Raw genomic sequence first — 57,671 nt, 5'->3', positions numbered from 1 at the left:
TTGTACCGTCACCAGCAACAATATACAGGTTAAAGAGAAGGAACTCCCCTGCCTGGTTTATCGCTGCACCAGATTTTTCCTCTGCGCTAGCTAGTATTCTCTGCGCCGCTTCCCCATTCACTTCGGAAGCCTCCAGAAAGATCTGGCTGCCGGCCAATTGCTCCGCAGGAATCAAAGCCCGCAATTGTTGAAGCACCGCTGCTGGAAGGGTCACATTAAAGTTAGAAGCCTCTACCCGAAGCGGCTTCTGTTTGAGCATGTCTGCTGCCATCCCCGGCAATACTAGCATTCTCAATTTACCCTCGTAGACAATGGCTGCCGAAAGATCGTTCAACGAAGCTGCGTTTAGTTGCAGCCGCCCCGCCGTTTCTTCCGGTACAGAAGGCACTTGTGGTTGCGGGCTCGGAACAGTTAAAGTATTGTCTTCCGCTTGTAGAATCTGAAGCGTCAGACTGCTCTGCCGTCCTCCGTAACTTGCAGTAATCACAGTCATGCCCGGATCGAGTGCTTGCAGCTGCCCCGTTGCCGTTACTGTGGCTACCTTCCTGTTACTACTCTCGTAGATCACACCCTCGGTTACCGTAAGGCGGCTATCATCACTATATACCGCCGTTGTGACCACCTTACCGCTCTGCCCTATTTCCAAGGATGTCGGACCGCTTAACGAAATAGAGACAAGCTCCGGCAGTTGTTCATACACCTTTAATGAATAGGAAGCGGTCATGTTGTCATATACGGATGAAATAACCGAAACGCCCGGGCCTTTAGCTTCAATATGGCCATCCTTGCCTATACTTGCGACGTTAGGATCGCTGCTCTCATAGATTATACCTTCGGTTACTATATAACGGCTGCCATCGCTGTACACTACCGAAGTAACCGCCGTTCCGGTCTCCCCGACACTCAGGATTTCCGGGCCGCTGATTGCCGTTGAGACTCTTTCTGTAGGCTCCATGACCGTCACCTGAAGCTGTCGGAACGGCTCTACATTTCCAGCCTTATCCACCGAACGATAATCGATCCCGAAGGTTCCGGGGTTCTCGATATATACGCTCTGAGTAACCGTATTCCATGGACCGCCGTTGAGCCGGTATTCCGTCCGCTTGACTCCCCAGCCGACAGCTCCCCGATTGGATAGGTCGGTCGCATCGAAGATGATATTCACTTTGCCCTTATATACGCCCCCTTCTCCTGTTGCTCCAAGTATGGTGGCTTTTGTGACCGGAGGTGTTGTATCCTTCGGCAAAATCTCCAGATATGCGGCGTATTTGCCATTCTCATTCTTGCGGCTTCTTATATCAGTAGCAAGATTAAAGCCTACCTGCCTAAGAGCCAGACTTATCACCGGATCGGAAGGGAACTCCGCGCCAACCCATGAGGTGATATCGAACTGCCGCCACTGCTCCGGCCCGGAAAAGGTCTGCAGCGCGGCCTGATTGCCGATTTTTGGAGCATTATTGTAATTCAGCGTTGCCTCTGTCCATGAATCATCACTAACTCCAAAAACACCGATATCGGACAATGTCCCAGCCCCGTCATTCGTCTTTCCGTACACGTTCAGCTTCACAGAACCCACTTCACCGACAAATGGGTTCAGATCGAATTTTAGATAAGCTCTTCTGTCCGTGTCCCCATTGCCGTTTCTAATTTGCAAGTAATTCACCGAGCTATAATTGACTGCGGCTTTCGATCCTCCGTTGATATACGCATCTTCAGTCACATACAGCTTCGTTTTGGCCGCTTCATCCGGTTCCGAATCAGAGGGCTCAGAGGGCTCGGCATTCGGATCAATCCTGAACTTGATAACATGGCTTTTCCCTTTGGAGCCACTTGTATCAATTGCGAGTTCGATCCTCGGTGAGAGTTGCATTACAGTCACGGTTGGATCTTTCATTAGTTCTTCCAGCGCGGCTTTACCGACATCCACCTTCACCACAGATTGGGATTGGGTCGGGTCCGAAATAGCTATCGTCAGTTCATCTCCGGACTCCTTGATGATGATGGAAGCTGGATTATTAGCACGCACGGATTCGATCATTCCCGGAACCCAGAAGTTCATAGCCGTAAGTCCCAGCTTCTGTTCCTTTACGGCTTGAATACTATCCGTATTGGCAATAATTTCGATGTCGGGATTGCTGCTATAACGCGCTGTCGCCGCTTCATCTTGATTCGGCAGCAGCACGTAGGAATACGATTGATCCACAGGCTTCGTTCCCTGAGCAATCGACAGGCTGGCATAATTTCTAGTGATCGGCTCCGTTGATCCCCCTTGATTAATATCCTTCCAAGCGCCAGTCCGGGCCTCCCGCAGACCGTCTATCGTTGGGGCTTCAGGGAAATAATAACCGATCCCCGAGCCGGGAATATTCCCTTCAAGATGTGCCCAATGTACCTGATTCATCGACTCAGACCAACCCAGCGCAGAAGGCTTAACCTCGCCGTTGATCGTAAGTACATTGTCACCGCTCTCCTTGAGCTTGCGGTTATCTACGATGGTCTCCACCTTGCGGTTATCCGTACTTGTAATACCTGCCCCAAGCGCTACGATTTCATCGTCGAACATGAACCAGGACTTTTTACCGGACAATGTGCTGTTATCCGGATCCAGATCCATGCCAGCCGCTCCGTAAAGTCCGTCTATGGAGGATCCTCCCACCCATGTTTTTGATGTAGTCTTGGCTGCACCACGCGTTGCCCCATCCGATGTAACCCCAGGCAGACGGTAAGCATTTACGGTTGGCCAGAATGCATCTGCATATTGATCCAGATCCTGATTATACAGATAGGTCATGCCTTCGCCTGTATACCAGCCCTTCAGATTCTCTGTGCCCGCTTCATAGTTGGCAATTCGGGCTGAAGACATGCTGATCCCAAAGGCATATCCAGGTCGATGGTGGACAATCCGGTCCATAGCCGAAAACTGCTTATGCACAGTAAGGTCTCCTGATGGCTGCACCTCTGGATCATTCATAAGCGTCTGGAGCAGAACAATATCGGCTACTCTTAGACCGTCGTAATAACTTTCTACAACCGTATCGGCTTCGAACCAATACTTCACCATCGATTTAAATCGGGCCGCTTGCTCCGGTGGCGCGGAAGAAGCCAGCCGCAAAATATGTGACCAAGGCACGAGCTGCCGGTTTCCCCGGGCTATCGATCTGCCGAACACCATATCCATCATTAATTTTCTGTAGACAAGAGGTTCATAAGAATCCGTTACCCAGTTGTATACATTCTTCATATTGGCATCAGTCAGCGGCCAGGAGGACCCTGTCAGCAAAGTCATCATTTTCATCATATCGCCAAGCAATACAGCCCCATAACTGCCGGTATAAGCAATATTATTATGCTGGATAAAGGAGCCGTCCTCATAAAATCCGTCTCCGCGGGTCACATAGGGCAATACCTGGCTAACCGCATCCCGCCCTTGTTTGATCTTCACGCTGTCACGATTATGAATGCCCCTCAAGACCACTGCCAGTGCTTTATCCAGCCGATTCGCGCCAGTTTCCATCAACGAAGGTTGATTGGTCCGTTTGGTTGGGTCCGGGCAGAATTTATCAATGGCTTTGGTATATTTGGTAATCTGATCGGCTGACAAATACTCGAACATTAAGGCCATCGTATCTCCCAATGCAAGCGGAATACCGATCTCCCATTCGAACCAATTACCTTTCTCCAGTTTGGTTTCGTTATACCAATTCGCGTATAGGAAATCTAAACCGCCCAGAATATCTGATTTCAACTGCATATTCTCGTACAATGGTGAGCCGGATGTCGAAAAGGCAATAGCCATATCCTTCAACCGGTTATAAGAGGCTGCCGTATCAAAAGCATCCGCTGTGCTGCCCGGCTTATCGCTCCATAAATAAGTACGGTTCATTTGCTTGTTCATCGTATCCCAGAATCCGGTTTGCTCCTGATTGCTGACCTTATCGGATAAAGTCGTTATGGACTTAGCAATGTCCGGATTATTCGGATCGAAGGATTCCCCTCCGGTCAAATAATCCACCCATCTTGCACGAAGATCATCATATTCGTCTTTTGGGGCCTCTCCTTCAGTAATATTAAATTTCAATACATGCGTTGCCCCTATGGAATTCGTCACATCCACCGTGATAACTGTATTTCCCGAAGCTTGCAACACTTCTGTCTTGCTGTCTTTGCTGAGCAAAGTCAACCCCGGTATATCCAGTTCCAGGGACAATAGGTTTTGCGACTGTGTAGGATCAGACACCGAAACGACAAGCTCCTGATCGATCTGCCGAATCATCACGGAAGCTGGATTGCGTGCCTTGATGAAATCCACCGTTCCTTCATTCCAGAAATTAGCTGCGATTATGCCCAGCTTTTTCTCTCTGACTGCATGCACATCCTCTGTATTGCTCAGCACCTCGATATCCGGGTTGCCACTATAGTCTTCAGTACCGGCAATGTCACGATTAGGCAATAGGACATAGGAGTATGAGCCATTCAAAGGCGCATCTCCATGCTCAAATGCCAGGCTTAAATAGTTCCGTGTAACGGGAACATCGGATTGAGTGGTATTTATCTCTTTCCAGCTGCCGGTTCTGGCTTCACGTTGAGCTAGAAGACTTGGAGCGTCCGGGAAATAATACCCGACGTCGGAGCCTGGTACATTGCCTTCCAGATGGGCCCATTGAACGTTCTTCACTGTCTCTGCCCATCCGGGCTGTGACGGTTCTGCAACTCCGTTGATTAGAAGTTCGTTGTTCCCCGCTTCGTTCAGCATCCGGTTATCGATGATCGTTTCGACAGACTGCGGGCCGGCTGTTGTTTTTGAAATTCCCGAACCGAGTGCCACAATCTCATCATCGAACATGAACCAGGATTTCTTGCCCTGCAAGTCGCTGCCGGTCACTTGGGATAGCGAGAAATCCATGCCGGCTGTACCGTACAGACCTTCCAGCGAAGATCCTCCCACCCAGGTCTTCGGATTCATGTAGCTTTTCCACTCCACAGGCACCATCCCTTGCCCCGATCCATCAGTTGTCGTTCCAGACAAGCGATAAGCATTGACGGTAGGCCAGAAATCATTGCGGTATTGGGAAAGATCCTGATCGTATAAATAGGTCATCCCAATCCCCGTATACCACCCTTTCAAGTTCTCGTTGTTCCCTTTCTCAAAGGCCGAGATACGATTGGAGAACAGGCTCAGGCCAAAACCGTAGCCTTCGCGTAAATGAACAACCCGGTCCATACCGGCGAATACCTGATTCTTAATCAGTGATCCTCTTGGATGGATCTTCCCGTCATTCATCAGCTTTTTGACAATTGTTATATCGGAAAGCGACAACCCTTCATAATAATTGGTGGCTGCCATATTTGCTGAGATCCATTCTTTCGCCGCTTGCTTGATAGATAATGCAACATTTTCCGGTGCAGTTTCAGCCATTCGCAGCAAGGTGACAATCAAGCCCCTAGCGCTGCCGCTCCCTTTTCTGGAAATGCCCCTTCCATTGACCGAGTCCATAAATTGACCGTTGTAGATCACCGGCTCATACGTCTGAGCCACCCATTCGTAAATGTTCAGTACATTCGGGTCCGTTATCGGCCATGGTGAATCAGTCAGCAGGTATGACATATCCGCCGTTCCTTTGAGCCAGACCGAACCATAACCTCCCGTATAGGCAATATTATTATGCTGAACGAGTGAACCGTCTTTGTATACACCGTCTCCATGAGTAGCGTACACATACTCAGAGCCAATGGAATCACGGCCCTGGATGATCTTCGCACTGTTGTTGCCAATAACGCCCCTTACCGTGACCACAAGCGCTTTATCCAGCAGGTTCGCTCCCGTCATCTTCGTGCCCTTGACGCCAAGCACTGCCCCTGTTTTGGGATCCGGACAGAAGGCATCAATAGCCGCAAGATACTGATTAATTTGCTGTGGCGTCAGACGGTCATACATCAGCACCATAAGATCATTCACAACCTGCGGCGTGCCGATCTCCCAGTCCCACCAGTTCCCATAAGCGCTTTTGCTCGGATTGTACCGGTTGGTGTACATCCAATTGATTGCGCTTACAATATCATTCGCCAAAGCGCTGTTGCCGTAAAGCTCCGAGCCCTCCACAGAATAGGCCAATGCCATAGTCTTCAAGCGATTGTAAGCGCTTGTAATAAACTGCGAATCTGTAGTGCTCGCGGTATCACTCCACAAGAAGGTGCGGCCGGAGGATTTATCCATACTCTCCCAAAGTGCAGCAGCTGAAGCAGCCTGAGTGCTTATACCAGCAGCTATGTCAGGATCTTCCACATCGTATTGACCGCCACTTAGTCGGTCGTACCATTTCAGCCGCAGTTTATTGTAAGCCTGCATCGTGTCTGAGGATTCAACATTCACCAGGCATTCAGCTGCAAGGCTACCGTCCGGTGTGGCAACCCTGATGGTCGAAGAGCCGACACCCTTCCCCGTCACATTGCCGAAAGCGTCCACTGTCGCAGCTTCAGGATTGCTTGAGGTCCACACTACCGTTTTGTCCGCCGCCGTTGAGGGGGATAATGTCGGCAATAATGAAACTGTGTCCCCTGTGACCATAGAGAAGGCTGTACGATCCAGCGAAATCCCTGTAAGACCCGCATATTCCTCCAATACGATATCATCTATCCATAGCTTTCCTTTGCCAGTCTCCAAAAAAGGCTCAATGACAAGCTTCGTCGCATTGGCCGGCATAGTTAGAAGTACTTGCTGCATACTCCAGTCCTGTGTGCCTGTTATTTTGGGAGAAGAAGGTCCATCTCCCACTTTGGCAGTATTGTAATACTGTGTTCTAAAGTAGGCTCCCTGTCCAGTGACGTTGTCCGTCTTTAGCCAGACTTTAAGTCTGTAGGATTTACCAGGGATAACCGAAGTTACCCCCTGATTGATGGAAATCCTACTTGTGGCAAAGGCATCGAACAACATGGACCGGGTTCCTTCATGCGCTGTGCCAGCGTCTATCTTGATATTTGCTGTTTTATTCGTGCCTTTCCCGCTACCTGTAGGGACCCATAAGCTCCAGCCCACCGGAGCAGCGTCTGTAACCCCCGTCCAGGTTGAGTCAAGGGCTGTCGTTGTATTCTCAAAGCTTCCGTTAAGCATAAGATTTGATGCAGCCGCAGATGCCCTGCCGTCAGAGTGATAAAGAACTCCCCCACAGGAAGAAAAAAGATCAACAATGAGAACTAATACTAAAATCAAACTTGGTTTACGCATTTGTTCACCCCAATCTTAGAATTGGTTAAAGCTAAAGGCGTTTACAATTTATCATCCTGTACAAAATTCAGCACGGCATCGTCGACAGCTGAAGTTCTTCCCAGATCCGGAAGGTTCACAAGCTCAATTTCGCGAGTCTCCGCACAGCCGTGCAGCTCCAAAAGAACAAGTTCATTGCGCCCCTTACGCAGCAATGGGCCCGGGATATATAGGGCGCATTGCGGCCCTGCGTTCCAGTACCGGCCCAGATTAAACCCGTTGATCCAGGCGACTCCCTTATTCCATCCATCGAATCGTAGAAAGGTATCGCCAATTTCCTCCGCCTCGAAGCTGCCCCGGTAGAATCCGGGCAGACCCAAAGGTGTCGTAGCTTCCTGCTTCTCCACTGACTGCTCCTTGTACTCAAGTGAAGCCAGCGCTCCAGGTTCCAACGTTAGGGAACGGATCGTCCAGTTATATTGCAGCTGGTTATCAATTCTAACCCCGTCCAAGATCCCTTTCGGATCACGAATAAGCGGTCCGTAATTGATACGCCCCATATTCTCGACGAGAATATCCAGCTGTGCTTCCCCCGCAGGAATAGAAATCTCCAGTGGCTGCGGATCCCAGCGCTCAATTACCCCAAGTGCTACGCCATCCAGGAAGACCTGCGCCCGGTCGCGAACGCCCTCGATGTAGAGCTTCTGCCTAGAGCGCGGCCCCTTCACATATGTGCTGTACAATATAAAACCATAGGATTGTCCGAGCTTTTCCATCGGCTGCACACACACACTGTTCACCGGCTCGGATAACTTCTCCAGATTGGAAGCTGTGAACAGTTCCGCTCTTTCCATCAAGGCAACTTTCCCGTAGGAGATCTTCTGAATCGGCTCAGGGAGCGGACAAGTCGGTGCAAATCCATGTTTGCCTAGTACCGACCGGACAGCTTCAAATTTCGCCGTCGGATCTCCCCATTCCGTGAGCGGGGCATCATAATCATAGCTTGTAGTCGTCGGCTCGTAGGCGACGATATGATTCGCCCCATTATAGAAGCCAAAATTGGTCCCACCGTGGAACATGTACATATTGAGTGAGGAGCCCTGCGTCAGGATATCATCCAGAACGCCAGCTACATCTTCGGCATCGCGCACATGATGATCCTCCATCCAATGATCGAACCAGCCGTTCCAATATTCCATCACCATCAGCGGCTCTTCAGATCGGTACTCCCGGTATTTGCGGAAGGATTCTTCTGCACAGGAGCCAAAATTAACTGTAGCATGCACATCTTCCAGTGTTCCGCCGAGCAACATTTCATCGGTTGGTCCGTCGGAGGTAAAGAGCAAGACATCGACCCCTCTGCTGAGGAGTCCATTACGCATATACCTCAGATAACTGCTGTCATTGCCATAGCTACCATATTCATTTTCTACCTGGACGGCCAGAATCGGCCCGCCATGTGTGGAGAGCAGCGGAACCAGCCGGGGAATCAGCGCATCGTAATAACGGTCCACCTTGCTTAAATAGAGAGGGTCACAGCAGCGAAGCTGAAGTTCACTGTAAGCCAGCAGCCAGCCCGGTAGACCACCGAATTCCCATTCCGCGCAGATGAACGGACTCGGTCTGACAATAACATGTAGCCCAAGCTCTCCAGCCAGTTCGATAAAAGAGACCACATCGGCCATGCCATCAAATACGTACTCCCCTTCCTTAGGTTCATGCATATTCCAGGCAATATAGGTTTCAACCGTATTGAAACCGCAGGCCTTCAATTTCAGCAGCCGGTCTTTCCAGTATTCAGGCACAACCCGAAAATAATGAATGGCTCCCGATATGATCCGGTAAGGCTTTCCATCCAGCAAATATTGTCCGTTATTCCAAGTAAGTATGCTCATTACAGATAACCTCCGCTATTTAATGTTCGGGATTCTTGACCTGCAGCAATAATTCTGCTATGACCCCAAGGAAATTGTGACTGTTTCTCCCCGGTGCAACGAAAACGTATACAGATTTCCTGTTATCTTCACAGGAGCTGAAGGCCGGTCCATGCCGGAGATCACCAGAGGCACCGTGCTGTATAATGTGCATTCTCTGGTACAGGCGGCGAAGATCTCGGCCTGCTCCAACCAGCCGTCTCTCCAATTTATGTTAACAGTAAATCCTCCCCTGGCCCGAAGCCCCCTGACTGAACCGGAAGGCCACCTGGAAGGAAGGGCCGGAAGCAGATGTATTTCTCCCCCATGGGATTGTAGCAGCATCTCCTGGATTGCGGCCGCTCCTCCAAAATTGGCGTCAATTTGGAAAGGCGGATGGTCACCGAACAAATTCGGATGAACCGCTTTTACAAGCAGCTCGCGAAGACTGTCATGGGCTTTGCCCCCGTTGCCGAGTCTTGCCCAGAAGTTCGTGATCCAAGCCTGGCTCCAGCCGGTGTGCCCTCCTCCATATTTCAAACGCCGCTCCAGCGTTCTTTGTGCGGCCTCAGCCAGTCCGGGCATCCGGTGTGGAATAATCTGCTCTCCGGGGTGAAGAGCAAACAAATGGGAGATATGGCGGTGCCCCGGTTCGGCCTCTTCATAATCAATGGACCATTCCATAATTTGGCCATACCGGCCTACCCGGAGAGGGGTAAGCCTGGACCTGGCAATTCGCCACTCCTCGGCAAGTTGGCTATCCGTTTCAAGATCTTCTGCCGCTTGGATGCAAGCTGTGAACAGCGCGTACACAATTTGCGAATCCATGGAGGGACCGGAACATAAAACCCCTGACTGTCCGGTAACAGTTATGTAGCTGTTCTCCGGAGAAAGCGATGGCGAGGTGACAAGAAATCCGCTGCCGTCGTCGACAAGATAATCAAGGAAGAACTGCGAGGCTTCCTTCAGCACGGGATAGGCCCGATTCTGCAAAAAATCTTTGGAGCCGTTATACAGGTAATGATCCCATAAATGCAGCGCCAGCCATGCCCCGCCCGTGGGCCAGAAAATCGCAGGCGTCCAGGCCCCGAACAACCCGCTCTCCGCCCACAGATTTGAAGAGGAATGGGCCGTAAATCCCCTTGCACGATACAAAGCCGCGGCAGTTTGACGCCCGTTTGCAGCCAGGCGGTCAATGAAATCGAACAACGGTGAATGGCATTCAGACAAATTGCCCGTTTCCGCAATCCAGTAGTTCATCTGCAGATTGATATTCAGATGGTAATCGCTCTCCCAAGGCGGCGTGAAGCTTTCATTCCAGATGCCCTGAAGATTGGCCGGCAGGCTGCCGGGCCTCGAGCTTGCGATAAGCAAATAGCGCCCGTATTGGTAGAATATCGCTTCCAGCAAAGGATCCTCTCCGCCCTGCTTGTAAAGCCGCAGACGCTCCGAGGTCGTTTTCTCCCTGCATGCTTCGTTAAAGGCCTCCTCAGACGAAAGGTTTAGGGAGACCCGGTCAAACAAGGCGCTGTGATCAAGGATATGCGCTTCTCTTAATTGTTCATAGGTAAGAGAAGCCGCGGACTCCGCCTGTCTGATTGCTTCCGCCCGGGGATCCATGAAGCGGAATGAGGTTTGTGCCGCGAGAATCAAGGTAACGGCATCCGCCCCTCGGATATCCATGTAATTGCCGACCGTCCGGCACGTCCCCCCCGTGATGCAGGACATCAAAACCGATGCATATCTAATACCGTCCGCTCCGCAGCTTCCTTCCATCGTCAGCAAGCGGTCATGGCTATGCTTGATTTCTCCTTCAAACGGCCGCCTACTTAAGCGAGCTGTGAAGGAGATAGCCCCCGGTTCGGATGCCGTTAGCCGGACCACAAGCACATGATTTACGGCGCTGGCGAATATGTCACGGTTATATTGAATATCCCCGATCTTAAAAGTTACCGATGCAATCCCCTTCCTAAGGTTCAATTCCCGCTGGTAATCCGAATGATCAGGCAGTCCGTGATCAAACTGAAGCCTCAAATCGCCTAATGGCTGATACGGTCCGAAATACTGCGGGATATTGGTGAGATGCAAAAGCGCCTCTTTCTCAGCATCCCGGGGCTTGCCTTCACGCAGCAGCCTTCTGATCTCCTCAAGCTTGCCTGCAGCTGCCGGATTATCGCCCCCCCTCGGCCCGCCGAACCAGACCGAATCTTCATTTAACCCGATGCGTTCAGCCGATACATCCCCAAAAACCATAGCACCCAGTCTTCCGTTTCCAACCGGGAAAGCTTCCGTCCAGACACGGGCCGGTTCGTCTTCCATCAACCTGCAGGTTTCGTTAACCATTGTCCTCCTCCTAAATATCAATTGCTTTTTATTATCGTATTTAATCGCTCCTTAAACCACGTCCGCAAGATTCGATAAAAAGAGCTGCCTCTCATTGGTCGCTATGACCCATGGAGACAGCTCTTTGAAGGCATACAATCGAGGTCTCCCTAGTTTTGGTAGCTAGGATAGCGGGCCTGTCCTGTCTATTTGATTACTCCTTTTTCATTAATGATTTTCGTGGCATCGTCAACCATCTTTTTTTGCACGTCCTCGATCGATTCGTTACTCAGCATAAATCTGCTGAAACCGTCATTGATCACTTTGGTAATTTCCGAGTTAGCCGTTGTCATGACTTTCGGAGCGTCAAGATATTGGATTTCATCGTCAAACTGCGTGTATTTGAGCGAATCCATATCGTACTTATCTTCCTTGCCGGCAACCAGCTTGGTCAACAATTTTTCGTTATCTGCTTTTTTGAAACCGGAGAATTCAAGTCTGTTGTCCGAATCTGCCGTAGTCATAAATCTCATCAGCTTGAAGGCCGCTTCCTTGTTCTTGGAGTTAGCACCCATCGCGATCTGGCTGCCGCTGGTGAAATATTTGCCTTCGTAGCCCTTAGGCTCGGAGCCTTTCGGAGGCACCGGTACCGGAGCAAAAGCCGTTTTGAAATTATGCGGATACTGTTCGGTATTGCCTGGATCAGCTATCGTCCAGGTGCCTGCCAGAATCATGGCCGCTTGCTCGTTGAAAAATTCGGTTCGGTAGTTCAGTTTTGCCGCTAGAACGTCAGCATATGGTTTTGCGGATTTATCGACGCTTTCCATATCCTTGCGAAGCTGGAAGAAATACTTGTATGACGGGTCTGCCAGAATTGTTGTTCCGTCATCGTAAAGGAACGGGTCTTTCATCATGGTTTGCGCCGGAGCGTTCATGTACAGCTCCCAGGTATGGAAATAAGTACCGTAACGTTTGTCAACGCCTTCACCTTTGTTCAGCTTTTTGGCGTATTCCCGGTAGTCATCCCAGGTCCATCCGAATTTAGGAACCTCCAGCCCGGCTTCGTCCAGAGCGTCCTTATTTAGCATCACATAGTTGATGCTTTTCGTGTATTGCATACCGTAATATTTGTTGTCCACCTTGGCGTTCACGTAATATTCATCCTCAGGGACAAGATTTTCTTTTTCATAGAATTCGTTAAGCGGTGCCAGGGCGCCGCGGGTGGCCCGTTCAAGCACCGATCCCAAGTTCGGTATTTGGACAACGTCAATCGCTTCACCGGAAGAAATCAGGAAGTCGAGTTTTTTCAGCATTTCCACGGAATCACCGGGAACGAGTGCCACATGCTCTACCTTGATGCCTGGGTTCTGATCCATAAATTCCTGCAGCATAGCATCAGTACCAGCCGACTGGGCTTCATTATCCCAGTTGTAATACTTGATGGCGACTTGCTTGTCCACCTTGGTGTTCCCGGCATTCGTACTAGCTTCAGCATTCCCGTTCTTTTCCGAGTTTCCGGAATTTCCACAGGCGCTTAGCGTTAAGGAAACCGCCAGCATGGAGCCCAGTACAACGGATAATCTTTTTTTGCTCTTTGTTTTCATTTTACTTCCCCCCGCACTGAATTTTAAGTATAGTGCCTTGTTCATTTCTTATTATAGGCATCCGCTTTACTGGCCAAGTGCACAATTTTGCTGTTGTAGGATCACATTTTTGACTTTTACTATCTATTCGCACACCCGCAGGGTCAGCCCTTTACGCCGCCAAGGGAGATTCCGTTAATGACTTGCTTTTGCAGGGCAATGAACACGATGACGAGCGGGATGATCGCCGAAACAGCTGCCGTCATCATAATTGCATAGTTGTTCGAATAATCGTCCCTGAACAGTGTCATACCAAGTGGGATAGTGTACAAATCCTTATTTAGTAAGAAGATCAGCGGATTCTGGTAATCATTCCAGGTCCAGATAAATTTGATGATCGCCACCGTAGCGAGCACGGGCTTGCAGAGTGGAATAATGATAGACCAGAATATCCGCAAATGGCCTGCACCGTCAATTCGCGCCGCTTCAATGTATTCGTCACTGACACCAATCATAAATTGCCGCAGCAGGAACGTGAAGTAGATGGAGAACATACTCATTAAAATGATTGCAGCATGAGTATCATAAAGACCGAACCAGCGAATCAGCAGAAAGCGCGGAATCAGTGTGGCCTGGTCAGGTATAATCATGAACGACAGCAGCGCCAGAAACACCATATTTCGTCCTTTGAACTTGATTTTGGTCAAAGCGTACGCCGACATAGATGAAATGATAAGTGTAATTAAGGTTGTAATAATCGCTACTTTAAAGGAATTTAAATAGAAATGAGAAAAAGGTACTCGTCCCATCCATACCATCTTGAAATTATACGCTACATTGATCTTCTCGGGAATCCATTGGATCGGGAAGCGCATAACATCTTTCTCATATTTAAAGGCTGCGGAAATCATCCAGATCAGCGGAATAAGAAATACAATGGACAAAGCCCCCATGATGCAGGTAGTGATCACTCTGGACATATTTTTTCTAATCAGTTGCATGTTAAAATCCCCCCTTTATTCTTCATTTCTCATTTTCCAAGTAGCTGCGGTGATTAAGCCTATGACGGCGAATAGCAGCCAGGAAATTGCAGAAGCGTAGCCCATGTTGAAATATTTGAACCCTTCCTCATAGATCCTGAACACAAGCACGGTAGAAGAATTGTTCGGGCCACCTTCAGTCAAAAAGGCGATGATGTCGAACACCTTAAACGAGCCAATCAGCATGGTTATAAGCAAGAAGAACGTGGTTGGACGCAGCATCGGAATCGTGATGGCAAAGAATTTTTTCAGTGCGCTGGCTCCGTCTATTTCGGCAGCTTCGTAGATTTCATCGGAAATATTCGTCAAGCCGGCCATATAGATAATAATGGTGTAGCCCAGACTCGCCCAAGAACTGATAATGGCAATCGATAGCAGCGAGGTCTTTGGATCCACCAGCCATTTTGGAGGGCTGGAAATTCCAAGCTCCATCAAGAACTGATTGATCGGTCCAAGGGATGGATGGAACAATGCGCTCCATACGGCGGCAATTGCAATAATCGAAGAAATATAAGGGATAAAGAAAGCAACTTTGAAATAATTTTTGAGAAATACACTGTTTTGAATTAATGCCGCCAGCACCAAAGCAATCGCAATCGGTATCGGCACGGTCATAATCATATAAATAGCATTGTTCTTCAAAGCTTGAATGATGCTCGGATCATGGAACATTTTGATATAGTTATCCAATCCGATAAACTCGATCCCTTGAACCCCCGACAATAGATCCCATTTCGAGAAGCTTAAATAAAGTGAGAATCCAAGTGCAAATACATTAAGAAAAAGCATTCCGATAATTTCCGGAGCTAGAAAGAGCCACCCGGTCAAAGCCTCTTTCCGCTGCGGAGTCCAGAACTTCCGCTTCTCCTGCAGAATTTTTGGCACAGGTTGTTTTGCAGCCTCCACGTTGTATCACCTCGACAATTTGATTTGTCATTATAGTAATATATCCGCCTTCCGCATGAAGGAGTGATTATGACCCGAGATGTGCAAGATTTTGACCTTTGTCCTTCGACAACAAAAAAACCGCCCTAGATGGGCGGCGGGTCTATTCGCTACGTAGAGAATTGCGCTTCTCAGCGTACCGAGTGTTTGGATTTATATTCGCTCGGCGTTGTTCCCACATATTTTTTAAACACTTTTGAAAAATAGGTTCTGTCTGAATATCCCAGACCGACGGCCAGTGATTCCAGGTTCTGGCTGGAGATTTTCAGCATTTTGGTCGCAACCTTCATCTTGTGCTGATGTACATAGTCCGTAAAGGTCAGACCTGTCATGCGTTTGAAATAACGCGAGAAATAGCTCGGGTCAAGAAACAGATAACGTGCCATATCGATTGAAGTAATGTTATCGCCAAGATGCTGATCGATAAATTGCTGGATAAGCTGCAGCTTGGGCTCCTGCGGGGGAGTTCCTGCCACCTGCTGTTTGTTGCCTGTAATCTGCACAAGCTTTCTTTCCACCAGTTCCATCGTATCCTCCAGTGTGCGGGTTTGCACGAGATAGACGAACAGATCCTCATCGAATGTTAGGCTAGTGAACATCAGCTCGATACCGCGGAGCATAAAGGATAAATCCCGGACGAAATCGCCCGGATGGATAGCCATTACTTTTGCAGTCCTAGCGATTTCCTGAAGAGTGCAACGGATGGCTTCAAGATCATTTTTAATCACGGCCCGTTCCATCTGCGGGATATAACTATCCATAAATCCTTGGGGAGCAGGCTGGAAGCGAGGGGTAGCGATTTGCAGAGTATCCAAAACTGTGTAATCTGCACTCGCGTAGAACTCGCACTTATTCTGGACAATTTGCCGATGAATCTGTCCGATCGCCTGCAGCTCTATTTTCTCAGTGACTGCGATGATGCCCGGTTGAATCTTAAGGAGATGGGAGCACTCGAAACACAATCGCTGTAAATAATCATGAAAATAAAGACTGGCATTCTGCGCCAGATTCACACGGTAATTATACAGGATCACAATATTCTTCTGCTCCAAAAAAGGCGTAATCCCCTCACACGCTTCCGACAGCTCTAGGGCTATATTGTAGATGGCATATAAAATAAGTGGATACTCGCTCTGCTTGTACCGCTTCTCGAAACTGGAAAAGTGAATGCTGACCGTGCCCAGCATGAACCACGGGTACGTCCAGGATATACCGATTTGCGTCGCATAGGCTAGCGTGGTTTCGGGCGGGGCGCCGCCAATCACCCTTTGCAGCAGATTCTGCCGGAATAACTGGCTGTTGTATCCCGTCTCCCCATGCTTGATTAACCCGATCTTCGATTTAAGCAAGCGTACAGACTTGGCAAGGCTTTTCTCCAGTTGCTCTTCCGTAAGCTGGTCCTTGATTAAATAGTCATCCACCTTCAGCTTTACCGCTTGCTGAGCATAATGGAAATCCTCATGACAGGTCAGGAAAATAATTCTGACCTCCGGCTTCATGCGGGTAAAGTAATCGGCCAGCTCAATCCCGTTCTTTTGCGGCAAGCCAATATCCGTAATCACGATGTCGGGCTGCACTTCCTCAAACATTAATAACGCCTTGGCGCTGGAATAGGTGCTGCCGACAATCTGCAAGCTTTGTGCTTCCCAGTCAATCATCTGCTGAAGCACCTTGAGCATAGGAACATCATCATCTATGAGCATCACTTTATACATCAATATCCCTCTCTCTCTCGGGCAGATTAACCTGATGATTGCCTTGCGGCAAATACAGAGAAACGGACACCCCGCCTTGCGGCAAATTATGAAGCGACAAGCGGGTATCCTGACCATAGGTCAGCCTCAGCCTTTGAACCACGTTAATTAAACCGACCCTTTGATAAGTTCCATCCTGTTCATCGTCCTTGTAGAGCAATCTGCGGTTCAGTCCTGCCAGAATTTCTGCCCCTGCACCACAGCCATTGTCTTCGACTTCAATCATAATCCCATCAGGGACCGTTCGCGCACGGACGACAATACGCGGTGCCGGGTGGTCAACTAGACCGTGAACGATGGCATTCTCTACGAGAGGCTGCAGAATAAGTTTAGGAACGATGAGCTTCTCTGTATCCGCTTCCAGATCGACCTCCAGTTCAAGAGGGATTTCGTTGCGGATCTTCATGATGTCGATATAATGACCAAGCAGTCTGCATTCTTCCCGTAAGGTCGCCGGTTCATTGACCTTCAAATAGGCACGGAGAAGACTCATTAGCGAATCAATGATCCCGCTGTGCAGCTTATCTTTAGCCAAAATAAGGCTACACTTGATCGAATTCAACGTGTTGATCAAAAAGTGGGGACGAATCTGCATAAACAGCGCCTCAAGTTCCATTACTCGCTTCTGTTCTTGCTCCAGCTCGATGTCGTGAATCAATCCTTGCAGTTGATCGAGCATGGTATTCAACGTCTGCCCTAGCTCAGCGATTTCATCCTTGCCTTTGACCTCCAGCCTGACATCAAGATTCCCCATTCCGAACTGGCGCACAACGCGCTGGAGCTTCATGATCGGACTATGCAATCTTTTGGCAATCAGCATGGAAGTGGCCGAAAAGACAATAAATAAGAGAAGCACCAGGCCAATACCGCTATAAAAAGTTCGTGAAATCTGGCCCGACCATTCTTTCTCTGAAGCTTCATAGACCAGCTCCCAATTGGATTTGTCGATGGCTCTGGCCGTACGTACGCTTCCTCTAGCTTCCTTGCCATCTGGGGCAAGCTCTGAGTTCCCGGCGATCAGACCTCCTCTGGAATCAAACAACGCCAGCTTGCCAAACTCGACCGGCCCGAGCAATTTGTTGAAATAGGCATCGGGAATCGAGATGAGAAGCACGGATACCTGCTGTTTCTCCCGGCTATCATAGATTACTCTGGCAATATAGTAGCTACTGCTTTTACTGGAACCGCTGTCGGCCATCCCAAGCCATTGCAAGGTCTCCGGTTCGTGAAAATTGACACGTCCCATCAGCTTGTCCATGTTGGCATTAATCACGGATAAATTCTCAGTCCCAGAGGAGATCACAAAGTGTTTCCGGTTAACCAAATACATGCGAATGTTATTATTTAGCGGCTTAGAGTTGATGAGCGAGAACACATCCTGAATTTGCGTAAAATGTACGTAATCCTGATAGGTGTTCAGTCGCCCGGTATCTGCAAAGACCTTCAGATTGGCGCGAAAATTGGTATCGTTTACAATAAAATGCGATGCAAATGTCACATCATCAATGGTCTTATTTAGTTCGTCAATCATAACGTTCAGGAAGTTATCGTTGCTGAGCTGCAGCTTTTCTACCATCGTATCCCGGATTAGCACAAAGGAGATGATCGATACTGCAATCAGCGGGATAAAAATCAGCAAAAGAAATGAAACCTGGATACGTCTATAGTAAGTGAATTTGAACATGTTTTCTCCGCGCCTCTCTCATGCTCTTTTCTTTTATTCTATCAGCCCGTTATCCAGTATACATGCATTATCTGATTACCGTGACTTTCTTTTGACCGTTTGCGAAAACAATAAGCACTACTTCACCAAATATTTGTACCCCTTCCACTACATAGGAATCCAAGTGACTGGATGGAACCTCATGACTGATTACGATAATATGCTCCTCATTCCTTTCAGGGAAGCTGATGCGGCATGCCTCCGCCTGCACAGCATCCACAGGTTCACCCGTATGGCGGTAAATCGGCACCTGTTCAACCAGTGGACAGAACGGCTCACCGGAAGGCTGCGGGTACAGCATCTGCATCATCGATACAGTTCCTTTTCCCGTTCTGGAGTAAACGGCCTGCTGATTGGGTTCCAGCAGATTGTATTCGCGGGAGATTACTCCGTCATCAATCTTGCCCTGAAGTCCTTTAACATTAGCGGGAATGATGCAAAGATTGGCTTCCTGCTCATTTTTTGTACGGCAAATGAATGTCTTGTCTTCCATCTGAACCGCTCCGGGTGCAAAATGAAAATGCTGGGAAAACGTATGCTCCTGACGGCAGCTAAAGCTGTCGACCAGAAGCCAGTAATAAGGCTTGATGAATATGATCCTCCTTAGCAGGTGTACCGGATCATCCAAATGATGATAGCCATCGTGGCTGCCCTCTACATAATCAAAGTCCGGATTGCTGATCCATTTGCTGCCTGTCGGCTTCGCAATTTGGGAGAAGGACCATGTATCCGTAATTTCGGTAAATCCAATTCCGTCGACAGTAGTCGTATTATGGGCAGCGCTTTCTTTTAGCGCCTTTCTGAGTGGTGTGTGATCACTATAGTTGTATCTGCCCAGATCGGTAAGTATATCCCGACCAAAGGCATACAGATCGAAATGTAGCAGATCCGCGTGACCATGACCACCCCCAAGCGGTCCGCAGTGGAAATATAGGTACAAGTCCTGCTCGTCCCACCCCGTTCGCATCACATAATGACCGGAATGTGTGAAAGAGCGCGACAAGTAAGGCGGGTCCTCCGCAATCAGCTTCTCGTAGCCTTCAACTCCATTCATTCCGAACAACCAGGCATTGTCATAATCCATATGATCGTATCCGCCAAAGCGGAGCTCAGAATCCTGGAACAACCAACCTGCATAAGTCAAAATCGAACGGACATCGCTGTCATCGCTATCACCGAGCATCGGCTGCCGATGATTTGGTTTGGCCCAATACAAGGAAGCGACGGCCATTTGATGAACTTTTTGCTGAAGTTCATCCTGTAGCTCCAGTCCATTCATGCGAGCCAAGCGGATGCAGTCGAGAAGACATACCAGAACCTCATGGTGATAGGTGGGCGATTGCTCCCAATGTATACCGTCTGCCATGACCTGGATTCTAGCTGTCTCCCCCAATCTCTCCTCACCGAGCCGTCGCCAAATCTTAGCTCTAGAGAACTCAGGGAAGTAGAGCGCGGTTTGGAATAAGCCACAAGTCTCCAGAACTCCCCAATTGCTGATATTCTTCCAGCCCGTAAACGATAAAGCTAAATATTCGCCGTGTTCATGAAGGGATATCATCACTTTCGCCAGAAGCGTCGGTGTGAGCAGCGGACTATCCTGTATATAGGATAGCGCTTTGATCCAGTTCGCACAGCGAAGACCCGCTTCAATGGTGCGCCAAGTCAGCGTATCATTCGTAGGCATGTCTGGAACAGGATTACGGTCCATCCAAGCTTCAAGCTGACAGCAAAATGTTCTCGCATACTCCTCATTACCTGTTATCGCATACGCTTGTCCTAATGCCACCCAGTAGCGGTGGCGATTCAGCATATAAGCCCATTCTACATCTTTGTCCGGAACATAGCCCCAGTAAATATCTTCCTCAAAGGTAACCGGAATGCGGCTGCGTTCCATGTCCCAGGGAAAGCGGAAGAGAAACGTCTGCTTCACAACTTCACCCGCTGTCTTCATTACAGCTTTCAGCTCATCTGCGCAATAACGCTGTACATAGTCGATAAGCTGCTGTTTCCGGCTGTTCTCTGTCCTCCAGCCCGGCGTGCTCCGACTAGTCAAATACCGATGCAATTCAGTCAGCGCATCGTCCTGCCGCGCTTGGCGGAGCGCATCCTTCACGGGAGCTAGAGCGGGTAACTCAAGGTCGAGTAGCGTAAAGACAGCATAGGGAGAGGTTGATCGGTCATCAGCGTTCATACCAGTACCCCCTGCTGCCTTTTTGCAGTCGCAGCAACGCTTCGAGGTAGAAATAATCTCCCCAGATCATGAAATCATCCGGAGACAGATCGCCCCGTACATGGTAAGAGCCGTGCTTCAGCAGCCCCTCTGCGTCTTCACCGATCGTGGAATAGTTCTGCACTAGTGAAGTCATCGACTGTAATAATCCCTGCTGAAAATAAGCCCGCTCGGGATCTTCCTTATCCATTAGCTCCAGCAGTTCCTGTAGTCCAGCCGCAACAATTGCAGAGGCCGAGCTATCTCGGTACGTATCCGCAGACACTGGAGCATTAAAGTCCCAGTAAGCGACATGATCCTGTGGCAAATGCTCCAGAAAATAGCGGGCCATCCGCTTGGACGTTTCCAAATACAACGGATCCTTAGTATAGCGGTAAGATAATGCAAAACCGTAGACGCCCCAGGCCTGCCCTCGCGTCCAAGTCGATCCGTTAGTATAACCCTGGTGCGTAGCGCCGCCAATCGGCTCTCCGGTCATCTGGTCGAAGAAAAACGTATGGTAGGAGCTGTCATCTCCCCGCACCAGATAACGTTTCGTTTTATCCGCCTGCATGACCGCCACCTGACGGTATAGTGAATCACCAGTCTGTTGTTCCGCCCAGTACAAAAGGGGAAGATTCAACAGACAATCAATAATGATTCGTCCACCTTCCTGGGCATCTCCCACAGGTCCCCAAGCCTGAATATAACCGCCGCCTGTGCGCCAGCGCTTCAGTAGTAAGTCTGCTGCCTGCAGTGTCAACTGACGTGCGGATTCGTCTTTATCTATAATCCACTGGGCCTTGGAGGATAACGAATACAAAAATCCGATGTCGTGATGATCAAGCACCGTCTTTGCCGCGAACCGGCGGCGGAAATCCTCTACGGTATGAGTTGCCGCAATTCGGAAGCTTTCATCCTGCGTATATTCATAGCACAACCACAACATGCCGCTCCAGAATCCATTGGTCCAATCGTCGTTGTTATTAAGCTGGTAAGTTCCATTCATGCTGACATGAGGGAATCTGCCCCCGAATCGGTCAATGTTCTTACGTACCTTCTCTATCGCATCTTCAATCGCACTGCTCCACATAAGTTCCTTACTCCCTTCGGGCTCTTCGTTTCTTACGTTTCATGATAAGGAGAGTGAACAGAATCTAATAGGGGCGATTTTTGCTTTGATGTGCATTATTTTGACTTTTGTACGAAAGTAAAGTGATGCGGGTTTGCTCTCCAAGTATAGGCATCCAAGCAATTAGTAACAAAACGTATAACTACTTATGGGAAAATACGTTAAAATCAGAGAGTGACTTACAACTTTCATTCTTTTTAGAAACGGAGTGTCCTATTAATGAAAAAGCTAGGTGCATTATTGTTATCCATTTTCATGGTTATGTCTGTCTTTACCACTGCCCATGCGGCTGAAAAGCCTGTCGGCGTGTGGATTGATGGAACAGAAGTAAAGTTAGGCAATTCTAACCCAATTGTAGAAAAAGGAACTACCTTGGTTCCTATGCGTCCTCTCCTAGAGAAGCTTCATGTAAATATGAATTGGGATAAAAAGACCCAAACCGTAACGGGGGCCAAAAATGGACTAGCTCTCTCACTGACTATCGGCAGTACCACAGCAACGGTAAACGGGGAGAAGAAAAAACTAGAGGTAGCCCCTAAAACCATCAACAATGTCACCTATGTTCCTGTCCGCTTTATCGGTGAAACGATCGGCTATAAGGTAGAATGGAGTGCCGCGCAGCGCACCATCACCTTTGTAGCCAATAACAAGGCTACAGGGAGCACCGGATTCTTATGGAAAGTGGAGAACAACGGTAATACCGTCTATCTACTTGGCTCTATCCATGTGGCTAACGACAAAATGTACCCGCTACGCCCGGAAATTGAAGCTGCTTTTGAAGCGTCTCAATATCTCGGGGTCGAAGTTGACTTAACCAAGGTTGATCAAACAGAGATGCAAAAGTTCCTTACGGAGAAAGGTTCTTATACAGATGGGAGCAAGCTCAAGGATCACGTATCCACCGATACCTATAACAAAGTTGTTGCGCTTCTGAAAGCAAATGGTCTTGCAGGAAATGCATTCGATTCCTATAAGCCATGGGTCGTTACTCAAGGTATCTCAAGCCTACAAATGCAAACAACAGATTATACACCGGATACGGGTATCGACCTATATTTCACACAGAAGGCAGGCAAACTGAATAAAACTATCATTGAATTGGAAAATATGCAATTGCAGTTGAACATGTTCAATCAATTCTCAGATGGATTGCAAGAAAAGCTTCTCCTCGACACACTCGATAGCCTCAAGCAAACAGACAATGCTGCAGTAACGGCTTCGCTGGATGCATTATCCCAAATGTGGATGCAGGGGGATGAACCCTCACTCGTAGCTATGACACAAGCGGTCGCTAAGGAGCCAGAGTACTATAAGGGTCTAGTTTCGGATCGGAACGCTAACATGGTGAAGCATGTTAAAGAGTATTTGAATAGTGATAAAAAGGCGACTTATCTTGTCGTTGTTGGTGCACTACACATGCTGGGTGATGATGGCATCGTGACCCAATTACAAAAAGATGGCTTCAACGTCGTCAAACAATAATTTCTATAGCCAAAATAAATAAGGCTGTCTCTTAGTCATCTACGATGACTTTGGAGGCAGCTTTGTTTTGCATAACCTTCTATAATTTAATTAACTGATCCACCTTCTCCGGAAGTCCAGTAGCGATCGAACGATTAGCCGCGATCCCGGTCATAATAGACAATGCCCCATCCACATGGGAGCTACACGATTAAACCGATCCTCCACAGGTCGTTCAAAAAATATACGCAGCATGACCGGATCTCCGCCCCCATGTCCCCAACGCCTTCTTCAATCTCCACTTCATAAGGCGGCGCAAAATGAGGGAATACAGTGATCTGCTTGTCCTTTAGTGCCCCTTCGTCCCATTAAATACTACAATGAAGCCTTCCCAAGGCAAGTAAGCATTAAGTGAATAGTTCATAATCGTCTTGTTTTTGTATTTGACCATGACTGCCATCGTATCCTCAATGCTGATATTATCACCAAATACACTTTGATCTCGCAGGTACCCATCCTCATGCTCGGCATCCAGATACATCTGTTTAAGCTGCTCTCTATGCTAAAAGAACAAGAAGAGCATCGATCACAGCAAATCCCTTATCTTCAGACACTGCTCATCCAGTTATTTATTGAAATGAACAGAGTACAAGAAATAAGCCGCGAGCCCATCGCTCCTGAGAGCAGTGTCGGATCAAGGAAGCCTAACGACTCTTGCAGAGCACTAACACTAAAGTCACTGTCATTGCAGAAAATACTGGCTTCTTTGACAGCATCGCCCACTTTGGACGGGTGTTTAAGCAAATCGCGAAATGCTCACCTCTGCAATACCGCAAGCAGAATCGCTGATCATCAGGCCTTGATTACACCTTTTTTGATAATAATATTTCCATAAAGTGCTTCTTCACCTGTGACTACAACAGCATAGCTTTGCTTAGAACGATTGTAAAAATCAAACCGCTCCTCATATTTAATCGTCGCTTCAGCGTCATGTTTGGCGATAATCGACTCGTATGTGGACCAGATCACCGGCACCGTAGGATCTCCCTCAACCACAGCCATAAACGCCACCTGATGTTCCACATAATGATCAAGGGGCAGCAGTTCCAATATTGCGTCTAGTAGATCAGGTATTCCTATGCCATCATATCTAAGTACTTTTGAGTTCAAGGAGTGTCCTGGATAATTAGCATCTGCCAGTACAAGCTCATCTCCATGACCCATTTCCATCATCACACGTACCAGTTCCGGAGATAGTAGCTTAGGAATTTTTTTTAACATCCAAGCACCTCATTACTTCCCATAAAAAGATCTGAGCGCAACCAGCTCATCAATCCGATGCTGTGGCAGCTCTCTCTCCCCGTCAATCATACGCGTAATAAAGGTAATCTTGGCTGTATATTCGAGTCTCTCCATGTTCAGATAAGCCTCCATAACATCCGTTCCCCAAGTAAGTGCTCCGTGATTTTCGAGCAGGACTGCTGTCTTCTTGCCAAGGAAAGGCATCAGTGAATCCGGAATTTCTTCCGTCGAAGGTGTACCGTATTCCGCCAAAGGAATATCCCCGATCATAATAACCGACTCTGGCATCATCATTTTATCGAGCGCCTCACCTTTAATGGCAAAAGCGGTAGCGTACGGTGGATGTGCATGGACCACACCATTCATCTCAGGCAGCTCATTATAAATTCTCAAATGCATTTTGGTCTCCGTTGAAGGTCTGTATCCTTCTGCCGCTTCAAGAACTTCACCTTGCAGGTTTACTTTTACGATCATATGTGGCTCTAAATATCCCTTGCTTACCGCTCTGGGGGTAGTGAGAATTTCATTCTCTGATAACCGTGCTGAAATATTCCCATCATTGGCGGCGATGAAATCTTTATTAAACAAATTTCTGCCAATATCACAAATCTGCAAACGTAGTTTTTGTTCCAAAGTATCCATAAGTTCTCTCCTCATATCCTATTTTTAGAGTTTTTCAACAAAGAAGGCTGGTATGTCTTAAAGGTAAAGGATCGTGCCACGAACTCTTTCGCCTTAGAAACTTCCAATTTCCCCAAGGCAGCCAACTGGACAATGATATTGCCAATTCCACTGGCCTCCACTGGCCCTGCAACGACTTCTCTACCCGTAGCATCAGCGGTGAGCTGGCATAATAGCTCATTTTGAATCCCACCGCCAACCATATGAATGATAGTGATTATCTTGCCGGTGATCTCTTCCATTTCTTCAATCGTTCTACAGTATGATTGCGCAAGGCTCTCAAGGATAACGCGTATAAACTCAGCTTTCGTATTAGGCGTCTGTTGCCCCGTTCGCTCACAATATTCCTGAATCCGCTGCATCATCACACCAGGTGTGCTGAAAAGCTGGTCATTCGGGTCAATGATCGCTGGCGCCCCATTAATCGTTTGGGCTAGTTCAACCATTTCACTTTGACTAAAATTCTCTCCTGCTTTCGCCCAATTCCTCTGGAGCTCCTGTAGAATCCATAGTCCCGTTGTGTTTTTTAGCAACCGATTAGAATTACCATAGCAACGTTCATTTGTGAAACCATATTCATAGCTTTTCTCTGAAATGACCGGTTCAGGCGTCTCCATGCCAACCAACGACCACGTACCACAGCTTATAAATGCTGCTTCATCCTTACGAGTATAAGGGATCGAAGCTACTGCTGAAGCCGTATCATGTGAAGCACCGGCTATCACTTTCATCGGGCCTATATTAAGCTCCTTTTGAATAATCGGTAGGATAGATCCAATAACCGTCCCCGCATGAACCTGTTGTGGAACTAGACTACTCGGAATCCCAAGCCTGCTAAATAATTCAGAAGAGATCTCTCCCGTGACAGCATCCATTAAGCCGCTTGTACTCCAGATCGTGCTTTCTGCCGCTTTTATACCAGAAAACAGATAATGAAAAAGATCCGGCATCATCAAAATCGTATCAGCGGTCTCTATGAGCGAATCGTTATCCTGAAGATCAGAGAACAATTGATAGATTGTATTAATCATGCTTGGCTCAATACCGGTCATTCGGAATTGCTCTGCTCGTGACAGCAGCGCTTCCAATTCGAGACTATGAGCCTCCATTCTCCGGTCCCTGTAATGATGGGGGGAATAGAGCAGCATTCCTTTTTTATCAATAAACCCGTAGTCGACTCCCCATGTATCCACACTTAAAGATGTCAATTCTCCATGTTGCCTAAAGGCTTTCTGAACCCCTTGCTTCATTTCGTGGAATAGCCTTAGAGTATCCCAATATAAATGCCCGTTGACCTGTACCGGCGTATTCTCAAACCGATGAATTTCTTCCATTTGCAGCTTATCGCCATCATATATCCCCAGCATAACTCTTCCGGAACTGGCTCCGAGATCTATGGCTAGAAGCTTAATCGTATCACCCATTGTTCACCACACCTGCTTCACAGGAAGATTTTAATAGAGGGGTCCAAAGTTCTGACAGGCTCTGTAATCTGCTCCCTCCAGTTCTTCTGTACCAAATAACGACCATACCCGAGGTCTAAAAATACGTGATTCCTCAACATTATGCATGCTGACCGGAATGCGCAGAATTGACGCCAGCGTAATCAAATCTGCCCCAATATGCCCATAACTAATGGCCCCATGATTTGCACCCCAATTATTCATGACATCATACACCGATTGGAAAGAACCATTATTGGTTAACTTAGGCGCAAACCAGGTCGTTGGCCAAGTCGGATCTGTTCTTTGATCCAGTGTATGGTGAACATCTTCAGGCAGCTCAACCGTGTGACCCTCTACAAGCTGAAGAACAGGTCCAAGCCCTTTAACCAAGTTCATCCGGGCCATAGTAACTGGCATCCCGCCTTTGGTTAAATAATTTGTAGAGAAGCCGCCCCCACGGAAATATTCTTGAGAAGCCGGGCGGAACTCTGTATGGCTCAAACAAGCTTCTACCTCATCCTCCGAAATTTCCCAAAAAGGTTTAATCGCAGGTTTACCGTCTCTCGTCTGCTCACCCGTCCCATCAAGAGCAGCCGAACCAGAATTGATCAAGTGAAGTATTCCGTGAGCTGCCTCACCTTCCAATTGATGACCCGTTACTCGCTTAACTGCATCCGGACTCCAAAAGGTTCGGACATCCGCAAAGATTTGTGCAGTATTCGTAAGCAAATAATTGAACAGCATCGTTACTCCGTTCAGGCTATCATTCTCTGTCGCTACGAGGTAAGGGGTACGTTTGCCATTCCAGTCAAAAGAAGAATTCAGTATCGTCTCCATGAAATCCCCATTAGGGAAATGATCCGTCCATTGACGCTGCCCTTGGAAGCCACCCACAATCGCATTATGGCCGTTGGCCTCTTCCTCAAAGCCCAGCGTAGCGAGAACAGGATTGCCGATCATCAGATCACGGGCGATCAATGTCATTTTCACACAAATCTCCCATTGCTTCTCTTTCTCATCATCACTTATTTGCAGATGCTTCGGATTATTATCGGCACCAACTTGGCAGTTCTCTTTGGTCCACGCGAGTGCTCGCTCATATTCCTCTTTATCATAAATCTCCTCTTCAAAGCGGCGTACATATTCTGACATATCTATATATTCATTACGCATTCCCAGATACTCTTGGAAGAACTGTTCATTCACAATCGATCCAGCAATCCCCATCGAAACAGAACCCATTGATAAATAGGATTTCCCTCTCATTTGAGCGACCGCCAACCCCGCTTTGGCGAACTGCAGCAATTTAGTCTGCACATCCGCTGGAATCTCCTCACTGCTAGACTCCTGAACATCCTCACCATAGATACCAAACGCCGGAATTCCTTTTTGTGCATAAGCAGAGAGAACAGCAGCTAGATATACCGCGCCTGGGCGTTCCGTTCCGTTAAATCCCCAAACCGCATGCGGGATCGAGGCGTCCATATCCATCGTTTCAGAACCATAACACCAGCAAGGGGTCACAGTAATCGATACGCCAACATTAGCCCCACCAAATTTCTGAGCCGCAGCAGCAGCTTCTTTAACACCACCAATCGTAGAATCGGCAATGATGCACTCTACGGGGCGGCCATCCGGATAAAATAAGTTCTCTTCAATAAACTTAGCTACCCGCTGAGCCATACCCATGGTTTGAGCTTCTAACGATTCGCGAACCCCTCTTCTTCTGCCATCAATGGTCGGGCGGATGCCAATTTTCGGATAGTTTTCTATCACTGCTGTTCCTCCTCAAGATCATCTTAGGTTCATCGTTAATGGACCTATTTCTCCTTCATCATAAAATATGGAAACGCTTTAGTCAACACAAAACAACATATTTATTGATAAATAATGTGGTTTTGTGTGGTATTTATATTATTATACTGTGGTATTATGTGAATATGAGGTTACTTCTTTGATTTATTGGGCAATGTAGTAAACTAGGAAGTAGATGATGATAGAGGTGAGTGAACGGATGAAAGCATTTGAACGGCGGGATCTAATCATTAATGAGCTGTATAGACAAAAGAAAGTCCATGTCGCTCAGCTGGCGCAAAAATTCAATGTCTCGGAAGAGACCATTCGGCGGGATCTGGACAAACTGGACAAAGAAGGACTTGCCAAGAAAAATTATGGCGGAGCGATCCTTAACGCCCACACGAATGAGGACCCTCCCTATGTTAGCAGACATCAGGTTAATATTGAGGCTAAACGAACGATTGCCGATCATGTTCTCCAATTAATTAATGATGGGGACAGTTTGGTGACGGATACGAGTTCAACCGTTTTTGAGGCTTTACGGAGAATTATAGAGGAGAAAAACAATCTTACGATTATTACGAATTCTTTGGTTGTATTATCCGAATTTCAACATTCTGGGCAAAAGCTAATTTCCACTGGTGGAATACTAGGGCCCGAGACTAGCTCCTTCGTTGGACATACCGCCTCGCAGACCATTCAAAAGTATAATGTGGACGTAGCCATATTCAGCTGTAAAGCGTTGTCTATGACTGGTGGGCTCAGCGATTCGAATGAAGAAGAAAGTGAATTAAAGATTCTTATGCAACAGCAGGCAAATAAAGTAGTTCTGCTCGCAGATCATTCTAAGTTCGACAGGACTGCATTCATCAAATTATTCAGTTTCGATAGAGTAGATTATATCGTTACAGACGAGAAGCCTTCTGAGGAATGGATCGAGTTTCTGAATAACTATCACGTATCTCTTATCTATGCACCCGCTGAGTAATCAGTAGGTGCATAGATAAAGATAGGGGGAAATCTTTATTTCACTAGTCGTTTAAAAGACCGCTTTTCTCTACGATCTTCAGCCACTCCCCAGTAATCAAATCATGCCCAGCCGCTGTCGGGTGAACGCCATCCCACAGCCAGTAGGCTACGTCTGTTCTATGAGTAGCTGCATCGAATGCTCCCTGTAAAGGAACAAACACAGCATTAAATTCCTCTGCAAGCTGCTTAACAACACCCTGATAATGAGTAATCCGCTCTTTCCATTCTTCTCATTGTTCTGCCGGAGCTCCGGTATTTAGAATAAAAGGCTCACACAAGACCAGCTTCGTTTGCGGAAGTACTTCCCCAGTTTCTTCAAGCACATGACGGTACGCACGTTCAAAACGGTCCGTTATACCACTTGGTTCCCCTTTCATTGTTCTCCAGAGATCATTAACACCAATTAAAATACTGATGATATTCGGCTGAAGGTAAATCGCATCCTCATTCCAGCGTGCATATAAATCGGAGATCCGATCCCCGCTAATTCCACGGTTATAGAACACGAGATTCTGCTCAGCCCGTTCGTTGGCTATCTTGCCGCCAATGATATATGCATAGCTATGTCCTAGTGTAAGTTCTGCAATTATTGGAGCCAGTAAGCCAGCGCAGGTGGAAGAGAACGCCAAAGCTGTTGATGCCGTTTTATCCCTAGATACTTTGGAGAGAATTGAAGAGATTCTAAAGCCGGTAGCCGATTTCGCTCCAGCGAGATAATCTAAAAGAGGTTGTACCAAAAGCCACAGCAATTGGCTTAGGTACAACCTCTTTTTTCTTAAGAAATCAATTTGGATTCTTCGGCTTGTTCAGCCGCCTTTTCGATATAACGCTCCAGCGGCTTCTTGAGCGTTAGCGCCAGTAAGAGTGCAATTACACCGAATAGGATCAAATATAGACAATCGCGAATCGCCACTTCCGGCAGAATCCCCCCTACCGCCTCCCGCATCAAACTAATCGCATAAGTAAATGGCATAAACGGATTCAACATTTGAAAGAAATGGCCTGTTGTACTGATTGGAAACGTACCGCCAGAGCTTGAGAATTGAAGCACCATAAATACGATCGCTATCCCCTTCCCAACGTTGCCGAATACGGAGACAAGCGTAAAAACAATCGTCACGAATACGATACTAATTAATACTGCAAAAAGGACAAACCACACCTTGTCCACCACATAACATTTCAGAATAAAGATATTACCAAGTACAGCCACCAACGCTTGCAGAATCCCAACCGTAAGAAACGTCAGCAGACGTCCAAAATACAATTGATACCGCTTGTACACAATTCCCTCAGTATCCACTCCCGTTCGGAGAAGTGAGATTAGGAGTGTGCCACCCACCCATAAGGAAAGTACAACATAAAAAGGAGTCATAGCCGAACCATAATTCGGAATAGGATATAACTTATTCTCTTTTAATACTACCGGATTGGCCAAAAAATCACTTTTTCTCTTAATATCCCCTCCGAGCAGCTCAGCAATCTCTCCCAGATCTACCTCATCTTTGATCTGACGGATGGTAGCTGCCGCTTTACGAATCGAATCTTCCAGTATCGGAAGATCATTTCGCACCATATCCGCTGCGATCGCCACTCCCTTATCCGCACGGGGGAGACCTGTACGAATCAGATCAGAGATCTGGTGCACCCGTTCCTCGACAGCCGGCAGATCCTGACGGACGAAATTTGCGGCTTGTTGTATCTTTTCTCCTGCAACAGGCAAGCTGCTCTGAATTAGTGGAAGTGTATCACGAACAAAAGTACCAAAGCTCTGTGTCTTATCTGCGACGCCACTAGCTTCTGTATGTACCGCTCCACGAATAGCTGGTAAGTCCTGCTGTAGACTAGCCAAGCTTGATTGTCCGAACTCAATCGCTGCCATAGTCTCCTCAAGAAGAGTACCCAGCGCCGATAGACGATCCGGAACTTGTTCCAAGGCAGTGGCTGTAGTCTCAGCAGCAGTGGATATTTTCTCTAATGTATTTTTTATAGCAGGGATAGTTGCCACTTCATAGTCGGAAATAAGCTTCGCAATGGCTACGTTCCCTTCGCCAGATTTAAGACCCAATTGCTTAACATTACTCAGATCAGGCTGACCCTCATTTTGTAGATCCGTCGCCAGCGAGTTTACCAAAGAAGTCTGTCTGCTCAAGGCATTGTTTACAGCCTTCAAGGTGCCAATCTCAGCATTAGGTACTGTTCCTGGTGAGAATGTATTCAGTGCCGATAACAAAGAAAGCGTATGATCCATCACGTTACTTCCCGACACCAGCTGAGCGGAAACTGACTCAAGTTGCTCGCGTACCGCTTGCGGGTCAATATCTTCTCCTTGCAGCAGTTCAGCAAGCTGAACTACTGAATTCTGCGTTTTTTGCAGCAGGTATATATTCTGTTTGAGGGCGGCAGGCACCGCTTCAAATGCAGCATTACTCTTCTCTAAAAACTGTTGAAGCTCTAGAACAAAATCATTTCCAGCAGTTGCAATCTTGTCGGCCTTAGGTAGCGCAGTTAGGGCAGTGCTAACAACTTTATTTGCTTCCGTAAGACCTTCCGACGCCTTGTCCATGATTTGCTCAACTTCACCAAAATGATTATCAAGTTGAACGATTAGCTGTGCTGCTTGTTCAATTTTGGGTAGCTTATCCTGCAGCTCCCCTAAATGATCTGCAATATTGGCAATTTGAGGCCAATGTTCAGCTACTTTTTCTAAAGCCAAACCCGCCTGCTCAACCTCTGGCAGTTTATTCTCCAGCTTAGAGATGCGCTCTGCCGATGCATGAATTTGCGGCCATTGCTCCTCAATTTTCAATACACGTTGGCCTGCCGTTTCAATCTCGGGTAAACTTGCCTCTAACAGAAAAAGTCCTTTTTCTACCCTGCGTATAATAGGCAATTCAGATTGGAACTTTGTATCGATTTGCTTTAAAGCCGTAAATACCGTTTCGCTAATCGTTTCTGTAAAATTCTCACTGATCTGTGTCGTAATTGAAGAGGCACCTTTATCCGTGATTTTAGGAGCTATCGCATTTATTTTCTCATTGACGGTGTATTCAATCTCTGGTTTCACGATCCTGCCTTCAAGGATTCCTGTCATTCTTTTGGAGAAATCAGCAGGGATAACAATACTCGCATAATAATCTCCACGTTTCACACCATTGTGCGCAGCTTCTGCATCTACGAAGGTCCAGCCTAAACTTTTATTATTCCGAAGACTTTCCATGACATCATTGCCGATATTGAAGCTCTTATCCTTCACAGTGGTCCCTTCATCCAAACTGGTTACAGCAATCTTAATGCCAGAGGTATTACTGTAGGGATCCCATACTGCTGCAACGTTAAACCAATCATACACAGAAGGTAACACCACCAAAGCAGCGATCAGAAACACGGCCACAGGAACTTTAAATACGTTGCGCCAGTCGTTCCTATAAATCCGTAGTATTCCACCCATTCGTTGCTCCCCCTAATCTGTATGTTTTGACATTTTAATATGCCCGAGGAGGCAAACTTTTACTATTATTTTTAGTGGATTCATGACCGGCATCGTTTTTCAGAAATATTTTTAAAAAATTGCAACAAAACCTGCTCGTTTAACGTATTAGAAGTATATAGCCCGTTTAGGAAAAAACGTAGCGGGTAATAAGATATATACAACCTTTTTACATATCTCAAGGGGGAGATTTCTAATGTTTAAGAAAAAGTCAGCGTATGTGTTACCGGTTGTTGTTTTATTGTTTCTTTCCCTAATTACTACTGCTAGTACCGTTGGAACACGAGTGGATGCGCAAGATAGTGGCAAGACTCAGCAACAGACGGTATATATCCATACTATTCAATCCGAGAATGGCAAGCTTTCCATTACAGCCGATGAAATAAACTGGTATCAGGGTGCTGATGCTGACCGAGTCTTTGCTGAAAGAGACCCAGAAGGTGCAGCAGAAATTGGCGGAGCTCCAGACAGCTATTATATTGTTAATGACGTTGATACACTGACAACCTATCCGATCGCGGATAACGCAACAGTCACCATGCAGATCTTTGATCACACTGGTAACATTGAGGACTTAGACATTCAATGGAACGAAGCTATCACCTTACAGCAATTTATCGATCAATTTAATAAAACGGATATTTTCGACCTAAGCCAGTTCCCTTATCACCTTACGATTCAGGACGGCGTAATCACTTCCATCGTGCAACAATATATACCTTAAGCAGCAACACATGACATATGAAAAAGAGGGTTACCCAGCGGCCATTTACATGGCTTATCGGTAACCCTCTTTTTTTTGCAAAACGGATTATTTTTAGTCATCCTTAACAGGAGCTCCAAAATTCGGCGTGCCATCTTCATTCCAATGGAAGACCTGTGCTCGAGTATGACGGTTTGGATCATATAGTGGATCGCCTGTAATTTCTTTATAATTGCGGCAGTGGTAGATAAGCACATCTTCCCCACTTTCATTGACGGTAAAGCTATTATGGCCTGGACCGAATTTTCCATTTTCTTCATTCATTTGGAATACAGGATTTGGTAGTTTAGTCCATGAAGCTGCCTCAAGAAGATCGCTGTCTTCATCCGCTACTAATAGTCCCATGCAATAATTGAAGTCGGTAGCACTCGACGAGAAGCTGATAAAGATACGACCATTTCCTTTCAGTACTGCTGCGCCTTCGTTTACTTTGTATCCAACTCCTTTTCTAATACTTTCTATAAAAATAGCATAGACAAAAAGGCTTGTAAATATATTTATTTAAACCTTTTAATACTTTTATAAAATAAATAGTGAAAGTAACATGATTCTAATTAAAATCCATCTTATTCGTGAATTAGTTTCATTAATTTTTAAATTAAATTAGATTAAATGCAAAAAAAAGGGAAAAATCTCCCCTTATTTTTATCATTATACAAAATAAGGAAGGATGCTTTATTTATATGCTATATTAGTTTATAATTTCATGAAACAGTATTCATTTATGACCATTTGGAAGAAGGTATTGATAAATTGATCTATATTAAAGATTTAATGGGCGGTCTTGAAATATTCAAGGCGCTTAGTTCTGAAATTAGAATCCTCATACTCGAACTTTTAGCTACCAATCAAGCACTGAATCTGAATGAAATTGCCAAGAAGCTGAATCTCAGCAATGGTGCAATCACGATGCATATTAAAAAGTTAGAAGAAAGCGGTCTCATCGAGATAAACACATCCGTAGGTAAACACGGTATTCAGAAGGTCTGCTATTTAAATAAGGATAAGCTTATTGTTGATCTTCGCAGCAAGGATGTTGATAATCTCTACGAAGTAGAAATTCAAGTAGGACATTATAGCAACTATCAGGCTTTTCCGACCTGCGGACTTGCTACCAAAGACAGCATTATCGGCGACTTCGACGAGCCCCGTTATTTCGCTGATCCTCAGCGGATTGAATCTGAGATCATTTGGATGGCTGAAGGCTTTCTCGAATATAGAATTCCAAACTATCTTAAAGCCAATCAAACGTTCCGCGAAATCCAATTCTCGATGGAGATTGGCTCTGAGGCCCCTGGATCTAACGATAACTATCCCTCCGATCTTTATTTCTACTTAAATGGAATTGAAATCGGCTACTGGACTAGTCCTGGAGATTTCGGAGACACCCGTGGAACGTTTAATCCAGACTGGTGGCCACCACATTTAAACCAATACGGTATGCTCAAACTGATCCGTATTAATAATGAAGGAAGCTTTATTGACGGTTGCCGGATTTCTGACGTGACCCTGGATGACATCCAGCTTGATTACAAGAGCGAGCTTACTTTCCGGATAGCCGTAACGGACAAGCCTGTAAACAAACGCGGGCTCACTATTTACGGCAAACATTTTGGCAACTATAGCCAGGATTTACTCGCGAGAGTACTATATGATGTACATGAAGTAGAAATTGGCGCTTCTCGTACTGCCGTTACCTTATCAGAGCAAAATAATTCCTAAACAAAAAGACCTTAGCACCAGCAATAACTGGTCTAAGGTCTTCTTTCGCTTTGTATATTTTTTTGAGTTTGACTCATAATAACCTTGTCTCCCAAACCACCGAGAAGGAGTGTTTCGAATGCGCGAAGGTCTAATTCCCGCTGTTCTTGGAACCGTCGTAACCGCTTCAAGCGCCGCTTTTCTTGGAAGCAAGTATAAGATGGCAGCAACAGGCGTACTTGGATTTGGTCTGGCTCATATCGTATTGGGTGCCATTGATCTGTTTGAGCATCGGTAAGGATTGGAAGATGCCGGGTGGCGGAAACACTGCCCGGTTTTTTTGATTTATATAGGCATTTTTAAGGCCAATAGCGGCAACCCTATTCTCCCTCTGCTCTGCAACCGAGCTCACAAAAAGAAGGGCTGTCTCATGAGCTATTTTCATAGCTTATAGGACAGCCCTTCTTAGCATTGTTGAATATTTATTTTATAGCAATATAAAACAAACGTTCCGCATCATCATCCGCCTCTATCCATTCGAAATCGGCGTAAGTCTTCACATCACTAAATCCAGCCTTAAACAGTTCATCCTTCATCCACTGGGGATCGTAGGCACGCTGAACATGCGTTTCTTCGAAACGACGATATACATCACTCCGTCCCTCTTCGCGAGCGAAAATGGACAGATGATGTTCTATTTCGCGGCGTGGAACATCCATCTCACAAGTCCAAATATAGGACACCGACGGTTCGTCCAGAATAAAGGGCTGCTCTTCTTCATAACGGATCAGTGTGTTCGGATGATGCACATCGAACAGAAAGGTGCCGCCTTGCTTCAGACCTGCAAAGGTACTAGCAAAGACAGCTCTGACATCGTCTTCTTCCAGTACATAGTTCAGACAGTCACAGAAAGAAATCACAGAATCTACAAGCTCTGGAAGCTCCCATTCCTTCATGTTTTGTCTGATCCAACGAACACTACCTTCGCGCAAAAAGCGCCGTCCCTGGGGATGCTCCTCCATTTTGCGCTGTGCCACTGAGAGCATGTCTGAAGATAGATCGATTCCGGTCATATGATATCCTGAACCCGCCAAAGGAATAGTGATACTCCCGGTGCCGCAGCCAAGCTCAGCCACGGTTACAGGCTTACCGTATTTGCTCCATGCGGTTTCAGCAAAGGAGATCCAATCAGGATACGGCATATCTGCCATGAGCTCATCGTATACATAAGCAAATTTCCCATAGGAAGACACTGGTACACCGCTTTCTATTACAACATTTAATATGATTCTGTTATTGGCATTTAAACGAGAAATATAAGGATAAAGTATAGTGTGAAACTTATACTTTATCCTTATATTTAAAATTATTCAGTTGTTTCTTCATTTCCCTCGGTTGAACCTTCCTCTTCCTTAGGAGCAAGATAAGTCCAATTCTCTTTTTGAGTAATATGGCCTTCCTTCATCAGCTTTCCAAGCGCACGCTTAAAAGCTGATTTGCTAATTCCGAAACGCTGCTTAATAATATCCGGTGGTGTTGCATCCGAATAAGGCATCGCTCCACCCGGACGGGCATGCAAGAATTCCAAAATCGTGGCAGAGTCTACATCCATGCCTACTTCTTTACGGAGACCCATAGAAAGGTTAACACGACCATCTTCGCGAATATGGGAGACACGTGCTTCGAACTGCTCTCCAAGTCGTAGTAGACGACTCCGTTCAGAGGAGTGGACCATACCGATAATACCAAAGCCTAAAACCCCAGCATCTACAAGAACAAAAGTCCCCATCTGCAGCGGTTTGTACACCCGGGCTGTCACAGTCTGTCCCATCCAGGATTCAGGCGCAGGAAGAGCTAGCGGAGCTAGTTCCTGTTCTCCAGCTAATTTAGCGCGAAGACGCCCCTGTTTATCATGCTCCATAATCGCATACACATAGTCTCCGATCTGAGGGCGCAGCTCTGGAAGCTCTGGAAGCTCACGAATGGGCAGCAGCAGCTGCCGTCCTAGACCCATTTCCAAGAAGCAACCTAGACGCGGATGGATATCAGCCACTTCCAATAAGGCCATTTCCCCCAATGTTAGAAACGGTTTCTTCATCGTTGCCGCTAGACGATCCTCGGTATCAAAGAAGATGAAGACTTCTACTTTATCGCCTGTCTTAACCTTCTCGGTAAGCTCTGTATAATGCAACATAACATCCTGATCTCCTGCATTCAGGAAAAATCCGTATGGGGATACCTCTCTTACTACATTAAGTGTAACTGTAGTTCCTGCAATCAGGCTCATACAGTCTCCACTACCTTCGCATCCGACCACAGACGCTCAATATTGTAGTATTCACGTTCATCGCGGTGGAAAATATGAACGATAACATCTCCGAGATCCATCAGCACCCAACGTGCTGAATCCATTCCTTCGATCCCCTTAATTACGCCGCCTGCTTCATGGACCACTTTGCGGACTTCGGTAGCGATGGACTGAACTTGGGTATCCGAATTACCGTGACATACAACAAAGTAATCACTAATCGGTGAAACTGTACGCAGATCTAATGCCACTACGTTCATTGCTTTTTTATCTTCCACAGCCTTAAGGGCCAGTTCTAACAGCTTGCTTGGTTGTACACTCATATTTTATCCTCCAATATTCTAACTAAATCATTACGCGCCAGTACCGTTAACGGAAAGATCACCCGGCGTTTTTCCAGTAGCAAACTAATCGTAGAATCAAATCCGGCGACTAGTCCATCTTCCAAACTTACTTTTGCCAGCTTACGTATCTTATCAACCCCTGGAAAATCGCGGCCAGGCTCGATATAGTCGGCGAGACAGACAATTTTCTCAAGTAAACTCATGTCTTCACGACCTGAGGTATGAAAACGGATCGCATTAAGAATATCTGGATCCGTGATCCCATAATCTTGCTCTGCTACATAGGCACCTACTTCCGAATGCCACAGCTGCTTGTCATGCTTCAGAAGATTCAAGTTCAGATGATTCTGCTCGATAATCTCCTTCATTCTCTCCACAGGCCAATACTTGGCCACATCATGCAGAATTGCCGCTGTCTCCGCACGCTCAGGATCAGCGCCGTATTGCTCCGCTAGTTGAATGGATGACTCCATGACGCCCAGTGTATGCTTCCATCGCTTAGCAGGCATTTGTGTCGAGACCGCCTCAATCAGAGCTTCGCGGCTGTATGCCATACAATCCACTCCTTTGAACATAATCGAACACTGCCTCAGGTACCATATAACGAATGGATTTGCCAGTTGCAGCCCGTTCTCTTAACATTGTTGACGAAATATCAACCAGAGGCATATCTGCTAGTAGTACCTTTTCTGCTATATAGGTTGGCAATGCGTCTAGATCAAGAGATGTTCCCGGACGACCTACGCCGATAAATGTAAGCCGCTGCACAAGCTCTTCAATCTCGTTCCATTTCGGTAAATACTGGACCATATCCGCTCCGATGATGAAATAAAGATCGAAGTGCGGATACGCCTCTTGCAGCCGTCTTATGGTCTCATACGTATAGGATACACCACCTCTGACAACTTCCCAATCTAATGTGCGAAAAGCTTCATGATTGTGTATCGCTTCCTGCACCATTGCCAGCCGATCTGCTCCAGATACCCCAGCCTCATGTTTATGAGGCGGAATATGTGAAGGCATAAACCATACTTCTTGAAGTCCATAAGTTTCTCTAGCTGCTTCCGCTGCCATCATATGACCAATATGAAGTGGATCAAAGGTACCTCCCATAATTCCAACTTTCAAGAGGACGACCTCCTCAGTAGTATGCTTTCAGGTATTAGCGTGGCAGCTCAATGGTTTTGTTATCACGTGATTCTTTGTACAAGACAATGGTCTTTCCGATCACTTGTACAAGCTCAGAACCCGATTGTTCGGCAAGTAGCGCACCGATTTCCTTGGGATTCTCAATATTGTTGCTCAGTATACTAATCTTCATAAGCTCACGCTTCTCAATAGCTTCTTCAATGTGGCGTACGAGGTGATCGTTTACTCCACCTTTGCCCACTTGAAAAATAGGGTCAAGGTGATGCGCCAATGAACGAAGATACCGTGTTTGTTTTCCAGTTAACATAAATGAATAACTCCTTAATTAACATATATTATTACCCTAAAATGATGAATCCATTTCTTACTCTTTTCCACCCAGACAATGGAGTATGGTCTGTCGCATGATTTCCGTAGGAGCAGGCTGCCCTGTCCAATACTCCAGTGCATAAGCCCCTTGATAGACAAACATCCCGAGGCCTCCATGAATCGTACAGCCTCGTTCAAGTCCTTCTAACAATAGACGCGTGCGCAGTGGATTATAAATCAGATCACTTACGACCATCCCTGTACGAAGCAGTTCAGGATCTATAGGTGTCTCATCCATATGAGGATACATTCCTACGGAGGTTGTATTGATTAGTACATCAACACCATCTAGCATTTCGGCTACTTCGTTCATGCTAATCCCAATCACATTCCCTTTGCTCTGGCACTCCGCAGCCAATTCCTGTGCCTTATCAACACTGCGATTAGCGATAAGGATAGAAGAAGGCTTCTCCTGAAGCAGTGCGGCAACAATTCCTCTTGCTGCTCCACCGGCTCCAATCACCATTATCTTCGTACCTGACAAATCAGAAATGGCTTCCGCTTTAAGCGAACGTACATAACCGATTCCATCCGTATTATATCCGGTGAGTATCCCGTTATTATTAACAATCGTATTGACTGCACCAACGGCTACCGCACTTTCATCTAATAGATCCACATAAGCCATCACCGCAACCTTATGCGGAATCGTCACATTTACCCCACGGAATCCAAGCGTGCGAATCGCTTGCACTGCATCCTCCAGATTCTCTGGAAGGATATGAAGCGGCACGTAAGAACCCGGAATTCCCAGTGCTTGCAGTGCTGCTTCATGCATAATTGGAGATTTTGATTGTATAATAGGATCTCCCATTACGCCCAGTAAAATATTCCCGGTATTGTAGCCCTCGGTTGCAGTTATCAAAGACACTGTAATAGCCTCCCCGTTAGATCATCGAAGGGCGGGTAAGCACCTTCACACCACGCGGAACGTGGATAGCCACGACTGCGCCTTCTGTCCCGTTGACCTTAATCCAGCCCAAACCTGAAATATATAGATCGCTCCGACTGCCTTTATTAATTCGGAACTCATGCCGTTGCCATGGGGGCAGCTTGTCCATCCGGTCACTTCCTGGAGGAGACAACATTTCACCACGATGGTCCGCATAAAGGGAATCTGCTCGTTCCAGTTTGGTGCGATGGATTTTTAGAGTACCACTAATAAAGCAAGTGAACGATTGATGGGGACCTTGCACGAAATCAAAACGTCCCAGTCCACCGAAGAATAGCGTCTGTCCTTCATTCAACTGATAGACAGCAGGCTTCAACGGATTAGCCGGCATAACTGCATCCAGATCCTGACGCTCAACTAGTTCACTATAACGCCATGGATACACGATCCCTGGCGTATCTATAATATAGTGGCCATCGTCTAGTGGGATTTTGACCGTATCGAGTGTTGTACCAGGGTAACGCGAAGTGGTTAACTCCTGCTCCAAATCACTATAGTCCGAAATCAAACGGTTAATAAGCGTGGATTTCCCTACATTCGTAGCACCCACTACATAAACATCACGCCCACCACGCAGTTCTGTTACGGCTTCCAGTAAACGGTCAAAGCCTTGATTACGTTTCGCACTACAAAGTACGATTTCAGCTGTCCGCAATCCCTCTTCTTTACAGCGTTGTTGCATCCAGTTACGCAGTTTATTCCAGTTCGTAACCTTAGGTAGCAGATCACATTTATTCACTGCAAGAATAACTGGGTTATTACCGACAAACCGCTGAAGGCCGGAAATCAAACTGCCTTCAAAATCGAAAATGTCAACAATATGAATAACAAGTGCATTTTTCTCCCCTACTCCACTCAGCAAGCGAAGAAATTCATCCTGGTTCACAGAAACAGATGAAGCCTCGTTATAATTCTTAATCCGGAAACAGCGTTGGCAAATCACAGGGTCCCGATCTAATGCGACTTCCGGAAGGTATCCTGGTTGATCCTTATGCTCCGTCTGAAGCTTGATGCCACAACCGCTACACTTCTCAGGACGCTGTGTTTCACTTTGTTCGTTCATTACTATTTATCCTCCTCGTGCCACAATCCTTTTTTACGAAGCCGTGTCAGAGCAATTCGCTCTACCCGGCGATTAAATCTTGTGCCGAACCCTTCATCCTTAACGGAGATTGGCAGAACCAATACGGTATACAGGCCAAGCCGATTGCCGCCGTATACATCTGTAAGCATTTGGTCTCCCACCACAATCGTCTGCTCCGGTGGCAACTCCATCTGCTTCATCGCTTTGAGAAAAGGAGCATTACTCGGTTTACGAGCCTGATGCACAAATTCAATATTAAGCGGTGTAGCAAAGCGTGACACCCGATCCATGTTGTTATTGGATACGATGATGAGCTTAAAGCCCACTTCCTTCACCTTCTCAAACCATAACAACAGCTCCGGAGTAGCCACAGGCGCTTTGGCACCGACCAGTGTGTTATCCAGATCCGTAATGATTCCACGGTATCCCTGTCGATACAGCTCTTCTAGAGAAATATCGAATACCGTATTCACCCGGAGTTTGGGAACTAACATTTCAAACAATACGTTCACCTCGATTTCATACAAAAAACTATAACATACTACATGCGCTACGCAAATAAATCTATAGCAATGATTTACTGCATGAACGCTATTTCTTGGATCTTATCGTTCTCCGCAGCCGCAAAGCTTCAGTATACACGCTCTGCCAGTCTTTGTCTTCAATAACATCAGGGCTATACTTCGCTTGTTCAAACATCGTTAGCAGTGAAGAAAGATGATTGGCCACAGCAGGTCGTTCCTGACTCCAACGGACTACGGCTTCACGCAATGTTTCATGCTCTTCCTTCATCATTCCCTTACGATGCAAATACCTTACCCAACGCTCAGTTTCAGCCACAACTTTCTGATCAGGCGTTAAAGGCCGGCCCATTCGCATCTGTTGAACGAAGAAGCGAAGCTTAAAGCGAATATGCCAAACTTTAAAAATAGACCAGGATAATAATATAACCACTGCCGCCAAAATTACCCATAAACCCACATGGAAGCCTTGATCTGCTTGTGCATTAGTTACAGGTGCAGGTGTAGGTTCTGCCGTTTCATCTTGATCTTCCGGATCTGTCTCAGGTATTTGCTCATTCTTAGTCAGTAGAGGAGCATTAAACCCCGGTGTAGCTTCAACAGGAATCCAACCATACTCACCAAAATAGACCTCTGCCCAGGAATGGGCATCTGCATTGGTAATCGTGTAATTGTTATTTGCCGCACCCACCTGCTGCGCCAGATTCATAGGCAATTCCGGCTGTTCTCCAGGTGCATAACCCTTAACCCATCTTGCAGGAATGTTTAGGGAACGTGCCATAGTGACTAGTGCCGTAGAATAATAATCACAGTAACCTTCCTTCAGCTCGAATAAAAATCCATCTACAAAATCCTCACTTGAAACACGTGCTATATCCGGCTTGTTGGTATAGGGAAAGGTTTGTTGTAAGTATTGTTGCAAAAGTGCTGTTTTTTCATACGGTGTTTTTCCTTGTGCTGTAATTTCCTCGGCCAGATCTTTGACCCGTTGAGGGAAGTCATCAGGCAACTGAAGAAAGCTTTCCTCCAGATCATTACTTTTGTATAGCTCCTCATAGGTCTTTGCTGTCAATTCCTGAACAGGAATGACGGGAACTTCAGAAGTCAGCACAAAGGTCGAAGGATAGTCGAGTTTCTTCCCATCCAAATCCCATAGAAGCTCACTATCACGATCTCTCCAGAAAAGCCCCTCGGCTGCCTCACCATTCAATGAATCCACCGAAGTTACAGAATAAGCACCGAATAACACTGGAAATTCATTATTGTTAAGCACTTTAACCGTCTGCTTCAATGTGCGGGTAGTGACCTTAGAAGCCACACTTTGCTCCAGGGATTTCCCCGTCTCCACCTCTTCTATAGGTCCTCGCTTCAATCGATCCTTATCCGACCATCCACTTCCAGAATAGACTCTACGAGTTTCTCCTCGCATATAAACACGTAAATCTGAAACCACTGTCATCACCGGGGTATAATCGAAGTTAAAGCCCCCGCCCAGGTTGTCATCATTCAGACTATAGCCAGACGAAGTATTGTTAACCGAGGAACTTGAGCCCGTATTGGAATTCGTTGTTCCAGTTGTACTCTTACCAGAAGACTTCCCAATTCCATTCCACTCTTGCCACGCCGTATAAGGATCCGTCAAAGTAGGCCTTACATCCGGCATATTCACACCGATTAAAATAACCAGAGAGAAGACGATTACGATATTCATGACTATTTTCGAGGGATATTCCAGCAAATGTACCCATCCACGCGGATAATGTAGCTGAAAACTTCTCAGGTGCTGGCTGACAAGCCATCCCATACCCGCAAATACCGTCCAAGCCACTTCCTGCCACAATACAATAGATGTAAAGGAATCAAGAGCTGCCAGCGCTACAATGTTCATTCCTATAAACCATAAGATACGCTTCTTCGAGGATACCCACCAAGACGACAGCAACAGCAAGGCAGAGGCACCAAGAGCAAACCAGATATACGGGACCATATACACACTAATATCTTGGAGCTTATCCAGAAGGGTCGTAGCCCATGGATCAGGAACATAAATTCCATCATTAGAAATGATGCGGTAAACGATATAGATAATAGCTACTGCTTCCATAATCAGTCTGAATTGAACTTTAACAGGGATAAAAATCTCAATGACGGTAATCGTTAATAGGGCAGCCCATACAGAAGCAGTGGTTTGATTTAACCAGATGGGTTCCGTATAAGAAATCCACTGCTGTGCAATAATCAATAGCCAAAATAGGCCGACGGAACGGTGCCAAGAGAATTTTATCTGATTCCACCAGGTTCTCATATCATCCTTCCCCTCCTAACACGGAGGGAAGCTCTTGAAGCGAGCTAATACCATAACCGGTTATTCCACGAGACCTAAGGACGTCTATCCAATCGTTACCACTACTATTTATCTCTGCGGAATTTCGCACATGAATGTGAGAAGCAGTCATTCCTCTGCTGTCAGCCCAGCGTAGTGCATCAAGTACAGGCTGTCCACGCTGTGGACTAATTAACACGAAGTAAGAGCCCTTAGGAAACATACGGTATCCTTTTTCCAACCGGGAGATAAGCGGACCTCGCCCCTCAGCGTTTAGATCGATTAAATATTGAATCATCTTCTGACGCTCAGCAGCACCTTCAACGGGTGCGAACACCTTCGTCGTCTTATCCAAACAACACAGACCAATTCCAATTCTCTCTCGAATGCCGAAGCCGAGGAGTGATGCCGTCACCGAAACTGCTAGTTCGAATTGATTTGTATTCATATAAGCTGATGTGCTTCCGTCAAGAACTAGAATGGTTTTGGGAATCGACTCATGCTCAAACTCTTTGGATTTCCAAGAGCCTGTCTTAGCAGTAGCGTTCCAGTGAATTCGCGTCAAGCGATCACCATATACATAGTCACGGACGCCATTAATCTGTGTGGTTTCACGGCGAGATTGAACAACGGATGTCTGCGGCCCAGATAGCCGGGACTTTCTCTCATATAACTGCCAGCGCGGAACGTAGATCGCACGAGGCAAAACCTGAAATTGTCCTTCCGATAAAAATGTCCCCTTATGCTCGACAAGCCCAAATATATCTTGGCTGATAATATCTGTATTAGAGAACATGTAAGTTCCACGCTCTAAGGCTGGTGTCTGAAACTTTAGTTCTCCAATGCCTCTGAGGCTTGGGATCACACTTTCTTCAAATACCCACGATTCTCCATTATGCCGCTTAAGAACCTCCCTTACAACAACGTAAGGCAAGGGCAAAATCCCGGGAATTGTAACCTTTAATTTTACACGAAGATGCCCTCCGGCAGAGAGCAAATCCCCCTTGTCTTGTTCAGAATAAAGACTGCGTGTGCCCTTAGCTCGCCGAACGCCTCCTAAACCTCCAGCAATCAAATATGCAATAAGTACAGAGACCATGATAAACAACATAAATGCAGTTTTCCCGCCCTGAAAAAGTACATATAAGAGTGTAATGCTCCAAATTACAAGGATGCTTGCAAGTTTAGATGGCTGAATGATGGCTGCAACCGACGACAAATAACGTCTCATATCATTGCCTCATCGTAACAGGCACATGAATGCTCTGCAGAAGCTTTTGAAGCAAAGATTCTACACTAATATTATCTAGGCGCGACTCTGGACGCAGCAATATACGATGACCCAAGGCAAATGGAGTAAGGATCTTCACGTCATCAGGCAAAACGTAATCTCGTCCTTGCAAAAAGGCATAAGCTTTACATGCCATCATAAAGGATAGTGAGGCACGCGGACTTGCACCCAGCATTACAAGTGGATGTTCTCTTGTCTGCCGCACAATATCTAACAAGTAATTCAGCACAGGATCGCTCATGAAGATGTCGCGAATTTCTTCCTGAATCCTTGCAATTTGTTCCATGCTTGTTACTGGCGAAAGCCTGTCCACCGGTTGGCCTTCCTGATGGCTCAGCAATAAATTTTTCTCCGTCGCTGCATCAGGATATCCAAGGCTAATTCTCAGCATGAATCGATCTAATTGGGCTTCAGGCAGTGTATAGGTTCCCTCAAAGTCTATCGGATTCTGGGTAGCGCATAACATGAAAGGATGAGGAAGTGGATACGTTTCTCCATCTACGGTAACATTTCGTTCCTCCATCACTTCCAGAAGTGCGGATTGTGTCTTCGTAGTAGCACGGTTAATTTCATCGGCTAGCAAAATATTCGTCATCACCGGACCAGGCCGGAAATGAAACATCTCATCCCTAGGATGATAGACAGATACACCTGTAATATCACTCGGGAGTATATCTGGATTACACTGAATCCGGCGATATTCACCGGACATTGATCTTGAAAGTGCGCGTATTAGCTGGGTTTTTCCTGTTCCCGGTACATCCTCGATCAATACATGACCACCAGCAAGCAGAGCGGTTAACAATAATTGTATTTCAAATGATTTTCCAAGTATGCAGGATTCCAAATTAGTGCGTACAGCATTCATGGTGTGCATCGATTCTTGACGTACGGGCATATATAATCCTCCTAGCCAGAATAAGCAGTATTATTTATATTTTACATGATTAGAGGACCCAAAGTACATTGTTGAAGATCACGAAGTGAGGATACAAAAAAAACCATAAGATGAAACATCCTACAATTAATAAAATAACAAAAAAAAGATTGCCGTCTTTTTCTGACGACAACCTTTTCATGTAGCATCAATTTTACCCCTTCGGCCGTACAACTAAGGCTGCCAAAAAGGAGAACACAATAGCTGACGAAATGCCCGCACTTGTAATATCAAAAATACCCGTAACTACACCGATCCAGCCATCCCGCTCCAGCTCCGTTAATGCCCCATGAACCAAGGAGTTCCCAAAACTTGTAATTGGAATGGTTGCCCCAGCACCCGCAAATTTCACAAGTGGGTCGTAGATACCAAAAGCATCAGCAATCGCTCCAGCTACAACTAAGGTACTCATCGTATGTGCAGGTGTCAGCTTCAATACATCGAACATCAGCTGCCCTATAACGCAAATGGCTCCTCCAATCAGAAAAGCCCATAAGTAAATCATCATTATGCTTCACCTCCACTCTCTATGGCTACGGCATGAGCAACACATGGAATACTCTCTCCCTGTTGATAAGACAAAGGTGATAAAAGTGCACCCGTTGCCACTATTAGCACTCGTTTAAGCTGACCTTTTTTTAGACGCTTAAGGATATGACCATAGGTTACAACCGCTGAGCACCCGCAGCCACTTCCTCCAGCGATCACATATTTTTGTTTCTCCAAGTCGTAGATAAGCAGACCACAATCATCAAAAGTAGTTTGCTCCATAGGAATTCCCTCTTTGGCCAACAGGGTTTTGGCTATAGGTAACCCCACGGATGCCAGGTCGCCCGTAACAATTAAATCATAGTGCCCGGGCGATAGACCTGTATCCCGAAAATGGGCAGTGATTGTATCCGCCGCCGCAGGTGCCATAGCCGTCCCCATATTAAAAGGATCTGTCAAACCAAGATCCATAATACGTCCAAGTGTGGCTGACACCACGACTGGATGGGTACCAGAGCCGTCATTTTGACCCACTACAGCACAGCCCGAGCCTGTAACTGTATATTGCGCCGTTGGGGGTTTCTGTGAACCATATTCCGTTGGATAACGAAACTGCTTCTCTACTGTACAGTTATGGCTGGATGTTCCCGCTAGCGCATACTTACCGCCTCCAGAATCAACGATCATTGAGGCAATCGCAAGGCTCTCCATAGAGGTAGAGCAAGCACCAAAGACCCCGAGGTAAGGCACACCCAATTTTCTTGCCGCGAAAGAGCTGCTGATAATCTGGTTCATCAAATCTCCGCCGACAAAGAACTCCAGCTTTTCTTTATCGATATTTGCATTTATCAGAGCCAGCAGGGAAGCCTTCTCGAAAAGAGCGCGCTCCGCCTTCTCCCATGTCTTCTCATCCATTTCCAGCGTATCAAATATAAAATCAAAGTCTGCAGCTAAAGGACCTTCTCCCTCTTCTGGCCCTACTACAGCGGAAGAACCTAAAATAACGGGACGGTTCGTGAACTCCCAGGTCTGACTACCAAGCTGTTTCATGTATGTGCACCTCCGTCTACGCCCAAAAAGAGATAGACGATACCAATGATGAAAGCAGCGACGGCACCAAATACGATGACTGAACCCGCAAGCTTAAACATATTGCCGCCTACACCAAGTACAAGGCCCTCAGCGCGATGCTCTAGAGCTGCAGAGCACATACTGTTTGCGAACCCGGTCACTGGGACTGCAGTTCCTGCACCAGCCCATTGAGCCATTTTGTCGTACACGCCAAAGCTGGTCAGAATTACGGAGAGCAGGATCATCACCGCGACTGTCGGACTGGCAGCTTCTTTGGAGGTCATATCGAAGATTGCCATAAAAGCCTCCTGAATCCCTTGTCCAATAACGCAGATTATGCCGCCAGCAATAAACGCTCGTAAGCAGTTTTTGAATACGGGCCTAGCAGGAACAAAAGGCTTGGACAATTTCTCATAATCTTGTGGAGTCAGGGTGTCAAGTTTCAGCTTGACACCTGATTTCTTAGTTTTAGCCGGCATTGAGGCACCTCCTGAAAGTTAGGCGAAGGGGGCTGACAAGCATCATAGTACTCACTTTTAAGCCCCTTAAGTTGTTCTTCGCTTAGAAGTTTTCCTTATTGTTTGCCATCCTCCGCTTCGTTATGTCCCTCCAGTTCAGGAAAAATACAGTAACACAACAATCAGCAATAAAAAGAGCACAAAAATAAGCACTGCTTCTCTTTCCCTTGGATTGTGGCGCCAGTATCGTCTGCGCGTTCCGTTTCCTTGTAGGCTCCTACTTGATAATCCTACCTGCACCCTTCTTGGGGGTACGCTACCCGCTACCCTCATTCATCTTCGCATCCTTTCTAAGGCTCCTGCCACCAAAGCCTCTAATGTATAGTATTCGTGGAGCTCGTGCCCGGTGTTCATTGTCTCTTGTCATGGACAAGTGAGCCCAGAATGTTCATACTAGGTTGCAGGAAGAAATAACGATGCCGTCCATTATGGATAACATCCGTTTCTCGTAGAAATATAAGAATGATGTATAAATATGTTCTTATATTTTAATAAAGGAGTGAATTCATATGAATCAAGAAACATTGGACATGTTCAAAACACTTACCGAATTTCCCTCAGCCCCAGGATTTGAACGCGAACTCCGCGCTTACGTCAAGGATGCTATGACTCCTTATACTGAAGAGTTCGTACAAGATCGTCTCGGAAGTTTGTTCGGCGTACTGCGCGGCGAAGAGAACGGGCCAAAGATTATGGTCGCCGGGCATTTTGACGAAGTAGGTTTCATGGTAACTGGAATTACTAACACCGGAATGATCCGTTTTCAACCACTTGGCGGCTGGCTTGCCTCTGCTGTTGCATCCCAGCGCCTACATATCATTACACCTAAAGGAACGCTGACCGGAGTTGTTGGCAGTACGCCTATCCATTTGCTAAGCAACGAAGAACGTGGTAAGACTGGCGAAATCAGCAAAATGTATATTGATATCGGTGCAGACAGCCGTGAAGAAGCAGAAAGCTTTGGCGTTAGACCAGGCCAACAAGTTCTGCCGATTTGTCCTTTTACCCCCCTTGCTAATCCCAAAAAAATCTTGGCGAAAGCTTGGGACAACCGTTACGGCGTAGGTCTCGCCATTGAACTAGTTAAAGCATTGCACGGTAAAAAGCTGCCGAATACCGTTTTCGCTGGTGCCACTGTACAAGAGGAAGTAGGTCTGCGGGGCGCGCGTACTGCGGCTAATCTCCTGTCACCGGATATCTTCTTCGGTCTGGACGCGAGCGCTGCTGCCGATATGACAGGTGACAGCCAAGCATTTGGTCATCTGGGTAAAGGAGCTCTCCTGCGCATCTTCGATCCTACGATGGTTACACATCGCGGTCTGATTGAATATGTACAAGATACAGCGGATACTCACCGGATCAAATATCAGTATTTTGTATCCCAAGGCGGAACAGACGCAGGTCAGGTTCATGTTAGTGGAATTGGCGTTCCTTCCGCAGTAATCGGAATATGCTCCCGCTACATACACACCGCTTCATCAGTAATTCACAGTGATGACTACGATGCTGCTAAAGAGCTTCTGATCAAGCTGGTAGAAGGCCTTGACCGGACTACACTACAGACAATTATTGAGAACAGCTAATCGCATAAGGAATGAGAGAAGAAGCCCTCAAACACTTTTACAGTGATCGAGGGCTTCTTTTTATGTGAATAGAACTGATTTAAATCATATCTAGCGGTACTTTCCAAGAAGGTATTGGGAAAGCTTCGTCCAGCTTCCAAATTTCTTCATTACTTAGCGTAATCAAGCCTGCAGCGGCATTCTCAATGACGTGCTTACGAGAAGAAGCTTTTGGGATAGAAATAACATCCTCTTCACGCATCGTCCAAGCTAGCATAATCTGAAGCGGAGTTGCCTGATGCGCACTGGCGATTTCCTGAACGACTTCACTCTCGATTACTCCTTTTCGGAGTGAACCTGCTTGAGCAAGCGGTGAGTAAGCCATTACCGGGATCTTGTGACTTCTCTGCCATGGGAGAAGTTCAGTTTCAATTCCTCTGGACCCTAAATGATATAGAATCTGATTGGTTGCACAATGAGTTCCCCCAGCAATACCAAGCAGCTCTTTCATATCGTCGACATCGAAATTGGATACACCCCATCTTGCTATTTTTCCTTGAGAGACTAGTTTCTCCATACCTACAACAGTCTCTTCTAGTGGAATATCTCCCCGCCAATGCAGCAAGTAAAGATCCAGATGATCCGTATTCAGGCGTTTCAAACTTTCTCCACAGCTGCGGATAAGTTGCTCATTCCCGGCATGATGTGGATAGACTTTTGACACCAAGTAAACTTGATCCCGAAGGCCTTGGATAGCCTCACCTACTAAAAGCTCTGAGCGTCCGTCCCCATACATCTCAGCCGTATCTATTAAATCCATGCCTAGTTCCACGCCTAATCGCAGGGCAGCAATCTCTTCCTCCCTACGGGAAGCGTCGTCACCCATATTCCAAGTTCCCTGCCCAATTCTGGGAAGTGACGTTCCATCCGGAAGCAGCATGCGGTTAGATTGGTTCATTCTTGCGATTTCAGCCAAATGTTCGATTGAATCCTTAGTCATATTAAAAATCCCCTTATTGAAGTATTGTATACTTACTTTATACGACCTATAAGAACCTTTCTAAACATCTGAATCGTGTCCAATTTATAACTAATCTCTCTTTTGAAGAGAAAAAGTAAAGAATGAATACCTAACTAAGCTATCAGCTTTAGTCCCACAGCAGCCCCCAGAATCATAATAATACAGACGATCCGGCGCCAGTCTTTGGCCTCTCCATACAATATCATCCCCAGAATCGCTCCGCCGGATGCACCGATCCCCGTCCATACCGCATAAGCTGTTCCCATCGGCAGACTCTTCATAGCTAAAGACAGGAACAGAAAGCTTGCTCCAAAACCAAGAAAGAGCAGCGCGAACGACAGGAAATTTCGGTGTTTATTCAACCTATTAATCATAGCTACTCCAAACATTTCAAATAAACCAGCAACGACCAGAAATACCCATGCCATTTAAGACGCCCCCTTTACTTCGGCTTCTTTGGTCACCATTTTCAATCCTATAACGCCTGCCAGCAAAATAACCACTAGAACCAGCTTCATCAACTTGAACGGTTCTCCGAATAAAACCATGTCCGCAACTACTGTCCCTGCAGTTCCTAGACCAACAAACACGGAATATACCGTGCCGACCGGCAATTTGGTACTCGCTGAAATCATCACATAAAAGCTTATTATTATAGCTACCACAGTTATCAGCCACTCCCACATCGTGGCGGCATGTTTTAAGCCGATGACCCACATGACCTCGAAAACAGCTGCACCAACTACCTTTAACCACTCTGAATTGTTCTTCATTCCAAGCCCTCCTTCAATTCACTAACTTTATAATTGCCCACGAAACAAACAAATAAGCCCGGAAGGTCGTCGCCATATATGGCGATACCTCCCGGGCTTTTATCCCTCCGTGTAGACACGAACGATGCTGTTCGTGCGTTTTCCCTCGGACCAGACCAGCTGTGCACCAGCTGCGGAACCCTAGAAAACAATAACTATTAAGTTACATCGTATGGTAGCAAATCTGGATGATAAAATCAACCTTTTCTAAATAAAAAAAGAGCAAACTCATAGCAACTATGAAGAGAGGTTGAAGCTAAGCGTTAATTCCATTTCTTTAAATCCATTTATTCAATATTATGGTACAATTTAAGAAAATACAGCTTATAATGAACAACTGAGAGGGCGATCGATAATGGTCTTTGGGATACTGTTTATTGGTGTTATAGTATTTATAATCGTACAATCCGTAGTTCGTAATGGTTCAAACTCGAACAGCAACCGATTTGAAAGAAATAGACGAGATGACGCCGCCAGCATGTCTTTTATGGCAGCTAGCCATCCAGATCTGCTGGATCCAAATAATCCGAATCATTCTAATCACCAACATCAACATCACCATCAACACCATCACGGGAGCGAATCCCATCACCATTCCGGACATGACAGCGGTCATAGCTGGGGTGGGGATAGCGGACACAGTGGCGGGGGAGATTTCGGCGGAGGAGATTCCTGTGGCGGTGGCGGATGTGATTAGAGCGTTACTCTATAATAAAAGGAAAAGGGCATCCCTGATATTGCTTCAGGAATGCCCTTTTTATGTTTATAGACCTTTTAATACATCAAGAATCTTTGCTTGCGTGTGACTTAAAAATTTCTCAGCACCGTGCGAGTGTAGTGGTTCACTCCAAACAAATCCATCGCCTTCGTATCTAGGGATGATATGCATATGGTAATGAGTCAAATCGTTAAACTTCCCACCGTCTTGGCATATGCGTATGCCATCTGGTTTGAACAAAGTCTTCAGAACAGCCGATAACCTCTTCGACCCGTCCATTATCGCATAGGAAGTCTCTGAATCGATTTCTTCGAGATCCAGGTAATGCTTTTTAGGAAGGATCAGAATATGCCCTTCGTTAAACGGAGCGATATCTAGCACACAAGTTATAAATTCATTCTCATATACTACTTTTACGTTAGGCTCAATTCCGTTTGCAATCCGACATCCCAAGCACTCCATATTCGCACACTCCATCCCATAATCAAAGGTCATCTTTATTATTAATTAAATTGAAACCGGCTGAGAAGCACCTCACCGTTAAAGACTACATAAACATCGGTAGTACCAGGCTCCACGGATACTTCGCCAGTCAGTGTGCTCCACTGTTGCAGAACTCCACCAGAAGGGACTGTCACGGTTCCAACCAGTTTCCCAGCTGCGCTTCCAGTTCTGATCTCAATGCTGCCACCTTTTGCGGAGGAGACCAGAGCTTCAATTGCTACTGCTCCATGATCGAACAATACGTCATTAAAAGCGATCCAAGCGCCCTCTTTTACCGGATGTACCGAAGCCCCGCCTGCTTTGCATTCGTCCAGATATACGCCTTCGTAGTCATCATAGTTCTCTGCTTTGGTGTTGTTATATAAATTCCGGGAAGGTATAATGTCCCCTTTAACCTTTACTATTGAGGACAACTTAATATCAGCAGAAGAACGGCCGATCAGAAGCGCGTACTCTCCATTTTCGACGCAATATTGCTCACGTGTGACATCCCAGAATGCGAACTCTGTAACTGGTAATGCAAACTCTACTGTATGCGATTGACCTGCGGCTATGCTTGCTTTTACAAAACCCTTTAATTGTTTAATCGGACGTTTGACTCGGGAATTCAAAGCCTGCACATATAGCTGAACAACCTCGTCCCCATCAACTGCCCCTATATTATCTACTCGAACGGAAATGTTAAGTGGATCATCTTGCTGAAGTTCCTTAGTGCTCAAATTTAGATCCTTATAAGTCACTTCAGCGTAACTTAGACCGTGACCAAAAGGATACAATGGCTCGCCGTCAAAGTACATATAGGTTCTTTTACCTTTGATAATATCATAATCCATTAGTTCAGGCAGCTGCTCTACAGAACGGAACCAAGTCATATTCAGCTTGCCGGAAGGACTGTAATCTCCGAACAACACTTCTGCAACCGCATTGCCCAGCTCTTGTCCACTGTGGGAAGTATACAGAACTGCCGGGATATTCTCGTCAATCCAAGTGGAAGAAATCGGGTAACTGCCGACAATAACTACCACTGTATTCGGATTCGCTTCATAGACTGCTTTGACCAGGCGCTCCTGCTCCTCCGGAAGCACAATATCAGGTCTGTCGATTTCTTCTTTTCCGTTAAGGAGTGGATGGTTACCGACAAAAACCACTGCTACTTCAGCAGCTTTGGCAGCTTCTACCGCGGCGTCTAGTCCGTTTGTAATGATATTCTTTTTGAAAAGATGAGCGTCCGCACTTGCGTCCTGATCTGCAACCCGCAGTGTGCCATCCTCAGCATTCACAGAGATCAATTTGTCATTCCAAGTCCGCAAAGAGACTTTACCCTCAGCTTCCGGGACAATGTTCAGGGATTCTTTTACAAACCAGCCGTAGATTTCATCAGCAGATGCTGTAAGTGTCTCCGCTTCGCTTAAAGTTACATACTGTCCACGACTTGTCGCCTTCAGCGTATTGCTGGTCCAGCCCCAAGCTGTATGTTGGAACAATTCTCCGTGCTCTGCTATGTCATGTTGTACAGCCAGCCTTCCGTCCTCACCCGTGATTCCGATGGCTTGGCCGTTTGCAGCTGAAGTAAGAATGATCTGATCTGCGCCACTCTCAAAAGTAACATGTTTACCAGGCATCTTTTTGCTAACACCCTGCAGCGGGGTCACTCCATAAGGTAATGTGCCGGAATACCAGTCTCTGAAAGCTTCATCGCCAAGTGGACCAATAATCGCCACTTTGTTTAATTCAGTCTTGCTCAGTGGCAATGTTGCCTGATCATTCTTCAGCAGCACAATGGATTGTTTGGCAGCTTCCAAGGAAAGTTCGGCATGCTTTTTGGTAAGAATTACGGAATCGTCGATTGCTGCGTATGGATTACCTTCAGCGGGGTCAAACTCTCCCAGACGGAAACGAACTCTAAATGTGTTAGTTAGTGCACGATCCAGATCTTCCTCTGCCAGTAGGCCTTGGTCTAGTGCTTCATGAAGAACCTTGATCGTCTCCTCGGTTTCTTCTGTTACGCTGTCAATTCCGTTTTTAATAGATTCCGCCATCGACTGTGCAAAGGATTCATAATATTCATGGTCCTTCACAATCCCGAATAAATCTCCGGCATCACTGACGATAAAACCGTCCATGTCCCATTCACCTTTGACCACACCCATCACTGCTGGGTGAAGAATAACAGGTACGCCATTCACGGAGTTATAGGCGGTCATCATAGACTGTGCGCCACCTTCTTGAAAAGCAGGCTTAAATGCTTCCAAATAATACTCACGCATATTTCTCGGATCGATGCTGGCAGAACAATTTCCGCGTTCGATCTCGTTGTTGTTCCCTAGGAAGTGTTTAAGCGTTGCGACCGCTTTCAAATACACGGGGTGATCACCTTGGATTCCTAGTACAAGAGATGTACTGAGTTGTCCAGTTAATTCCGGATCTTCACCATAGGCTTCTTCCGTTCTACCCCATCGTGGATCACGCTCCATATCCACCGTTGGTGCCCATAACGTCAGGCCATTCACCGTTGGATTCTTTTTGTAAAATGCTCTTGCTTCATCTCCAACGGCCGAGCCGATTTCCTTCATTAGCTCTGGATTCCAAGTACAAGCCAGTCCGCTTGGCTGAGGAAAAGAGGTCGCTTTTCCAAGCCAGGAGATTCCGTGTGCCGCTTCTGTACCGTGCTTATAGGCTCCAACGCCCAAACGCTCTATGGCAGCTTGATACTGGGGGATCAGGCTTACTTTTTCATCAAGCGTTAATCTGGAGATCAAATCCTGCACTCGGTCATTTAAGGGTAAATCAATCTGTTGAAATAGATATTTAGATGTCACTGTTTCCATCAAAATCGCTCCTTCGATTCAAGTTGATAGCGGTTTCATATGTTCTCGAGGTAATTGTCTGTGTCTAACACAAATCTGGTCTATCAACATAATCATAGAAGATTAGCCCGATAAGTAACACCTTAACAATCTAAGTGAAAATCAGGTCAAAATTAGAGATTTTTGGGGTGCCACGCTCGCCCAGTTTCCCTTGGTGAAGTGAGATGCGGATGAGAATGGGGAGGCAGATTGGCTCGGGAATGGTATCCGAGGCATTTTTGCCTTCCTTTCGCCCAATTCCGGTCTTTTGGGCGATATCCGAGGCATTTTTGCCTTCCTTTCGCCCAATTCCGGTCTTTTGGGCGATATCCGAGGCATTTTTGCCTTCCTTTCGCTCCATTCTGGCCTTTTGGGCGGCATCCGAGGCATTTTTGCCTTCCTTTCGCTCCATTCTGGCCTTTTGGGCGGCATCAGAGGCATTTTTGCCTTCCTTTCGCCCCATTCTGGCCTTTTGGGCGATATCCAAGGCATTTTTGCCTTCCTTTCGCCCCATTCTGGTCTTTTGGGCGATATCCGAGGCATTTTAGTTAGCTCACCATAGCTGAAAATTCTTGAAGGAATGGATATATTCATATCTACAAACTATGCCACTCTCCTCTGAAGTTACGGGACTGAACTTCCCTTTTTCACAGAGAGCACTCAACCCTTTTCTAGCCGTACGCGGATGAATCCCAAGCTCCCTCACCAAATCAACCGGCCGGATGCAGCCATTCGAACGCACAGCAATCCGCAAAATATCACGCTCCAGTCGGCTAAACTCTTCTTTCTCTTCTATTGTGAGGTATGGCATCAACAAGGATCTAAGCAAAGTAATCGTAAGTTCAGGACTCGAATCCAGATCATCATAAGGAATCGCCACCACCCGATAACCCGCGATTTGCAGATAAGTCTCACGATTCAACTCCTGTCTGTAGCGCGTTCGGTCTGTGTTTTGCACATGCGGGCCATAGCCTTTAACTTCAAACGCAAACTTAACCTGTCCAGGCTTCCACACAAAATCAACAAAGTAGGGCTTGCTACGCCAATCTAACACTTCATATTCAGGATGAAGGTCATTGAAATGCCCCATCATCGGCCACCATACCTTCTCCAAAAACATCCGTTCACCATGCCCGTGTCCCCGCTCCAACCTCCCCCGCCGTTCTCCCGCTCTTCGCCTAATATGATCCTCCACCCACTTACGATGCTCCTCCGTAAATCCCATACGTCACCCTCCTTCTCTAGAGTAAAAGGCTGAACAAATTCAGCCCCTCCTCATCAAACCGTACGTGAGGTTTTCCCTCATACGGCTTTCCGATGTCCGTCACTCATGGGCATGCAGATTACAATAACGTTTTAAG

47 protein-coding genes, 3 pseudogenes and 1 riboswitch (1 of these 51 running past the window's edge) are annotated in these 57,671 nt (G+C 46.5%); of the genes and pseudogenes, 9 read left to right on the top strand and 41 right to left on the bottom strand.

The window, feature by feature from the left end; genetic code table 11:
• The 10 genes from L1028_RS23335 to L1028_RS23290 form a co-directional block, all read right to left on the bottom strand.
• Positions 1-7,222: the 5' portion of a polysaccharide lyase family 8 super-sandwich domain-containing protein gene (locus tag L1028_RS23335; protein WP_234540212.1), read on the bottom strand. 746 nt of this gene lie to the left of the window's left edge; the window shows 7,222 of its 7,968 coding nt (coding positions 1-7,222); it begins with the start codon at positions 7,220-7,222; its stop codon lies off the left edge, out of view.
• 41 nt (positions 7,223-7,263) lie between these two features.
• Complete coding sequence (locus tag L1028_RS23330) at positions 7,264-9,096, bottom strand: glycoside hydrolase family 35 protein (protein ID WP_234540210.1); 1,833 nt, start codon at positions 9,094-9,096, stop codon at positions 7,264-7,266.
• A gap of 57 nt (positions 9,097-9,153) precedes the next feature.
• A complete protein-coding gene (locus tag L1028_RS23325) occupies positions 9,154-11,457 on the bottom strand; it encodes a glycoside hydrolase family 95 protein (protein ID WP_234540209.1) in 2,304 nt (767 codons plus the stop codon).
• 185 nt (positions 11,458-11,642) lie between these two features.
• Entirely contained in the window at positions 11,643-13,040 is a 1,398-nt protein-coding gene (locus tag L1028_RS23320) for an ABC transporter substrate-binding protein (protein ID WP_234540207.1), read from the bottom strand.
• 143 nt (positions 13,041-13,183) lie between these two features.
• The gene (locus L1028_RS23315; RefSeq protein ID WP_234540205.1) at positions 13,184-14,020 is read right to left on the bottom strand and encodes a carbohydrate ABC transporter permease; all 837 of its coding nucleotides are present in this window, start codon (positions 14,018-14,020) and stop codon (positions 13,184-13,186) included.
• Positions 14,021-14,035: 15 nt separating this feature from the next.
• Positions 14,036-14,965, bottom strand: coding sequence for a carbohydrate ABC transporter permease (locus L1028_RS23310; RefSeq protein WP_234540203.1), 930 nt, complete (start codon positions 14,963-14,965; stop codon positions 14,036-14,038).
• 170 nt (positions 14,966-15,135) lie between these two features.
• Positions 15,136-16,719: a response regulator transcription factor gene (locus L1028_RS23305; RefSeq protein WP_234540201.1), complete on the bottom strand. Its 1,584-nt coding sequence runs from the start codon at positions 16,717-16,719 to the stop codon at positions 15,136-15,138.
• Positions 16,712-18,442 (bottom strand): sensor histidine kinase, encoded by a 1,731-nt coding sequence (locus L1028_RS23300; RefSeq protein WP_234540199.1) that lies wholly within the window; start codon positions 18,440-18,442, stop codon positions 16,712-16,714. The genes L1028_RS23305 and L1028_RS23300 overlap by 8 nt, the downstream gene beginning before the upstream one ends.
• A 67-nt stretch (positions 18,443-18,509) precedes the next feature.
• Positions 18,510-20,672 carry an alginate lyase family protein gene (locus tag L1028_RS23295; protein WP_234540197.1) on the bottom strand — a complete coding sequence of 721 codons (2,163 nt, stop codon included), beginning with the start codon at positions 20,670-20,672 and terminating at the stop codon, positions 18,510-18,512.
• Positions 20,662-21,783 carry a glycoside hydrolase family 88 protein gene (locus tag L1028_RS23290; protein WP_234540195.1) on the bottom strand — a complete coding sequence of 374 codons (1,122 nt, stop codon included), beginning with the start codon at positions 21,781-21,783 and terminating at the stop codon, positions 20,662-20,664. The genes L1028_RS23295 and L1028_RS23290 overlap by 11 nt, the downstream gene beginning before the upstream one ends.
• Positions 21,784-22,041: 258 nt before the next feature.
• On the opposite strand from L1028_RS23290, the gene L1028_RS23285 reads away from it, so the two are divergent.
• Positions 22,042-23,304 (top strand): TraB/GumN family protein, encoded by a 1,263-nt coding sequence (locus L1028_RS23285; RefSeq protein ID WP_234540192.1) that lies wholly within the window; start codon positions 22,042-22,044, stop codon positions 23,302-23,304.
• Positions 23,305-23,383: 79 nt separating this feature from the next.
• Here the strand turns inward: L1028_RS23285 and L1028_RS23280 are convergent.
• Positions 23,384-23,839, bottom strand: a pseudogene (locus L1028_RS23280) (gfo/Idh/MocA family oxidoreductase); the annotation flags it as partial.
• A 158-nt stretch (positions 23,840-23,997) separates the two neighbouring features.
• Between L1028_RS23280 and L1028_RS31555 the strand changes: the two are divergent.
• Positions 23,998-24,132, top strand: a complete 135-nt coding sequence (locus L1028_RS31555; protein ID WP_341482576.1) for a helix-turn-helix domain-containing protein — start codon at positions 23,998-24,000, stop codon at positions 24,130-24,132.
• A gap of 3 nt (positions 24,133-24,135) precedes the next feature.
• Here L1028_RS31555 and fucU read toward each other — a convergent pair whose 3' ends face one another.
• From fucU to L1028_RS23255, 4 genes are read right to left on the bottom strand one after another with little or no spacing between them, the layout of a single operon-like run.
• Complete coding sequence (fucU, locus tag L1028_RS23270) at positions 24,136-24,564, bottom strand: L-fucose mutarotase (RefSeq protein WP_076284304.1); 429 nt, start codon at positions 24,562-24,564, stop codon at positions 24,136-24,138.
• 12 nt (positions 24,565-24,576) lie between these two features.
• On the bottom strand, positions 24,577-25,227 hold the full coding sequence (locus L1028_RS23265) for a class II aldolase/adducin family protein (protein ID WP_060625310.1): 651 nt from the start codon (positions 25,225-25,227) through the stop codon (positions 24,577-24,579).
• A gap of 11 nt (positions 25,228-25,238) precedes the next feature.
• Entirely contained in the window at positions 25,239-26,690 is a 1,452-nt protein-coding gene (locus tag L1028_RS23260; protein WP_234540188.1) for a rhamnulokinase, read from the bottom strand.
• 30 nt (positions 26,691-26,720) lie between these two features.
• On the bottom strand, positions 26,721-28,484 hold the full coding sequence (locus L1028_RS23255) for an L-fucose isomerase (protein ID WP_423803079.1): 1,764 nt from the start codon (positions 28,482-28,484) through the stop codon (positions 26,721-26,723).
• 241 nt (positions 28,485-28,725) lie between these two features.
• Between L1028_RS23255 and L1028_RS23250 the strand changes: the two genes are divergently transcribed.
• Positions 28,726-29,496 (top strand): DeoR/GlpR family DNA-binding transcription regulator, encoded by a 771-nt coding sequence (locus L1028_RS23250; RefSeq protein WP_234540184.1) that lies wholly within the window; start codon positions 28,726-28,728, stop codon positions 29,494-29,496.
• A 43-nt stretch (positions 29,497-29,539) separates the two neighbouring features.
• On the opposite strand, the gene L1028_RS31550 is transcribed toward L1028_RS23250, so the two are convergent.
• Complete coding sequence (locus L1028_RS31550) at positions 29,540-29,749, bottom strand: SGNH/GDSL hydrolase family protein (RefSeq protein ID WP_341482578.1); 210 nt, start codon at positions 29,747-29,749, stop codon at positions 29,540-29,542.
• An 18-nt stretch (positions 29,750-29,767) separates the two neighbouring features.
• Positions 29,768-30,166, bottom strand: coding sequence for a GDSL-type esterase/lipase family protein (locus tag L1028_RS31545; protein WP_341482577.1), 399 nt, complete (start codon positions 30,164-30,166; stop codon positions 29,768-29,770).
• Here L1028_RS31545 and L1028_RS23240 point away from each other — a divergent pair.
• Positions 30,105-30,254: pseudogene (locus L1028_RS23240) on the top strand (aldo/keto reductase); the annotation flags it as partial. The gene L1028_RS31545 and the pseudogene L1028_RS23240 overlap by 62 nt on opposite strands.
• A gap of 58 nt (positions 30,255-30,312) precedes the next feature.
• Here L1028_RS23240 and L1028_RS23235 read toward each other — a convergent pair.
• A complete protein-coding gene (locus L1028_RS23235; RefSeq protein ID WP_234540182.1) occupies positions 30,313-32,988 on the bottom strand; it encodes a YhgE/Pip domain-containing protein in 2,676 nt (891 codons plus the stop codon).
• A gap of 235 nt (positions 32,989-33,223) precedes the next feature.
• Between L1028_RS23235 and L1028_RS23230 the strand changes: the two genes are divergently transcribed.
• Positions 33,224-33,751, top strand: coding sequence for a hypothetical protein (locus tag L1028_RS23230; protein WP_234540180.1), 528 nt, complete (start codon positions 33,224-33,226; stop codon positions 33,749-33,751).
• A 93-nt stretch (positions 33,752-33,844) separates the two neighbouring features.
• On the opposite strand, the pseudogene L1028_RS23225 reads toward L1028_RS23230, so the two are convergent.
• Positions 33,845-34,231, bottom strand: a pseudogene (locus L1028_RS23225) (family 43 glycosylhydrolase); the annotation flags it as partial.
• A 312-nt stretch (positions 34,232-34,543) separates the two neighbouring features.
• Between L1028_RS23225 and L1028_RS23220 the strand changes: the two are divergent.
• Positions 34,544-35,512 carry an ArsR/SmtB family transcription factor gene (locus L1028_RS23220; protein ID WP_234540178.1) on the top strand — a complete coding sequence of 323 codons (969 nt, stop codon included), beginning with the start codon at positions 34,544-34,546 and terminating at the stop codon, positions 35,510-35,512.
• 118 nt (positions 35,513-35,630) lie between these two features.
• Positions 35,631-35,789: an asparagine synthase gene (locus L1028_RS23215; protein ID WP_234540176.1), complete on the top strand. Its 159-nt coding sequence runs from the start codon at positions 35,631-35,633 to the stop codon at positions 35,787-35,789.
• 184 nt (positions 35,790-35,973) lie between these two features.
• Here L1028_RS23215 and L1028_RS23210 read toward each other — a convergent pair whose 3' ends face one another.
• The 15 genes from L1028_RS23210 to spoVAC all read right to left on the bottom strand — a co-directional run bounded on the left by L1028_RS23210 (position 35,974) and on the right by spoVAC (position 48,808).
• Positions 35,974-36,744, bottom strand: coding sequence for a class I SAM-dependent DNA methyltransferase (locus L1028_RS23210; protein ID WP_234540174.1), 771 nt, complete (start codon positions 36,742-36,744; stop codon positions 35,974-35,976).
• A gap of 113 nt (positions 36,745-36,857) precedes the next feature.
• A complete protein-coding gene (locus tag L1028_RS23205) occupies positions 36,858-37,778 on the bottom strand; it encodes a CvfB family protein (RefSeq protein WP_042185974.1) in 921 nt (306 codons plus the stop codon).
• Positions 37,775-38,122: a ribosome silencing factor gene (gene rsfS, locus L1028_RS23200; RefSeq protein WP_042185972.1), complete on the bottom strand. Its 348-nt coding sequence runs from the start codon at positions 38,120-38,122 to the stop codon at positions 37,775-37,777. Before rsfS ends, L1028_RS23205 begins: the two co-directional genes overlap by 4 nt.
• Positions 38,119-38,697: a bis(5'-nucleosyl)-tetraphosphatase (symmetrical) YqeK gene (gene yqeK, locus L1028_RS23195; RefSeq protein ID WP_234540172.1), complete on the bottom strand. Its 579-nt coding sequence runs from the start codon at positions 38,695-38,697 to the stop codon at positions 38,119-38,121. Before yqeK ends, rsfS begins: the two co-directional genes overlap by 4 nt.
• Positions 38,669-39,271, bottom strand: a complete 603-nt coding sequence (locus L1028_RS23190) for a nicotinate-nucleotide adenylyltransferase (protein ID WP_234540170.1) — start codon at positions 39,269-39,271, stop codon at positions 38,669-38,671. Before L1028_RS23190 ends, yqeK begins: the two co-directional genes overlap by 29 nt.
• A 34-nt stretch (positions 39,272-39,305) precedes the next feature.
• The gene (gene yhbY / locus L1028_RS23185) at positions 39,306-39,599 is read right to left on the bottom strand and encodes a ribosome assembly RNA-binding protein YhbY (protein ID WP_042125377.1); all 294 of its coding nucleotides are present in this window, start codon (positions 39,597-39,599) and stop codon (positions 39,306-39,308) included.
• A 57-nt stretch (positions 39,600-39,656) separates the two neighbouring features.
• Entirely contained in the window at positions 39,657-40,532 is an 876-nt protein-coding gene (gene aroE, locus L1028_RS23180; protein WP_279306908.1) for a shikimate dehydrogenase, read from the bottom strand.
• Between the two features lie 16 nt (positions 40,533-40,548).
• Entirely contained in the window at positions 40,549-41,676 is a 1,128-nt protein-coding gene (gene yqeH, locus L1028_RS23175; protein ID WP_234540168.1) for a ribosome biogenesis GTPase YqeH, read from the bottom strand.
• Between the two features lie 2 nt (positions 41,677-41,678).
• Positions 41,679-42,200 (bottom strand): YqeG family HAD IIIA-type phosphatase, encoded by a 522-nt coding sequence (locus tag L1028_RS23170; RefSeq protein ID WP_234540236.1) that lies wholly within the window; start codon positions 42,198-42,200, stop codon positions 41,679-41,681.
• Positions 42,201-42,288: 88 nt separating this feature from the next.
• Positions 42,289-44,523, bottom strand: coding sequence for a DUF4129 domain-containing transglutaminase family protein (locus L1028_RS23165; protein WP_234540165.1), 2,235 nt, complete (start codon positions 44,521-44,523; stop codon positions 42,289-42,291).
• Position 44,524: 1 nt separating this feature from the next.
• Entirely contained in the window at positions 44,525-45,772 is a 1,248-nt protein-coding gene (locus L1028_RS23160) for a DUF58 domain-containing protein (RefSeq protein ID WP_234540163.1), read from the bottom strand.
• A gap of 1 nt (position 45,773) precedes the next feature.
• Complete coding sequence (locus L1028_RS23155; RefSeq protein ID WP_234540161.1) at positions 45,774-46,730, bottom strand: AAA family ATPase; 957 nt, start codon at positions 46,728-46,730, stop codon at positions 45,774-45,776.
• Positions 46,731-46,923: 193 nt separating this feature from the next.
• Positions 46,924-47,274, bottom strand: coding sequence for a stage V sporulation protein AE (spoVAE, locus tag L1028_RS23150; RefSeq protein ID WP_036675923.1), 351 nt, complete (start codon positions 47,272-47,274; stop codon positions 46,924-46,926).
• Positions 47,275-47,276: 2 nt separating this feature from the next.
• Positions 47,277-48,308 carry a stage V sporulation protein AD gene (gene spoVAD, locus L1028_RS23145; RefSeq protein ID WP_234540157.1) on the bottom strand — a complete coding sequence of 344 codons (1,032 nt, stop codon included), beginning with the start codon at positions 48,306-48,308 and terminating at the stop codon, positions 47,277-47,279.
• Entirely contained in the window at positions 48,305-48,808 is a 504-nt protein-coding gene (gene spoVAC / locus L1028_RS23140) for a stage V sporulation protein AC (RefSeq protein WP_234540154.1), read from the bottom strand. The genes spoVAD and spoVAC overlap by 4 nt, the downstream gene beginning before the upstream one ends.
• Before the next feature lie 548 nt (positions 48,809-49,356).
• On the opposite strand from spoVAC, the gene L1028_RS23135 reads away from it, so the two are divergent.
• Positions 49,357-50,430 (top strand): M42 family metallopeptidase, encoded by a 1,074-nt coding sequence (locus L1028_RS23135; RefSeq protein WP_042185952.1) that lies wholly within the window; start codon positions 49,357-49,359, stop codon positions 50,428-50,430.
• Between the two features lie 79 nt (positions 50,431-50,509).
• Here the strand turns inward: L1028_RS23135 and L1028_RS23130 are convergent, their stop codons facing one another.
• The 3 genes from L1028_RS23130 to L1028_RS23120 all read right to left on the bottom strand — a co-directional run bounded on the left by L1028_RS23130 (position 50,510) and on the right by L1028_RS23120 (position 52,203).
• Entirely contained in the window at positions 50,510-51,409 is a 900-nt protein-coding gene (locus L1028_RS23130) for an aldo/keto reductase (RefSeq protein WP_279306907.1), read from the bottom strand.
• Positions 51,410-51,543: 134 nt separating this feature from the next.
• The gene (locus tag L1028_RS23125; RefSeq protein WP_042125359.1) at positions 51,544-51,858 is read right to left on the bottom strand and encodes a DMT family transporter; all 315 of its coding nucleotides are present in this window, start codon (positions 51,856-51,858) and stop codon (positions 51,544-51,546) included.
• Positions 51,859-52,203 carry a DMT family transporter gene (locus L1028_RS23120; RefSeq protein WP_234540150.1) on the bottom strand — a complete coding sequence of 115 codons (345 nt, stop codon included), beginning with the start codon at positions 52,201-52,203 and terminating at the stop codon, positions 51,859-51,861.
• Positions 52,204-52,289: 86 nt separating this feature from the next.
• A riboswitch (guanidine-I (ykkC/yxkD leader) is annotated at positions 52,290-52,398 on the bottom strand.
• Between the two features lie 199 nt (positions 52,399-52,597).
• Between L1028_RS23120 and L1028_RS23115 the strand changes: the two genes are divergently transcribed.
• Positions 52,598-52,939 carry a hypothetical protein gene (locus tag L1028_RS23115; RefSeq protein ID WP_234540147.1) on the top strand — a complete coding sequence of 114 codons (342 nt, stop codon included), beginning with the start codon at positions 52,598-52,600 and terminating at the stop codon, positions 52,937-52,939.
• A gap of 66 nt (positions 52,940-53,005) precedes the next feature.
• Here the strand turns inward: L1028_RS23115 and L1028_RS23110 are convergent, their stop codons facing one another.
• The 4 genes from L1028_RS23110 to L1028_RS23095 form a co-directional block, all read right to left on the bottom strand.
• A complete protein-coding gene (locus tag L1028_RS23110) occupies positions 53,006-53,422 on the bottom strand; it encodes an HIT family protein (protein WP_234540144.1) in 417 nt (138 codons plus the stop codon).
• Between the two features lie 41 nt (positions 53,423-53,463).
• The gene (locus L1028_RS23105) at positions 53,464-56,292 is read right to left on the bottom strand and encodes a glycoside hydrolase family 3 protein (RefSeq protein ID WP_234540140.1); all 2,829 of its coding nucleotides are present in this window, start codon (positions 56,290-56,292) and stop codon (positions 53,464-53,466) included.
• Positions 56,293-56,422: 130 nt separating this feature from the next.
• Positions 56,423-56,824, bottom strand: coding sequence for a hypothetical protein (locus L1028_RS23100; RefSeq protein ID WP_234540135.1), 402 nt, complete (start codon positions 56,822-56,824; stop codon positions 56,423-56,425).
• A gap of 39 nt (positions 56,825-56,863) precedes the next feature.
• On the bottom strand, positions 56,864-57,535 hold the full coding sequence (locus L1028_RS23095; protein WP_234540133.1) for a hypothetical protein: 672 nt from the start codon (positions 57,533-57,535) through the stop codon (positions 56,864-56,866).
• Between the last annotated feature and the right edge of the window lie 136 nt (positions 57,536-57,671).

Origin of the sequence: Paenibacillus pseudetheri (assembly GCF_924513355.1) — a bacterium.
Classification (GTDB): Bacteria; Bacillota; Bacilli; order Paenibacillales; family Paenibacillaceae; genus Paenibacillus_AQ; species Paenibacillus_AQ pseudetheri.
The sequence above is the reverse complement of the archived record's forward strand: the minus strand, read 5'-3'. Positions and strand labels throughout refer to the sequence as shown.

What these genes read in the sequence shown, in the direction of transcription:
- L1028_RS23300 (WP_234540199.1), bottom strand. Translation starts at nt 18,442, where the DNA reads ATGTTCAAATTCACTTACTATAGACGTATCCAGGTTTCATTTCTTTTG.
- L1028_RS23330 (WP_234540210.1), bottom strand. Translation starts at nt 9,096, where the DNA reads ATGAGCATACTTACTTGGAATAACGGACAATATTTGCTGGATGGAAAG.
- L1028_RS23115 (WP_234540147.1), top strand. Translation starts at nt 52,598, where the DNA reads ATGGTCTTTGGGATACTGTTTATTGGTGTTATAGTATTTATAATCGTA.
- L1028_RS23105 (WP_234540140.1), bottom strand. Translation starts at nt 56,292, where the DNA reads ATGGAAACAGTGACATCTAAATATCTATTTCAACAGATTGATTTACCC.
- L1028_RS23285 (WP_234540192.1), top strand. Translation starts at nt 22,042, where the DNA reads ATGAAAAAGCTAGGTGCATTATTGTTATCCATTTTCATGGTTATGTCT.
- L1028_RS23230 (WP_234540180.1), top strand. Translation starts at nt 33,224, where the DNA reads ATGTTTAAGAAAAAGTCAGCGTATGTGTTACCGGTTGTTGTTTTATTG.
- L1028_RS23295 (WP_234540197.1), bottom strand. Translation starts at nt 20,672, where the DNA reads ATGAACGCTGATGACCGATCAACCTCTCCCTATGCTGTCTTTACGCTA.
- L1028_RS23110 (WP_234540144.1), bottom strand. Translation starts at nt 53,422, where the DNA reads ATGGAGTGCTTGGGATGTCGGATTGCAAACGGAATTGAGCCTAACGTA.
- yqeK (WP_234540172.1), bottom strand. Translation starts at nt 38,697, where the DNA reads ATGGCATACAGCCGCGAAGCTCTGATTGAGGCGGTCTCGACACAAATG.
- L1028_RS23290 (WP_234540195.1), bottom strand. Translation starts at nt 21,783, where the DNA reads ATGTGGAGCAGTGCGATTGAAGATGCGATAGAGAAGGTACGTAAGAAC.
- yhbY (WP_042125377.1), bottom strand. Translation starts at nt 39,599, where the DNA reads ATGTTAACTGGAAAACAAACACGGTATCTTCGTTCATTGGCGCATCAC.
- L1028_RS23265 (WP_060625310.1), bottom strand. Translation starts at nt 25,227, where the DNA reads ATGGATACTTTGGAACAAAAACTACGTTTGCAGATTTGTGATATTGGC.
- spoVAD (WP_234540157.1), bottom strand. Translation starts at nt 48,308, where the DNA reads ATGAAACAGCTTGGTAGTCAGACCTGGGAGTTCACGAACCGTCCCGTT.
- L1028_RS23250 (WP_234540184.1), top strand. Translation starts at nt 28,726, where the DNA reads ATGAAAGCATTTGAACGGCGGGATCTAATCATTAATGAGCTGTATAGA.
- rsfS (WP_042185972.1), bottom strand. Translation starts at nt 38,122, where the DNA reads ATGAGTGTACAACCAAGCAAGCTGTTAGAACTGGCCCTTAAGGCTGTG.
- L1028_RS23095 (WP_234540133.1), bottom strand. Translation starts at nt 57,535, where the DNA reads ATGGGATTTACGGAGGAGCATCGTAAGTGGGTGGAGGATCATATTAGG.
- L1028_RS23315 (WP_234540205.1), bottom strand. Translation starts at nt 14,020, where the DNA reads ATGCAACTGATTAGAAAAAATATGTCCAGAGTGATCACTACCTGCATC.
- L1028_RS23325 (WP_234540209.1), bottom strand. Translation starts at nt 11,457, where the DNA reads ATGGTTAACGAAACCTGCAGGTTGATGGAAGACGAACCGGCCCGTGTC.
- L1028_RS23135 (WP_042185952.1), top strand. Translation starts at nt 49,357, where the DNA reads ATGAATCAAGAAACATTGGACATGTTCAAAACACTTACCGAATTTCCC.
- L1028_RS23205 (WP_042185974.1), bottom strand. Translation starts at nt 37,778, where the DNA reads ATGAGCCTGATTGCAGGAACTACAGTTACACTTAATGTAGTAAGAGAG.
- L1028_RS23320 (WP_234540207.1), bottom strand. Translation starts at nt 13,040, where the DNA reads ATGAAAACAAAGAGCAAAAAAAGATTATCCGTTGTACTGGGCTCCATG.
- L1028_RS23160 (WP_234540163.1), bottom strand. Translation starts at nt 45,772, where the DNA reads ATGAGACGTTATTTGTCGTCGGTTGCAGCCATCATTCAGCCATCTAAA.
- L1028_RS23155 (WP_234540161.1), bottom strand. Translation starts at nt 46,730, where the DNA reads ATGCCCGTACGTCAAGAATCGATGCACACCATGAATGCTGTACGCACT.
- L1028_RS23260 (WP_234540188.1), bottom strand. Translation starts at nt 26,690, where the DNA reads ATGGGTGATACGATTAAGCTTCTAGCCATAGATCTCGGAGCCAGTTCC.
- L1028_RS23305 (WP_234540201.1), bottom strand. Translation starts at nt 16,719, where the DNA reads ATGTATAAAGTGATGCTCATAGATGATGATGTTCCTATGCTCAAGGTG.
- L1028_RS23165 (WP_234540165.1), bottom strand. Translation starts at nt 44,523, where the DNA reads ATGAGAACCTGGTGGAATCAGATAAAATTCTCTTGGCACCGTTCCGTC.
- L1028_RS23120 (WP_234540150.1), bottom strand. Translation starts at nt 52,203, where the DNA reads ATGAAGAACAATTCAGAGTGGTTAAAGGTAGTTGGTGCAGCTGTTTTC.
- L1028_RS23215 (WP_234540176.1), top strand. Translation starts at nt 35,631, where the DNA reads ATGCGCGAAGGTCTAATTCCCGCTGTTCTTGGAACCGTCGTAACCGCT.
- fucU (WP_076284304.1), bottom strand. Translation starts at nt 24,564, where the DNA reads ATGTTAAAAAAAATTCCTAAGCTACTATCTCCGGAACTGGTACGTGTG.
- L1028_RS23130 (WP_279306907.1), bottom strand. Translation starts at nt 51,409, where the DNA reads ATGACTAAGGATTCAATCGAACATTTGGCTGAAATCGCAAGAATGAAC.
- L1028_RS23125 (WP_042125359.1), bottom strand. Translation starts at nt 51,858, where the DNA reads ATGGCATGGGTATTTCTGGTCGTTGCTGGTTTATTTGAAATGTTTGGA.
- L1028_RS23100 (WP_234540135.1), bottom strand. Translation starts at nt 56,824, where the DNA reads ATGGGGCGAAAGGAAGGCAAAAATGCCTTGGATATCGCCCAAAAGGCC.
- L1028_RS23235 (WP_234540182.1), bottom strand. Translation starts at nt 32,988, where the DNA reads ATGGGTGGAATACTACGGATTTATAGGAACGACTGGCGCAACGTATTT.
- spoVAC (WP_234540154.1), bottom strand. Translation starts at nt 48,808, where the DNA reads ATGCCGGCTAAAACTAAGAAATCAGGTGTCAAGCTGAAACTTGACACC.
- yqeH (WP_234540168.1), bottom strand. Translation starts at nt 41,676, where the DNA reads ATGAACGAACAAAGTGAAACACAGCGTCCTGAGAAGTGTAGCGGTTGT.
- spoVAE (WP_036675923.1), bottom strand. Translation starts at nt 47,274, where the DNA reads ATGATTTACTTATGGGCTTTTCTGATTGGAGGAGCCATTTGCGTTATA.